Raw genomic sequence first — 57671 nt, 5'->3', positions numbered from 1 at the left:
ATATGTGAATGACTCTATTTCCACTTTGGTAGATGCCAGTGATAAGAATGGTATTCCCCATCCCAATATTATTACGGAAAGCGGACGTGCACTGACTGCCCATCATTCCGTACTTATTTTTGAAGTCTTGGAAACCACCACTTTGCCCGAATGGGACGATGATGAAGAAGTAACCGAGGAAGACCATGAATTGGTGCAGGAACTTTATGGCATTTGGGATACATTGAATCAAAATAAGATGCTGGAAGCCTGGCACGATGCACAGCAAATTCGTGAAGAAGCGCTCGACTTGTTCAGTCATGGAATTGTGGATTTGAAAACACGTGCACAGATTGAGCGTCTTTACTGGTCTGTTATGCGTGAGGTGAACCAGATTGCAGGCGGCTTGAAGCATGCTCCCGATGAACTTCGCGGATTGCCGAAACTGTTGGCGGATAAATATTTCTGTAACTTCTCGCTGTTCCAGTCCCTGCCGGATTCCTGGGCTATCGACCAGATATTCCCGATTATGCCCATTCAGCGCCTGGATGAACGTCCCGACCGTGCGGCAACCTTGCAGGACATCACTTGTGACTCGGATGGAAAGATAGCTAACTTTATCTCGACTAAGAATGTGGCACACTATCTGCCCACTCATTCTTTAAAGAGTAAGGAACCTTATTATATGGGTGTGTTCCTGGTAGGTGCTTATCAGGAGATTCTGGGTGATATGCATAATCTTTTCGGTGATACGAATGCTGTGCATGTATCTGTTAACGAGAAGGGATATACCATCGAACAGGTGATTGATGGTGAAACTGTAGCGGAAGTGCTTGACTATGTTCAATATAGCCCTAAGAAGCTGGTGCGTACACTGGAGACTTGGGTGACTCAATCAGTAAAAGAGGGACGTATTTCGTTGGAAGAAGGTAAAGAGTTCCTTTCCAATTATCGTTCCGGTCTGTACGGATATACCTATTTGGAATAAGAAAAGTTGACGAGTTGAGAAGGGAACAAGTTGACAAGGAGCTGCGCTTTATTGCTTTGTTCATTTTGTCTTCTCCCCTTGTCAACTTGTTAACTAAAAAACTTGTCAACTGAATTATGAGAGAAAAACTAACAGTAATAAAGGTGGGTGGCAAAATCGTGGAGGAAGAAGCTACCCTCCATAAGTTGTTGGATGACTTTGCAGCTATTGAGGGCTACAAAGTCTTGGTACACGGAGGTGGCCGTTCGGCCACAAAATTGGCTGCCCAACTGGGCATTGAAAGCCAGATGGTAAACGGGCGTCGTATCACGGATGCCGAAACGCTGAAAGTAGTGACGATGGTGTACGGCGGGCTGGTAAACAAGAATATTGTAGCCGGACTTCAGGCGCGTGGTGTCAATGCACTGGGATTGACTGGTGCGGATATGGATGTAATCCGTTCCGTGAAACGCCCGGTAAAAGACGTCGACTATGGCTTTGTGGGGGATGTAAAGCAAGTGAATGCAGAGTTTTTGGGTGATTTGATCCATAAAGGAATAGTTCCCGTAATGGCTCCGCTGACGCACGACGGTGCAGGCAATCTGCTGAATACAAATGCCGATACTATTGCAGGAGAGACTGCCAAAGCTCTTGCTGCTTTGTTCGATGTGACATTGGTATTCTGTTTTGAGAAGAAGGGTGTGCTTCGTGACGAGAACGATGACGATAGCGTGATACCTCAGATCACTCCTGTCGAATTCAAACAATATGTAGCGGACGGTGTTATTCAAGGAGGTATGATACCCAAGCTGGAGAATTCTTTTGAAGCTTTGAATGCGGGAGTAACTGAAGTGGTAATTACCTTAGCGTCAGCAATTAACGAGAATAGCGGAACCCGCATACAAAAAATAATTCAAAAAAAGTAGTGATCAACTGTAACTTTCCATATACTTAACCGTCATTATTAATAGAGATGCAAGAAATCAGTTTTCGGAATGACATTCTCCCTCTGAAAGACAAACTCTTTCGGTTGGCTCTCCGGATTACTTTCGACAGAGCAGAGGCAGAAGACGTTGTGCAGGAAACACTGATAAGAGTCTGGAACAAACGTGATGAGTGGACGAAATTCGGTTCTATCGAGGCTTATTGCCTGACAGTGGCAAAGAATCTGGCAATAGACCGTAGCGAAAGAAAAGACGCTCAGACCGTGGAACTGACACCTGAAATGGAACAGACTTCCGGAGCATCCAATCCTTACGATCACTTGGTGGATAAAGAGCAAATGACACTCATCCATCGTCTGGTCAATGAACTCCCCGATAAACAAAGGCTGATTATGCAGCTTCGGGATATAGAGGGTAAGAGTTATAAAGAAATTGCGGTCGTCCTGCATTTGACGGAGGAACAGGTAAAAGTGAACCTCTTCAGGGCGAGGCAAAAAGTAAAACAACGGTATTTAGATATAGATGGTTATGGACTGTAAATATATAGAACAACTTTTAGAACGCTACTGGCAGTGTGAGACTTCCCTTGAGGAAGAAGCACAGTTGCGTGCTTTCTTTAACGGAAGCGATGTTCCGGAGCATTTGCTTCGCTACAAAGATTTGTTCGTATATCAGCAACTGCAACAAGAAGTGGGGTTGGGAGCAGATTTCGACGCCCGTGTGCTTGCAGAAGTGGAGACTCCGGTGGTGAAGGCAAAACGCTTGACGCTTACCGCACGTTTCGTTCCGCTGTTCAAGGCCGCCGCAGTAGTGGCAGTGGTACTTTCATTAGGGAATGTGATGCAACATTCATTCTATAGTGATATAAAAGAAGTAGCCGCAGCCGATACGATAGGCAAACAAATTACCACACCTTCGGTAGCTCTCTCGGGAGACGTGACGATTACCCATGAACAACAGATTCTGGATAGTCTGCAACGGATAGACAAGAAGGTGGAACTGAAGAAGTAACGTTTTCATTTGCTTTTAAGAATAACATTTTCATTTGCTTTAAACATAAATATAGTTAGTGTGCTTTATTAAAACAACAAATTGAGGCTGTGAAGTTTCAATTCTCTCAAATTCTTATAAAAACTAACTAAGATAGATGGGACGCCGCGAGATGCAGCGTCCCTTTTATGTATATATGCTCTTCAAAGCTGAGACGATTTATTAAAAACGAACTGGTAAGATGGTTATTATAGTAGGATTTTATATCTTTGTCCTGTTCGTAAACGTTTGTAAGCATGAAAGACCGGTACCTGCTTTTTGTAATCTCTTTGCTGTTCTGTTGCCTTCTGCAAGCGCAGGAGAAAATAGATTCTTTACTGGTAGTTCTGGACAGGACAATTGAAAACACCGCTCAATATGAGCAGGCCAGACTGAAACGCATTGATCAGATTAAAGAATATTTCCGGACTTGTAAAAGTACTTCTCCATTTGATGAGTACCATATCAATCAACAACTTTTTGATGAATATGAAGCGTATATTTGCGATTCAGCAAGACATTATATCAATCGCAATATCGAGATTGCCCTTCAGCACAACAATCAAGAGTGGCTGAATGAGGCCAAACTGAAGAAGGCAAGTATCTTGGGAAAGACAGGTCTGTATGCAGAAGGCGTGGCCTTGTTGAAGTCTATAGATAGCAAGCAACTTTCCAGAGACCAACTCATTGAATATTACATCACTTTTGAAGATATTTATCTCTATCATGCAGAGTATGCGATGGATGACGAATATCAGATTGAATATCTGAATAACCTGTATATCTACCGCGACTCTGTATTGCAGATGGTAGAAGAGGGGTCTTATCAGTATGTCATAGCTTATACTCCCGAACTTCTGCAACAAGGAAGAGGAGAGGAAGCCATTGAAATGTTGGAAGTTTATCATCAAAAACTTTCACCGGATACACGGGATTATGCAGTGGTGACCTCTATTCTTGCCTTTATCTATCAGAGTACGGGACAGCGGGAAAAGCAAAAAGAATATTTGATAAAGAGTGCAATTGCCGATATTCGTGGTGTGGTGAAAGAGAATAATTCCTTGCGTGCATTGGCGGAACTGTTATATGAAGAGGGGCAGTTACAACGGGCGGATGTTTATATGAAGCGCAGCATGGAAGATGCCAATTTCTATAATGCCCGTCTCCGGAATGTGCAGGCTTCAAGGATGCTCCCGGTCATAGACCATGCCTATCAGGTGGAGAAACAGAAGCATCAGCAGGTGTTACAGATTTTCCTGGTTGTTACCAGTTTGCTGACGCTATTTCTGGCATGTGCGGTCTGGTATGTAATTCGTCAGGTGAAGAAGCTGGCCCGTGCGCGACAGGATTTGCTGGCAATGAATGAAGAGCTGAAACTTCTGAATGAAAGATTGATCGAAGTAAATCAGAGACAGCACGAAACGAATGATTCACTGACGGAGGCTAATCATATTAAGGAGGAGTATGTCGGCCGATTTATGGGATTGTGTTCCACATACATTGACAAGTTGGAGGGATACCGTCGGATGCTTAACAAACAGGCAGCTTCGGGGAAGGTGGAAGAACTCTATAAAACGTTGAAATCGTCCCGTTTCATCGATGAAGAACTGAAAGAATTCTATCAAAACTTCGATAATTCATTCCTTAGTATTTTCCCTGATTTTGTGAAACGCTTTAATGAGTTGTTGCCGGAAGAAGAAAGAATTATTCCTAAACAGGATGAACGGCTGACAACGGAACTTCGTATATTTGCCTTAATTCGTTTGGGAATTACGGACAGTGCCAAGATTGCAGGCTTCCTGCGTTATTCCATTACTACTATTTATACCTATCGTTCCAAATTGAAGAATCGTTCTCTTTGCCGTGATAATTTTGAGGAAGAGGTGATGAAGATTGGGTCTTTTGCTGGTTAGTGAGCTATATGGTATAGTAATGAATTTGCCCACCACAGATTAACACAGATTCTCACAGAGTTTAATCAATTAAAATCAGAGAAATAAAATTCTGTGGAAATCTGTGTTAATCTGTGGTGAATTAATTCATAACCCCTCCGAAATGAACCCAAAATCCCGTTTTTTCTATTCTGCTTTCTTTGTTTTCATTTAGTTTTTTAACGCCCTTTATTTGTTTTATCTCGCTGATATATAATATTTTGATCCTTTTGTTAATCTAGATTTTCTTTAGTCCTCTTTTCTTTCCCCCTTCTTTTTACAGACATTTGCACTGTCGCCTCAACCTGTGGAGGTGAACAGAATGATTGCTAATCTAAAAACTAATAGTATGAATGTAAAAAGAACAAAGTTATGTTTGTGCCGGTCTCTTCTTCTTATGGTCGGATTACTTTTTGCAGTGGCATCCTTTGCCCAGGATTTAACCGTGAAAGGAAAAGTAACGGATACCACGGGTGAAACTGTAATCGGTGCTAACGTAACCGTGAAAGGTACAACTAATGGTATCATTACCGATATTGACGGTAACTATACTTTGTCGGGCGTGAAGCCTTCTTCCGTCCTTGTTTTCTCCTTTATTGGCTACAAAACACAAGAGATCCCCTGTAGTGGACGTCAGGAAATCAATGTAGTGCTGTCAGAAGACGCTCAGGCACTGGATGAAGTCGTTGTGGTGGGCTACGGCTCATTGAGCAAGAAAGAGCTTTCCAGTTCCATTGTGCAGGTAGACAGATCGAAGTTCCTGCAAGGTTCTATGAACAATCCGATGGAGATGCTGACCGGTAAAGTTGCCGGTTTGACCGTAAACAATACGGCGGCAGCCAATCCGAATGCAAGTTCCTCTCTTCAGATTCGTGGTGCAACATCTATTTCGGCATCCAATGACCCGTTGGTGGTAATTGATGGTGTGGCAGGTGGCGATATCCGCAACCTGGCAGCACAGGACATTGAGTCTATGACCGTACTGAAAGATGCCGCTTCTGCTGCCATCTACGGAACACGCGGTGCCAATGGTGTGATCCTAATCACTACCCGTAAGGGAGCCGGAGAAGCCGGACGTGCCCAAGTGACTTACGACAGCTGGTTCGGTGTGAATCTGGCAAAGAGCGGTCCGGATATTTTGAGTGCAGACGAATTCCGTCGTTCCCGTCGTGCAACGGATTATGGGTATTCTACTGATTGGTATGACCTCTTGCTGCGTGATTTCTCTTATGATAACAACCAATATCTTTCTATCGACGGCAGTACCAAGAACGGATACTATGGCGCTTCTTTTAATTATAAGAAAGCAACCGGCCTCGATCTGAACAGCAGTCGTGAAGAATTCGGTGGACGCTTCGTCCTGAACCAGCGTATGATGGATGGAATCGTAGAACTGAACGGTTCACTCAACGCCCGTCGCGTGAATGAAGTATGGGGTAACGACGGTATGTTCGATACTGCCCTGAGCATGAACCCTACCATGCCTTTGTATAACGAGGACGGAACTTACTTCCAGCCTACTTCTCCTACCGGAGCACGCAACCCGGTGCAGGAACTGAAAGAAATCGACAATAACGGTCAGCGTGTTTACCTGCTGGGTACTGCTGAGGTAAAAGTCAACCTGATCCGTTCGGAAAAGCAAATGCTGAATACTTCATTGAGCTACTCTTTGCACTACAACGATCTGAAACAGCACTATTATACCCCTTCCACTGCCGGTGAATCTTACTGGAACGGTTATAACGGACGTGCAGAAGTGACTTACCAGAAGTGGTACACGTCCCGCCTGGAGTGGTTGGGTAACTACTCGTTGGATCTGGGTGATCACAACTTCAAGGCAATGGTCGGTTATAACTATGAGCAAACCACCTGGGAACGCCTGCAAGCCGGAAACAGTGATTTCAATTTCGATGATATTCTCTGGAATAACCTTGGAAGCGGTTCTTATCTTGCTAAAGGAAAAGCAAGCATGGGTACTGGTAAATCTCTTGCCAAACTGATCGGTGTCTTCGGACGTATCAACTATAATTGGAAGAATCTGTTGATTGCTTCCGCCTCCATCCGCTACGAAGGCTCTACGAAATTCGGTGCAGATCATAAATGGGGTGCTTTCCCATCTCTTTCTCTTGCCTGGGAAATGGCGAATATGGGTTTCCTGAAAGACCACCAAAACATCGTTCAGAGTTTGAAACCCCGTGTTTCCTATGGTGTAACAGGTCGTTCGGACTTCGATTGCTACCAGTCATTAGCCACTTACGGCTCTCATAAAAATGCCCAGTTGAATGTTACGGATACCTATCTGATGGACGGTGCCTGGGTAACAGGTTATGCTCCTTCAGTGAATGCCAATTCCAAACTGGGCTGGGAAAAGAGTGTCAGTATGAATATCGGTGTTGACTTTGCCTTGTGGAACAGATTGCGTGGTTCTGTTGAATGGTTCGACCGCCAGTCACGCGACTTGCTTTATAACTATACGGCTCCACAGCCTCCCTACATCTACTCTACAATTCTGGTAAACGTAGGAACCACTGTGAATCGTGGTATCGAAGTTTCTCTGGAAGGCGACGCTTTCAAAGGAACTCCCGTAGAATGGACAACGGGTATCAACTACTCTTACGGCACTACGAAACTGGATAAACTCTCCAACAGCCTGTACAAAGCTTCTTATGTGGAACTGTATCAGAAGCCGGGTGTAGGTACCAGTGAATACTTCTTCCGCGTGGAAGAAGGCAGCAAGATCGGCCAGTTCTATGGCTACGAGTATGCCGGTGTAGAGAATGGGGATATGATGATTTATACCGATGAAGGCGAAAAAGTTCCTGTATCCAAGGCAGATGTGAAGTACAAACGCCATATCGGTAATGGTACGCCGACCTCTTATCTTTCCTGGAGTAATACGCTCCGTTATAAGAACTTCGACCTGAGCCTGATGTTCAACGGTGCTTTCGGTTTTGAAATCTTCAATATGCGTCGTTACGGAATGGGTCTGAAAGGTTGCGGTACGGACAATGTGCTGCGCGATGCTTATGGAAAAGATGCGGATATTACAACCGGTGGCGGTGTAATCTCTTCTTTCTTCCTTGAAAAGGGTGATTACTTTAAGCTGGATAACCTGACTCTAGGATATACCATTACCCCGAAAGAAAACAAGTTCATCAAAGGTATGAGAGTTTATCTGACAGCTAAGAATCTGTTTACGCTGACCGGTTATTCCGGTAACGATCCCTCAGCCGTTGCCATCAACGGACTGACTCCGGGTGTAGATACGAACAGTGCCTATCCTTCGGCTACTCAGTTGAGCGTAGGCTTGAATATCCGTTTCAAATAGATATAGTTAACAAGGTTGCAGTTAACAAGGGAACGAGGATAATAGTTTCGTTTAGTAAGAGAGTCATTTCCCCTTGTCAACTTGTCGCCTGAAGCCTTGTCAACTCCTTTAATAACTAAATACAGAAAAGAATTATGAAATATCTGAAATATAAATGTCTGTTGGCAATCATTCTGGGTTGTTCATTGAGCGGTTGCTTCGACCTTACGGAAGAAGTGTTCGACCGTGTAGACTCCGGCGTCTATTATCAGGACGAGAATAGTGTGAAGAGTGCGGTAGCTACTATTTATTCCACAGGTGCTACCAGTTATGCCGAATACTTCTGGTACATGCAGGAATTTCCTGCCGATCAAGTGACCTGGCGTGTATGGAATGGCGGTCAGTGGGGATATGATGAAGGTGAAAAGTTTATCTTCTCCATTCAGAACTGGACTCCCGATGCCAAGATTATCCGTAGTGCCTGGGAGAATGCATGGACCACTATCGGACTGTGTAACACCTTATTGGCTGATATGGGAAAGCTAACTTCTGCTGACCTGAAGATGACTGATGAGAAACTGAAAGCTTATGAAGGCGAAGTACGTACACTCCGTGCTTGGGCTTATTATAATATCTTTGAAATCTGGGGTGGTGCATTGCCGCTGAATATTGAACCGGCCACCGTAGACGGTGAATTGCCACCCACTGCCGACCCGGACTTCGATACAAGTTGCAAGAAGATTTATAACTTCATTGCTACCGAGCTGGATGATTGCTACGAAGGAATGGTCGAAAATCAGGTGAACCGCATGAACAAGGCTGTGAACCGTATGATCAAGGCCCGTCTGTTGCTGAATGCCGAAGTGTTCATCAAAGAAAGCCACTATACCGAATGTGCCGAACTGTGCCGTGAAATAATCAGCGGTAAATATGGAAAATATGAATTGGCAAAGGATTACCGCGATATTTACTCTATCAATAATACGGAATGTCCCGAAGTCATCATGGCTTTTGCCTGCGAAGACGGTAAACTGAATATGGGATGGATGCGCATGACTTTCTATCCTTATAATATCTGGGATTATTTCGGAGGTACTTACAGTCAGAGTGGTTGGAACTGTACTTGTCTGGTTCCTTCGTATGACAATGCGGGAACGGTGAATGAATTGGGAGGTACACAGGGAGCTACCTGCTTCCTCGATGCGGCTTACGGTGATAAACTGGGTGCAGTCTACGAACGCTTCGACGACCGTGACATCCGTAAAAAGAACTATAATTATGATAAGAAGAACGGCTACAGCGGTATCTTCCTGAAAGGTACCATAAAAGCTAACTATGGTAAGGGTGAGGCCTTGAAAGCCGATGCCGACCGTGACGGACAAGACTTGGCGTATGTAGACCAGGTAGGTACGTTTATGAACCTCGGACGCAACTTGGAAACCGTCATGTCACCGCGTTGGGGTGAGACGAACTCCGGCCTCCGTCTGGTGAAGTATCCGGTATATCCTACTTCCGCAGCCATCGACTTTCAGAACATCGATGAAGTGGAATTCCGCCTGAGCGAAGTGTACTATATGCTGGCAGAGTGTGAAATGCGTGCCGGACAAGCCGACAAGGCCAAAGAACTGGTGAACGAAGTACGTAAACGTTACTTCAGTGCCGGCGACTGGGCAGACGTGAAAGACAAACCGGGCCGTGGCTTCACTGCTTTCGATATGGACTGGATGTTGAGTCAGTGGGGTGTTGAATTCCTGAATGAAGGTCGCCGCCGCCGTACAGACCTGCGTCGTTTCGACAAATTCACGCAAGGCCAGTGGTGGTTCTTCGGACGTGCCACGGACAATGGTCAACTTTATCCCGCCAAGCGTGATCGTAAATATGAGTGGTATCCGTTGCCTGCTTCTGCATTGCTTGTCAATCAAGGACTGATACAGAACCCGAATTATAAATAACTCAAAAACAGAAAATCCATGAAAAAGATAATTTATTGGCTGTTTATGTTGCCGTTGTTTGCTCTGCTCAACGGGTGCGACGATACAGATACGATTATATTCGATGATGAACTGCCTCAGTTCGAAATCAAGGCGAACGCTATATTGCTGGAAGTCATCATGCCGAAAGGCAGTGCTGCCGATGACGAATACTACATTGTGGGCGACTTCAACGGAGGAGCCGAAGCTGCTGTAGGTAATCTGGAATGGCAGTTGGAGAAAGCTACCGGTAGTGCATCCAAGTGGGGAATCTATCTGCTACCTTCTACTTTCAAAGATGGAAAGACACTGGCAGACGGTTTTTACTTCGTATCGGCCTCGAAAGGTGAAGAACGTTCGGTGAAGAATGAAGCTGTGGTGCATCAGTTGGATGTAAAGGTGGGAACCCGTACCAATGTATGGGTAGACCGCTGGGAGGCTTACTTTAATACGGAAGAAGAAGGACATGATGGCTTTGTGGTTTATGTGGCTGATAAGTCCGGTTGGGATAATCTTTACTTGTACGGTTGGGCCGGTGCCGGTGATGTAACACCAGCTTGGCCGGGTATTGCGGTGAAAAGTACGGAAGTGATCAATGGGGTTACTTATAAATACTTCGATATGGGGAAAGCTCTGGATGGTTATGAAGGTGTGAATCTAATTTTCAATAATAATGATGGAAAGCAGTTTGACGGTCCGGTGGTGACACTCAACAGAAACTTCTACTTCCGCATTACCGATAAAGGCTTTGAAGAGATAGACCCGGAAGCAAGTCATTGCATCTATGTGGATGACCAGTCCGGTTGGGAAGATCTGGCACTTTACATCTCCGGGGCAGGTGATAACAATGAAGACTGGCCGGGACTCGAACCTGCCGGAACGAAGGAAATCAACGGAGTAGTTTATAAATACTTTGAAACCGATGTGGAATTGATGAATCAGAGTCTGAAGCTGACATTTAATAATAACAAAAAGGAAGACGATCCGGGACTCGTGCTGTCTTTCGTAAAGAACATCACTTTCAGCCGCGATTTCTATTTCAGCATAACTCCTGAGAAGTGTGAGGAGATAGATCCTGCAACACACGGTACAAGCTATTCCCTTTATGTGGAGGATAATACTGGTTGGAATGCGTTGGCGCTGTATGGCTATGGAGAAGCGGCTATTGGTAGTAGCTGGCCCGGCATACAGGTTTCAGAAACGAAGGAAATCAACGGTACAACGTATAAGTGTTTCCATTTGACACCGGCTTGCACAAATAAGAATATCAACCTGATATTCAATGATAACGGCGTTGGAAATCAGTTGAAAGACTATAATCTGACGATAGATCGCGATTACTATCTCCGCATCTCGGAAGCGGGTTGTAGTGAAATAAAAGATTGCACCGTGTATGTACAGGATAATTCCGGTTGGGAAGCTTTGACTCTCTATGGCTGGGGCGACGCTGCAATTGGCGACAGTTGGCCGGGCATACAAGTAACCGGAACGAGGGAGATCAATGGTGTTACTTATAAGTACTTTGATTTATCGGAGCACGTGGGTAAGTATTCGAATCTGATTTTCAATAACAATGGAGGCGGACAGCAAATAGAAGATGGCGGGCTGTATACAGCATTGATAGGAGATATCTACTTCTCTATCACAGCTACTTCTTATGAAAAACTGCCCAAGCCCTAAGATGCTTTGAGTTTCAAGATGGGAAACCGTTTGTTTCATGCCTTGAAACAAGTAGTTTCATTACTTGAAACTCTCTGTTTCACACCGAGAAACTCTTAGTTTCATTGCTTGAAACAGATTATTTGAAATTATAACTTATACTATCTCAATTAATTAAATAGATATGAGAATAAAGGATATCCTTAAGATTTTGTGCTCCAGCCTTTTGCTGTTGAGCTTTACCGGATGCAGTTCGGATGATGATCCTGACATGCCGCCTCCCGCAGATGACATTACTACAGACGGAATGGTGATTTATGAAGCCAATCCGGCACTCTTCGGTGAAACGCAAGCACTGAATGGACTGACTGCCCAACTGCCGCGTATCAAAAAGCTGGAAGCCAATGTTCTTTGGCTCATGCCCATTTTCCAGCAAGGTGAAAAGAATGCTGTCGGTTCTCCGTATTGTGTGAAAGACTATCGGGCTATTAATCCTGCCTATGGAACACTGTCCGATTTGAAAGCATTAGTCACGAAGGCCCATGCCGAAGGTATGTTGGTAATCCTGGACTGGGTAGCTAACCATACCGCCTGGGATCATGCCTGGACCACGGAACATAAGGACTGGTATACGCAGGACGCCAACGGCAATATTGTTTCTCCCCCCGGAATGGGTTGGGACGATGTGGCTGATTTGAATTATGACAACACTGCCATGCGTGCCGCCATGCAGGAGGCTATGCTTTACTGGCTGACCGAAGCTGACATAGACGGATTCCGTTGCGACCATGCCGAAGGTGTGCCCAATGACTTTTGGAAGGAAACTATCACGAAGCTTCGTGCCGCCAAAAGTACCTTGCTGATGCTGGCCGAAGGTTCACAAACCGCACTCTACGATGCAGGCTTTGATATGCTGTATGCCTGGAACTTCGCTTATAAACTACAGGATGTATATGCAGGAAGCGCTTCTGTGGCTAATTTGTATGATACACATCGTAGTGAGCTTGCTTCGGTAACAGATAAACGGTTACTTATGCGTTATTCCACCAACCATGATATGGCTTCCGAGAAATCGCCCGTGCAGGCTTATCAAACCAAGGAAGGTGCTTTCTCAGCCTTTGTGGCCTCTATTTCTATGGGTGGCTGCCCAATGATTTATAGTTCGCAGGAACTGGCTTATGACAAGGCCCTCTCTTTCTTTGGCTATCAGGCGATGGACTGGAACTCTAATGCCGATTATCAGGCGGATTATACCAAACTGATGCAGTTGTATCGCAATTCTCCTGCTTTACAGAATGGAGAGATCAAACTTTATCAGACGAGTAAAGCGATATGCTCTTATCGTATCTCCAGTACGGAAAAGATACTGGTACTGATAAATACCAGTGGCAATCAGGAAAGATTGAATCTGCCTATGGAGCGGGTAGGGGATAGCGCAAAGAATCTCTGGACCGGAGAAAGCACCGTGTTGCCAAGAACGATTACGTTGGAGCCCTATCAATATTACATCTGGAAAATAGAAGGATAATATGAAGAAATATATATTTATTGTAAGTCTGCTGTGTCTGCTTGCTGCCTGTACAGGTAAGCGGCAGGGCGAAGCGGCGGTGGAAGTTGCGGCATTGCCTGCTGTGGAAGATGTGGTGATGTATCAGGTCAATCCGCGAGTGTTTGCTCCTGAGAAGTCATTCAAGGCGGTGGAACGTCGCTTAGATTCCATTCAGGCATTGGGAATCAACGTGGTGTGGTTTATGCCGATCAATGAAGTGGGGCAGGAGAAATCAGTGAATTCCCCCTATTGTGTGAAGGACTACAAAGGAGTGAATCCGGAGTTCGGTACACTGGATGAGTTTAAGGCCTTGGTTGCCACTTGCCATCAGAAGGGGATGAATGTGATTATCGACTGGGTAGCCAATCATACTTCCTGGGACAATGCTTGGATTGCCAACAAAGAATGGTATACGCAGGATGAGGCCGGAAACATAATCTTTCCTGCCGGAACCGGTTGGAAGGATGTGGCTGACTTAAACTTTGATAATCAGGAGATGCGCCTGGCAATGATTGAAGCCATGAAGTTTTGGGTTACTGAAATAGGTATCGATGGTTTCCGTTGCGATGCGGCGGACTTTGTTCCCTTCGACTTCTGGAAACAGGCGCTCGACTCTTTGCGTGCCATCCCCGACCGTTCGTTGCTGATGCTGGCTGAAGGGAAAAGACGCGACCACTTTGATGCAGGTTTCGATATGAATTATTCCTGGGACTTTCTGGAGTCACTTCGCGATGTATTCGTAAAAGATGCTCCGGCACAGGAACTGTTTGCTACGGATAAAGCGGAGTATGACACTATCCCCGTAGGAAAAGTGAAACTGCGTTTTACCACCAATCATGATGAGTCGGCAAAGATGTCGCCTATTAAAGAATTCGGAGATATGCGCGGCTCTATGGCAGCTTTCGTGCTGACTACTTATCTGCATGGAGGAGCGTTGATTTATGGTTCACAAGAGGCGGGTTATCCCGAAGCTATCAACTTCTTTACGTATGTTCCGGTGGATTGGACGGGGAACAGTGAACTGTATCAGGAATACTGCCGTCTGATGGCTCTTTACAACGAGTATCCGGCTATCCGTAAAGGGGGATTGACAACATTCCCGCAACCCGATGTGCTACTATTTGAGAAACAGGATGGTAAAGATCGTGTGTTGGTTGCTGTAAATGTACGTAATCGTGAAGTAAATGTGACGCTTCCGCAAGAGTGGAACGGACATCCAAGTAAAGATATGTATAGCGGAACAGAAGAGAAGCTGGAAGCAGAACTGAGCCTGTGCCCTTATCAGTATCGAATCTTTAAGTATTGATGAGATGATATTAGTGTTTAAAAGTATCATACTAAAACCATAATAGAATATGAAACATTCTCTTTTTATTGCCTTTTTCCTTTGCCTCGGTTCGTTCGCCTCGGCCCAGCAACTCACTTCTCCTGACGGTAACCTGTCATTGGAGTTTATGGAGCAGGCAGACGGCGTTCCGGCATACCGGCTGGACTATAAAGGCAAACCCGTTTTAACTTCCGGTCGTTTAGGTCTCCTGACGGAAGAAGCCGACCTGACCCGAGGATTCAAACAAACAAACCTTGAACGTGCTTCTGTTGATAACTACTGGAATCCCGTTTGGGGTGAGTACAACCGGGTACGGAACCATTATAATGAAATGACCGTCACTTTAGAACAACCGGAAACGGGACGTATCCTAAATATCCGTTTCCGTCTGTTCAATGATGGTCTGGGCTTTCGCTACGAACTGCCTTTGCAACGCAAGATGAACTACCTCACCGTAAAAGATGAAGTAACCGAATTCAATCTCACGGGAAATCATAAAGCCTTTTGCATCCCCGGTGACTATGATACCAACGAGTTTGCCTATACCACCGCCCCTCTATCGGACATCGCAGTGGATATGGAGAAAAGAATTGCCAAGAAATCTTATGAATCTAAAGCCGAAGGCGGCCTGACAGTGCAAACCCCGTTAATGATGAAAAGCGAAGATGGCATCTACCTGAATATCCATGAAGCCGCTTTAGTGGATTATGCCGGTATGTTGCTAAATGTAGATGATAAGCAGTTTAAACTGAGTGCCCACCTGACTCCCGATAAATTAGGTAAGAAAGGTTACTTGCAACTGCCCGTGCTGTCTCCCTGGCGTACCGTTATTGTTAGCGATGATGCTCGTGACATTCTTGCTTCTCAATTGATTTATAATCTGAACGAACCTTGCCAATATGAAGATACCTCCTGGATTCGTCCGATGAAATTCGTCGGCGTGTGGTGGGAAATGTTCACAGGCGAAGGAAAGACCTGGGCATATAGTGATTTCTACCAGGCCAAGCCCGGCATTACGGATTATGCCAAACTGAAACCCAATGGTCATCACCCCGCCAATACCGCCCATGTGAAGGAATATATCGATTTCGCCTCCGCCCATGGCATCGACGGAATACTGGTAGAAGGCTGGAACGAAGGTTGGGAAGACTGGGCTTCTTACCGGAAAGATCGTCAGTTCCTCTTCAACAAAGCCTATCCCGACTTCGACGTTAAAGAGCTGCAACGTTACGCCAAAGAAAAAGGCGTGCAAATGGTGATGCATCACGAAACAGCCGCCAATGCTGCCGACTACGAACGCCAATTGGATGAGGCCTTCCAGTTCATGGTAGACAATGGTTATCATGCTGTGAAAACCGGTTACGTAGGTTATATCATCCCCCGTAATGAATACCACTCTTCCCAATGGATGAACAACCATTACATCCATGTAGCCCGTCGCGCTGCTGATTATAAAGTAATGGTTAATAGCCACGAGGCAGTACGCCCCACAGGTTTGTGCCGTACCTATCCCAACTGGCTGGCTCAGGAATCGGCCCGTGGCGGAGAGTTCGAAACAATGGGTGGCAATGATCCCGATCATACCTGTATTCTGCCTTTTACCCGCCTGAAAGGTGGTCCGATGGACTATACCCCGGGTATTTTCGAGACAAGACTGTCTTATTACAACGGTGAGAAACCCAACGAACGTGTGCATACCACTTTGGTGAAGCAAATGGCACTCTACATGACCATGCCTTCTCCTATCCAGATGGTAGCCGACCTGCCTTCCAATTACGCCCGTTTCCCGGATGCCTTCCGATTCATTGAAGACGTTGCGGTAGATTGGGACAATAGCTGGTACCTGGAAGCTGAACCGGGAGATTATATCACCGTAGCCCGCAAGGCAAAAGGTAAAAACGAATGGTTTGTTGGCGGCATTACCGATGAGAATAGTCGTACGGCGACGATTCCTTTCTCCTGGCTTCCGGAAGGAAAACAATATATCGCTACCATTTACGAAGATGGCAAGGATGCAGATTGGGACACCAATCCCCAAAGCTATCGTATACGTAAGGTAGTAGTGACACCTAAGAGTGTATTGAAACAGAAATTAGCCGCCAGCGGTGGCGTTGCCATCAGCATCAAAGAGGCTGATAAAGCGGAGATGAAAGGTTTGAAAACCATCCGCTAAGGCATAAAGGCATTAAATGGAGATATACTCTGCATTTAATATTAAAGTTAACAATACGAATAGGGAGGCCGGGAGGTTTCCCTATTTTTTTGTGCTTTAGGGGAGCCTTTTGAGAAATTAATTCATATTGGTACAGTAATGAATAAAATGCTGAATAATACTATCTCAATTCCCCTCCTCCGACGGAGGAGGGGAATTGAGATACATTTACTTAATATTGGAATTATCATTTAACTCATATCCCGAAAAAAACGAATCGTCTTCGTTTGAAATAACATCATTGTATAAAAACAACGAAGGGCTTCCTCCCGGAACCCCTTTCGCTTGATGTTTGTTAAACTATCCTTTTTATAATAATCGTAAGAGAGAATCTTAAAGTTTGTACAAGCTCTTCTTCGGGTAATCCAGTTCCGGATTTCCTTTGTAGCCTATCTTTCCGCTGCCGCTGGTGCGTGCTTTCAGGAACTCGGTTGCAAAACATTTGATGCTGCCCGAGCCTGCTACACTGGCGGTAACGCGTTGAGCCTCGTAACCTTCTGTAAGCAAATCGCCTGATCCGGCTACGCTGTAAGTAGCTGTTTGGGTTGTACCGGTAATAGTTGCCGAGCCTGATCCGGCCACACTTGCTTCCGTGCCCGTAGCTGTTACATTTCTCAATACCATGTCACCCGATCCTGCAACGGATACTTTCAGGTTATTACAAGTAATATTATCAGCATTGATATCGCCCGATCCGGCTACAGATACTTTCATATCATTGCATTTGATGCCACTGCCTTTGATATCTCCTGAACCGGCAACATTAATTGATAAATTGTCATTAGTCTGGAGACCGTTTTTCAGGAAGACATCCCCTGAACCGGCAACAGAAATTCCATTCAGAGTTTCGGCAGATACACGTACTTCCAGTTTCTTGTAAGACACATTGACATCCTTCTTGAAACCTATATATAAGGTGTTGTCCTTTACTTTAATATCCAGCAAATCAACAATATTGTCCGAGGTGTAGACTTCTACTTCGGGGCGTCCCGACTTTTGAGTAAACGTAACATCGGGGCTACCGGCTACACTGATTTTCTTGAAGTTATCTACCTTGATGTCCTTTGTTACGTATTTGTTGCTGGCTATCACTTTTTTACTACCCCAGTTACCTGAACTGTAGTTCTTGCTTTGTGAGCACGCTGTTGTACTAAGGATTAAACAGATGCATGTAAGGAGGCTTGCTAACTTTTTCATAACTTTTTTAGTTTTATAATTATTCATTTATATTATTCCTGTTTATCTATTAGACGTAAGTTGCTTAAAAAAGGTTGCATACTTTTTTCTCTTTTTTCAGAAACTTTTTTGGCAACGTCCGGTTGCATCTTATAACTCAATATTCATGCCAATTTAATAAAGTGCTGATAATTAGTGTGCATTCTTTTAGGACAGGTGTTCATTTTCGGACACTTGTCCGTTTTTGGGTATCTAGTCATTTGTATATTCGAACGATATTTCGTTTATTTGTCTGTTTATTCATTGGGAGGTTTTGTCGTTTTGGAAAATGTATTGGAAGATAATGAACTTGGACGCTTTCTTATTAAAGTGAATACCCGTGCGCGGCGTTTGACTTTTCGTACGCGGGAAGACGCTATCTATGTAACCATTCCGCCGGGAACTACACTTAAAGAGATAAAGAATGCGATAGAAGAACTGCGTCCCCGTTTGCGGGTGGCCCGGAAAAAACATACTCATCCTATGATAGACTTAAATTTTCGGATTGATACGGAGTTCTTCAAATTAAGTCTTGTAAGCGGACAGCGCGAACGTTTCCTTTCACGCTCCGAGTTGGGAGAGATGCAGATTATCTGTCCGCCGGGAGCTGATTTTACTGATGCGGAATTACAAGCATGGTTACGTAAAGTTATCGAGGAGGCTCTGCGTCGTAATGCAAAGATCATTCTTCCACCCCGTCTGTATATGCTTTCACAGAAACACAATCTGCCTTACCAAAGTGTAAAAATCAATTCCAGCAGTGGACGCTGGGGGAGTTGTTCGGCACGGCGCACAATCAACCTGTCTTACTATCTAGTTTTGTTGCCGAAACATCTGATAGACTATGTACTTCTGCACGAATTGTCTCATACTCGTGAGATGAATCACGGAGAGCGTTTCTGGGCACTTCTCGATGAATTGACGGAAGGAAAAGCCCAAGCTTTGCGGAAAGAATTGAGGCAATATCGCACGGAGTTTTAACCACTTGAAGTCGTGCCACATATTGCTACTGTACACTTACCACGACTTACCAACTCACTTACCGCGACTTACCAGCTCACTTACCACGGCTTACCGACTCACTTACCAACTCACTTATCACGACTTGGATTACCCTTAAACTGTATCTGAACCGTACTTGCTCCGTACCAACTCCGTAGTTCCTTCGGTCAGAGGTACCTCTGAGTGGAGAATGTACGGAGCAAGTACGGTGCAGATACGGTTCGGGTACGATGCGGACATGATTCTGATACAATCGGTACACGGTATAGGGGTTGTCACTGTTTTCCGTGATTGTATTTCTTTTTTGAGTTAATAAACGTAAACGCTCTTGCGGTTTGATAACAAATGTTTATTTTTGAAAAATTAAAGTAAGATGCAAGTTCAGAAGTTTAAATTATATAATTCAAGAAGTTTATGAGAAAGATTGTACTCTTAGTGTTTTGTGTGGTATATTCACTTGCCGGTTATTGCCAGAACTTTGATGAGCCGAAGGGAAAACCTACGGTATTCATTGACTATTTCAAACGATCCAGCGATGCACCGTTCTCGTGGGTAGAGGGCTTGCGTAATACGGTGATTGAGGGTATACAGAAGATGGAACGTGTGATTCTGATTGATGTGGATGCACAGGATGCCTTGCGTATTGAATCGCAACGTCGCTCATCTGCTAATATCTCTTCGGGTGACGATAATGAAATGGACCGCCTCTCAGTGATGGAAGAATTGGGGGCACAGTTCATCATTACAGGTCAGGTATCTTCTATGACTGCTGCTTATAAGACAAGAGATGGAAAAGGATATTATGATGGCTCGGTATCTTATACACTGAAAGTTATCAATCCGAAGAACGGTACATTGATCGGTACAAAGACGTTCCAGCACAGCGGACTGACCGGAGGAACCGGTGGCAATAAGGAAGAAGCCATTGCCAACACTATCAAAAGTGCGGTATACAGCATGCGCGACTTTGTGGATGAATACTTCAAAATGGAAGGAACTATCCTTGAAGTAAATAGCGAGAAGAAGGGCAAGGCAGAGGAAGTGTACATTAACCTCGGCTCCATGAATGGTGTGAAAGAAGCCCAGAAATTTACTGTTTATGCCATACGTGAAGTTGCCGGACGCGAAGCCAAGAAGGAAATCGGCCGTTTGACCGTGAAGGCGGTTGAAGGAGATGATATCTCTTTGTGTAAGGTGCAGAAGGGTGGTGAAGAAATCATGAAAGCCATCCGTGATGAGCAACCGATAAAGATCGTTTCCCGCGAACAGACATTGATGGGCGGGATTTTCAACTAATAAAACCATACAGTTATTATGAAGCATTGTTTTATGTTTCTTTTGGGAATATTTCTGTCCGCCACTCTTTGCGGACAGAATTATTCCAGTGAAGTGGTCTTTCTGCAACAGCAGGGAAACATATTGACTGTCCGTGCCCTGGGTATCAGTGAGAAGAAAAAAGAGGCGGCAAATATGGCATTGAAGTCTGCCTTCTATACCTTATTCTATACGGGGGTGGATGGAGTCAATAAGGGAAATCCGATGGTTTCTACTGCAAAACCTGACTATGACCGCCGCTTTTTCGATGAAAACCGTTATTCCGTGTTTGTTAAGGACTATACAGTTACGGAGGGACCGGAAAAACAAGGTAAGCAATACCGCTGCACGGTGGAAATGACTATTCTGTTCGATGCTTTGCAGAAAGATCTGAACCGGAATAAGGTGCAGACTAATCTTGGTATGGCAGTGGGCACTCCCAACAGCCAGGTAAGTTTGCCTACGGTGACGGTGGTTCCTTATACCAGGGAAGATGAAGATATACGTGCTATCCTGGATCACAATCAGATGTTGAGTTATGCCGTAAGCAAAATGACCAGTGAGTTCAGTTCACGCGGATATAAGACGAAAGATTTCCTTGCCCAACTGAAACGGGCGAAACGGAATGACGTGCTGACAGCCGGTACTCAGTCTGATGCCGTAACTAAGATGATTCAGAATATGGGTGCGGATATCATTGTGACTGCCAAAGTGATGACAACCACTGATACTAGACGTCAAAGCGAAGTGTCGCTGGAGCTGACGGCAACTGAATTTCAGACGGCAGGCAATCTGGCAAGCGCCACTTTCCAAAGTGGTAAGTACGTCACTACAGATACCATTAAGCTGACGGACTATGCTCTCAAAAAGGTAAAAGATGAGTTCTTTACCAAGTTGCAGGCTTCTTTCAATGACATTGTGAAGAATGGTCGTGAGATGGCTATCCAAATGGTACTGGCGAAATCTATCACCGACTGGGATTTTGACCAGCCGTTGCCCGATGGAAGCGCAAGTTTCAAGACCGTATTGGAAGACTGGTTGCAGGTTCACGCCTTGAATGGTGTTTACGATATGAGCCGCAGCAACGACAAGGTGATCGATATGTCCGTACAAGTGCCAATTTGGGATGAAGCGCAGGGACGCGCTTATACCATTTCCCGCTTCAGTACCGAACTGAAGAACTTCCTCGATGAGAAATTAGGGGGAGAATATGTTGCCTCTGTAGTTACAATGGGGCAAGGGTTGACTGTAACCATTAAATAAATCTGCATTTTATGAAGAAGAATAGATTTCTATGGGCTTTACTGCTGCTCGTTTCGCTGGGTGCGGCGGCGCAGGATAACATTCATTTTGTGGCGGGTACGCCCACGCAGAAGGGATTAAGCCAGAAGAACATGGATGCACTGAAACTGAAAGTGGAGCAAATTATTGCCCGCAATAATGCCGGAACTGCTTCACTTTACAATGCGTTCGTCATTCAGCCTGAACTTGTTCTCGGAGAGACGAAGAAGACGGAAGGATTACTGCGGGACGTGACGCTGGTTACAGGTGAATTTTCATTGACTGCCCGCAATAAGTATGACGACAGTGTATATGGAACGGCCGTTATCGAGGTACAGGGAGATGCTACTGGGAGTAAGGACGATGCGATTGCTTCGCTTATCTCCGGCATCAAGGTTACCGATCCGGCTTTTGTACGTTTCATCCGCACTACACGTAAGCGTATTGCTGATTTCTACCAGCAGAATTGTCCTGTCATCATTAAAAAAGCGGAGGTGCTGATAGATGCCGGGCTCTTGAATGAAGCTGCGGATTATTTGTCTATAGTTCCCGAAACGGTACCTTGCTACGATGAAGTGTTGGGTATATTGCAAAAGATAGGGAAGCGGGAGCCGCAAGAATCACCTGTTACTCCTGAACCGGCTCCCGAAGAACCGGCTTCCCCGGAACCTGCTCCGGAAGTGCAACCTACTCCTGTCGCAGAACCTGTGACGTCTCCTGAACCGGTTGTCGTGCAGCCTGAGAAGTCTCCTTTGCCCGAATGTAAGATTTCGGTTTCCTGCAATGACCTTTCTTTCGAACTGGTGTCTTGTGAAGGCAATGAAACGGCTGAAAGTATTCGTGTCTATGCCCGCTTCACCAATACAGGTGTGACGAATAACAGTGCGACTATTCGTATGACTTCGGCGATTGATCCGGATGGTGCGACCTTTACTAATTTCTCTCAGATAGAGACGAATGGCTGTACTTCCTGGACTTATGGAAACAAGATGCCGAAAGGTGTCAGAATAGGTAAGGTGTTCGAAATCAAAGGTGTCAGTACTCCTTGTGCTACACTTTCGTATGTAGAAATGACGGTGGATAACTGTAAAGTGATTATCCATAATCTGCCCGTTGATTGGAAATAAAGAAAGGAAAACCGCTTATGAAGATGAAAAGAATAGGAATTACGGTTGCCTTGCTTTTCTGCATGGGAACAGTTTCATTGTTTGCCCAGGCATATAAAGTCGTTGAGAAGAGTGATAAGAAAGCTCCCGTCTGGTATGAGTCTGCGGAGTCCGGCTATATCGTGGCTTCTGCTGAGACTGGTTCGATGGAAGAGGCGCGTCAGCAATGCCTGGAAAGTGTGAAGCGCCAGATTATTCAGGCTGTGGCACAGAATGTCGAGTTCTCGGATTCGCATACAGTGAAACAGACTTCCGGTAACGGTGACCGTATCACGGAGTTCGTCGATCAGTATATGGCCGAAGGTTCTACCCGTGCAGCTTCTTTGCCTTTTATCAAGGGAATCTCACTTTCTAAAGTTGATGGTTCGTACTGGGAGAAACGCCGTGATAAGAAGTCCGGTAAGATAACGTACGCTTATGCGATACGCTACCCCTTCCCTGAAAGCGAACATAAAGCGTTGGTCCGTCAGTTTGAAGAGCAGGACCGTGCGATGGAGGACTTGATAAAGAAGATGGAAGAGCATATTTCTGATATCTCTTCTGTGGAAGAAATAGACCAGTGCATCACAAAAATGCGTCCCGCCGTAGAATACTTCTTCGATAAGACACGCCGCGAATGGGCGGAAGGTGTCGTTCAGAACTATCGGAAGTTGCCAACCTTTATCACTGCCGAAGGAAAGTCGGACGGCAAGGATGCTTATATAGTCTCCTTATTTATAAAAGGAAAGAAGATAACTACGGCTGCTATGCCGAAACTTACTTCTAACTGCGCTTCCCAACTGAAAGCTGTGCCATGTGGCGAAGACATTCTGATAACTTATAATAGCGAAGACTGTCTGGAAGATGAAGAGAACTTTGTGGAACTGACATTTAAGATGCCGGGAAAATCACTGAAGCATAAGTTCTATTTTCAGGTGAAGTAAGTTCTCACCACAGAGTAGCACAGAGTCTCACAGAGTTTTATTTCAATAGATTAAACTCTGTGAGACTCTGTGCTACTCTGTGGTGAATTATTTTTGCGCCAACTGTTTTACTTCCCCATTCTCTTTTTCAAACCGGTAGTTACCACCTTTCTCACTCAGTTCAAACAGGGATAGCTGATCCGTTGCTTTATCCACAATCAACAATGCGCTCTGTTCGGCAAAACGTTTCACATCCATACTGAATGGTTCTTCGGTTATTTTCTTATTCACCAGCACGCTGTCATTAATCATTAGTGACAGGGAATCTCCTATAAATCCTTTTTCCAGGGTGATGGTGTACGTTTCGATAAAGTTCCGGTCTTCATCTTTCTGCTTCTGCAGGCGCAGGCTCATGTAAATGAAGATGACGACAACGAAAATAACTGCAAAAGCCAAGATGCCGTTGCCTACCATAAACTGTTTGTTGGTATTCAAGTGGTGTGCCATAAGGATAAAGTTTTAAGAATGGTACAAATGTAATGAATAAATGCCATACTGGGTAATATTTCTTGTTTTCTGTTCATTGTTTATCTTATATATTCATATCTTTGGGAGTGATTCATAGAAGAATTTTAATTGAGATATTATGAATGTACTGGCGTTGAATTATTCATATATGAAGATAATCCTATTCTTGTTTCTTCTAATAACTTGTTCCCAACTGGTGAAATCTCAATCACAGGGGCATGTCATAGACGGAAAAGACAATAGTCCATTATCCGGAGTAAATATATATCTGCAAAAAGATTCTGTAGGAATAGGTGTGACTGATGAAAACGGACATTTCAATATTGCAGATATAGAGAATATAGCAGGAAATGATACGATTATTTTCTCGTATGTGGGGTATCTTTCTCTTAAACTAACCCTTAAGGATTTGAGATATTCGAGCTATCGCGTAATAATGTTTACTTATTCTCAGCAATTGCCGGAAGTGAGTGTGAAGGGAGAACGAGGACGTATCTTCCTTAGTTATGAACCTTTGAAAGATTTGCCTGTAGCTGTTGTTTCTTCCGGCTCCTTCTTTCAAAATGGCAAGATATATATCATATCAGGAGATGAAAAGACTTTGGCAACCGGTGGTACTCTTTCTGATAAAATGTATGTTTATGACATTGCTACAGATATTTGGACAGAAAGTCTGCAAAAGTTTGCCCGACGTAATGGGCATAGAGCGCATTATTATAAAGGAAGGGTATTCATTGTGGGAGGAAAGTATTTATCCACTAATCGTAGATTGGAATATACGGCACCTCAGATTGAAATTTATGATTTGGATAGAGATACCCTGTATGTAGATTGGACGAATCCTCATCAGACGGTAGATCCGGCTACATTCATTTATGATAATTGTCTGTATATGATGGGTGGCACTATAAAAAAGAACGTGTACTCTGATAAAGTGCATATGCTCGATCTTCAAACCGGCGTTTGGTATGATGCCGGAATCGCTATTCCAAAAGAAAGAAGGGATTTTATGAAATGCGTTTTGGTGGGACATGTTGCTTATTTTTTTGGTGGTCAATACACGGCTTCAATGTGGAAGGTCAGAAGTTATGATTTGGAGACAGGTGGCTGGAATGACTTATGTAATTTGAAGGAAGGAGTCTGTTGTCCGGGAATTGCAGCCAACGGAAATCTGATTTATATATATGAAAACACAACCTTGCAGATTTATAATATCAGAAAGAATACTGTGAATGCTTATTATTTTACGGACGGTTCGGAGAGTTCTGGGTTATTCTATGCTGATGGAAAGCTTTATGTCGTAGGAGGGCGTCAACAGCTTTCATTTTCTAACTTCCTAGAACATAGAGTTGAACCTGAAAATGTCTTTTCAATTGATGTAAGTCGTATAAGTTCAGAATGAACTGTATGAGTACTCATTCAGACTCTTTGTAGATGGTCGGATATGAAGAATGAGAAAAATGATTGATTTTGAACGTACAGACAATCTTTTCAACAATTAAGAAGCCGCTCTTTAAAATTATTTGCCTAATATTGCAGCTACAAACCTTTAAACAAATATGCCATGAAAAGGAAAGTGACACTTCTGTTGCTATTATTCTGTATGTTAACCCTGCATGCGCAGGAAGTATATAAAACCGTAAAAGACCTGCCGTATATTGCCAAGCCCGAGACTGACGCTTACCGGAAGGAACGTTGCAAACTGGATGTCTACTATCCGGTGGACAAAAAAGATTTTCCCACTATCGTATGGTTTCATGGCGGTGGTCTGGAAGGCGGTGGAAAACACATCCCCCAGGAACTGATGAACAGAGGCTTTGCAGTGGTGGCGGTGAACTACCGTCTAAGTCCCAAGGCCAAGAATCCCGCTTATATTGAAGATGCTGCGGCTGCCGTGGCATGGACATTCAACCATATAGAGGAATATGGCGGCAGTAAAGACAAGATATTTGTTTCCGGACATTCCGCAGGCGGCTACCTTGCACTGATATTGGCTATGGATAAGAAGTACATGGAAGCTTATGGTGCGGATGCCGATAAAGTGGCGGCTTATCTTCCCGTCAGCGGACAGACGGTGACCCATTTCACGATTCGTAAAGAACGCGGGTTACCGAACGGTATTCCTATTATAGATGAATATGCCCCGGTGAACCGTGTGCGTAAAGATACCCCTCCTGTCATACTGATTACCGGAGACCGCAATCTGGAAATGGCGGATCGATGGGAAGAGAACGCTTTATTCGCTTCCGTAGCGAAGAATATCGGCAATAAGAAGGTGACTCTGCATGAGTTGCAAGGCTTCAATCATGGCACAGTACTCGAACCTGCCTGTTTCCTGATTATAAACTATATTCGTGAACATTGATATATACATACTTATGAAAAGATTAACAGCTTTAACTGTCGCCTTGCTGATTGGTGTGACGATGTTTGCACAACAAGCCCTTTGGGGGGCTGCTCCCGTGGTATCTCCTGAGATTCATGACAACAATACCGTAACCTTCCGCTTCAAAGCACCAAAAGCGGTGAGAGTACAGCTTACAGGAGATTTCCTGCCTGTACAGAAGAATGCTAAGTTCGAGGCTCCCGGAATTGTGGATCTGAAGGAAGGGCAGGAGGGTGTATGGGAATATACTACTCCCGAACCTCTGAAACCGGAGCTTTACAGCTACTCTTTCATAGTAGATGGCTTGCGGATGAACGATCCCGCCAATGTCTACCTGATCCGTGATGTGTCCACCTTAACCAACGTATTTATCATAGGCGGTGATCGTGCCATTTTTATAAAGTCAATCCGGTGCCTCACGGAACCGTCTCCCGGATATGGTATGATAGTCCGGCGCTTGGTCTGGAACGTCGTATGACGGTCTATACCCCTGCCGGTTATGAAACCAGCGGCAAGCGCTATCCCGTGCTTTACCTCCTTCATGGAATGGGGGGTGATGAAGAGGCATGGATTTCCCTGGGCCGTACTGCACAGATACTGGACAACCTGATTGCACAAGGGAAAGCAAAGCCTATGATTGTAGTAATGCCGAACGGCAATGCTTCACAGGAGGCTGCTCCTGGAGAGTCATCCCGTGGAATGGTTCCCCCGACAATGCAGTTGCCCAAGACAATGGAGGGATCTTATGAACAGGCGTTTCCCGAGATCGTGAAGTTCATCGATAAAAACTACCGTACGATAAAGAGTAAATCCGGTCGTGCCATTGCCGGTTTGTCTATGGGTGGTTTCCATTCTTTGCATATTTCCAAGCAATATCCTGATATGTTTAATTATATCGGACTGTTTTCTGCTGCCATTATGCCTAATAAAGAGGTGTCTTCACCGATATACGAGAATATGGAAGGAAAACTGAAAGTGCAGTTTGACAAGAATCCCGCCCTTTACTGGATTGCCATCGGTAAGACGGATTTCCTCTACAAAGCCAATGAGGAATACCGTAAACTGCTGGATGAAAAGGGATATAAATATACCTATTACGAATCGGACGAAGGACATATCTGGAAGAACTGGCGTATTTATCTGACGGAGTTCGTTCCGATGTTGTTCAGGTAAGAAACTTATCACCACAGATTACGCAGATTGACACGGATTGAATACAATATATATAAATAATCTGTGTGAATCTGTGTGGTCTGTGGTAACTTTTGACATATCTTTGCCTCCGAAAACCCAAAAACAATACCATGAATAGAAAATTAATCTTATCCGCAGCCCTCTCCGGGCTGATGTTGACCGCTACGGCGCAAACTACAGTGGCTCCTGCCATCCCAAGAGACGGGAAAATAGAAAAGAAGGTAGAAGCCTTGCTCAAGAAGATGACCCTTGAAGAGAAGATTGGGCAGATGACCGAGCTTACCATTGACGTCATTACCAAACGTGATAATTCGACCCAAGAATTTCAGATAGACGATGCTTTGCTGGATACCGTTATCGGCAAATACAAAGTCGGCTCTATCCTGAATGTACCCCAGGGTGTTGCCCAATCCAAAGAGAAGTGGGAAGAAATCATCCGGAAGATACAGGACAAATCGATGAAAGTCATGGGTATTCCTTGTATTTATGGTGTAGACCAGATACACGGAACAACTTATACATTGGGCGGAACTTTCTTCCCTCAGGGCATCAATATGGCAGCTACCTTCAACCGCGAACTGGTGCGTGAAGGTGCCCGTATCTCCGCTTATGAAACCAAGGCCGGAAGTATCCCCTGGACCTATGCTCCGGTGCTCGACCTGGCACGTGACGCCCGCTGGCCCCGTCATTGGGAGAACTACGGCGAAGATTGCTACGTGAATGCCGAAATGGGGCGCGAAGCCGTATTCGGTTTCCAGGGCAGTGATCCTAATCATATAGGAAAGCAACAAGTGGCCGCCTGCATCAAGCATTATATGGGTTACGGTGTGCCTGTTTCCGGTAAAGACCGTACCCCTTCGTCCATCACCGTGCAGGATATGCGCGAGAAACATTTCGCTCCGTTCCTCGAAGGTATCAAGGCAGGTGCTTTGTCTGTTATGGTGAACTCCGCTATGAACAACGGGCTTCCTTTCCATGCCAACTACGAACTGCTGACCGAGTGGCTGAAAGAGGACTTGAACTGGGACGGCATGATTGTGACCGACTGGGCGGATATCAATAACCTCTACACCCGCGATAAGATTGCAGGCAGCAAGAAAGAGGCTATCAAGATAGCTATCAATGCCGGTATCGATATGTCGATGGTGCCTTATGAATGGAGTTTCTGTACATACCTGAAAGAATTGGTGGAAGAAGGCGAAGTGCCGATGAGCCGCATTGACGATGCTGTACGCCGCGTGCTGCGCATGAAGTATCGCTTGGGCTTGTTCGAAACACCTGCTTATAATCACAAGGATTTCCCCCTGTTCGGAGGTAAAGAGCATGCCGCGGCTGCTTTGCAGGCTGCCGAAGAGTCTCTGGTCTTATTGAAGAATACCGATCACATCTTGCCGTTGCCCAAAGATAAAAAACTGCTGATTACAGGTCCTAATGCCAACTCCATGCGTACGCTCAACGGTGGCTGGTCTTACACTTGGCAAGGACACAGGGCGGATGAATTAGCGGCGGATTATAACACCATTCTTGAATCGTTCACTCAGAAGTTCGGTGCTTCCAATATCATCTATGAGCCGGGTGTCACTTATAAGGAAGGTGGCGCATGGTGGGAAGAAAATGCTCCGGAAATAGATAAAGCCGTAGCTGCTGCCGCCAATGCGGATTATATCATCGCTTGTGTGGGTGAGAACTCCTATTGCGAAACTCCGGGTAACCTGAACAACCTCTTCCTTTCCGAAAGCCAACTCAATCTGGTGAAAGCATTGGTTGCCACCGGAAAGCCGGTTGTTTTGGTTCTGAACGAAGGCCGTCCGCGCATCGTCAACGAAATAGAACCGTTGGCAAAGGCTGTTGTCAACACCATGCTTCCGGGTAACTATGGAGGTGATGCTTTGGCAAACCTCGTGGCAGGAGACGCCAACTTCAGCGGTAAGATGCCTTACACTTATCCGAAGGAAATCAATTCATTGTTCACTTACGACTACAAGCCGTGCGAAGACCTTGAAAAGATGTCGGGTGCTTATGATTACGATGCCGTGATGTCCGTGCAATGGGCATTTGGTTACGGATTGAGCTATACTACCTATGCTTACAGCAACCTCAAAGCGGATAAAACCAACTTTACGGCTGACGATGTACTTACTTTCACCGTTGATGTGAAGAATACCGGTAACCGTATCGGCAAGGAAAGCGTTCTGCTGTTCAGTAGCGATCTGATCGCTTCCCTGACTCCTGATATCCGCCGCCTGCGTGCTTTCGAGAAAGTAGAACTGCAACCGGGAGAAACGAAAACCGTTACGCTGAAAGTGAAAGGCTCCGACCTTGCTTTCGTGGGTTATGATGGCAAATGGATTCTGGAAAAAGGCGACTTCCGCATACAGACGGGTAATCAAACTTTGAATATTACTTGTACGGATACCAGGAAATGGAATACGCCGAATAAATAAAAATATATAAAAGTTCAGGTACATTTTACCTCCTATGGATAGAGCCAATAGTTCCCTTATTTCGAACTATTGGCTTTCTTGTATGCAGAAAGATAGTAAAAAGCCTGTATTACTTACGCTCCGTTTTTATAAAAGAGTGGAAATAGCATCTTGTTCTGTCTCCCAAAGGAATATAAATACGGAATATTGAATAATATACAGTCGTTATACAGACTTTATGCAAGATAACTATGCATCTTACGCCTCAAAACTATATATCTAATGTCTGCTATCTATATATCTAACGCTTACGATCTATATATCTAATACTTGCCATCTATATATGGAACGCCTACGATCCATATATCCAATGCAAACCAACAGTTTATGGTTGCCAAACCGCGTCTGTTTTATTTTTCAGCATTGTCCGTATTTATGTATCCCTCTGTCAGTCTGCCAGATACACTTTTTTACTTGCGTATTTCCATTCAGACCGGCGGAAGGACGGATATACGGCATTCTCCTTATGCATAAAATACAAAATGTCAGAATCGACCTTGCCATATCGAAGCGGTTTTACAGAAGTCATTTGCATTACTTTCTTCTTTCAGGAGCGTTAAATCATTCTTTTTTTCTCTAATATTTTGTAGTCGAATAGATTATTTATATCTTTGCAACCGCAATGGATGAAAGGTGGAGGGGCAATTAAGCTCCTTTTTTTGTTCTTATATAGTTAATCAATGGTAGAAAAGAAAACTGTTTGTCAGATTGTTGACGAGTGGCTGGACGGAAAAGAGTACTTTCTGGTGGAAGTAGCTATCAGCCCGGACGACAAGATTGTGGTGGAAATTGACCACAAAGAAGGGGTTTGGATTGAAGATTGTGTGGAGTTGAGCCGATACATCGAATCCAAGTTGAACCGTGAGGATGAGGATTATGAGTTGGAGGTAGGTTCTGCCGGTATCGGACAGCCATTTAAAGTGTTGCAACAGTACACCAACCACATCGGAAAAGAAGTGGAAGTGCTGAGAAAAGATGGACGCAAGTTGTGCGGCGTGCTGAAGGCAGCCGATGAACAGCATTTCACTGTAACTGTAGAGAAGAAAGTGAAACCCGAAGGAGCCAAGCGTCCCCAGCTGGTGCAGGAAGACGAAATGCTTGCGTATGATGAAATAAAATATACTAAATACTTAATCAGTTTTAAATAAGACTATGGCCAAGAAAGTAGAAACTATCAGCCTGATAGATACATTTTCGGAATTTAAGGAACTGAAAAATATCGATAGAACCACCATGGTGAGCGTGCTCGAAGAGTCGTTCCGTAGTGTGATCGCGAAGATGTTCGGCACCGATGAGAATTACGACGTAATTGTGAACCCGGACAAGGGCGACTTCGAAATATGGCGCAACCGTGAAGTAGTGGCGGATGAAGACCTGGAAAATCCGAACTTGCAGATTGCATTATCGGAAGCACAGAAAATAGATGCTTCTTATGAAGTGGGCGAGGAAGTGACGGATGAAGTAATCTTCGCGAACTTCGGACGACGTGCCATCCTGAACCTGCGTCAGACGTTGGCCTCTAAAATTTTGGAACTGGAAAAAGACAGTATCTATAATAAATATATTGATAAGGTGGGCAATATCATCAATGCGGAAGTATACCAGATATGGAAGAAGGAAATGCTGCTGCTCGATGATGAAGGAAACGAATTGCTGCTGCCCAAGACGGAACAGATTCCGAGCGATTTCTATCGCAAGGGAGAAACGGCGCGTGCCGTGGTGGCCCGTGTGGACAACAAGAATAACAATCCGAAGATTATCCTTTCCCGTACATCGCCTGTATTCCTGCAGCGTCTGTTCGAGATGGAAGTGCCCGAAATCAATGACGGACTGATTACCATTAAGAAGATTGCCCGTATCCCCGGTGAGCGTGCCAAGATTGCCGTTGAGTCGTACGACGACCGTATCGACCCGGTAGGTGCCTGCGTAGGTGTAAAGGGTAGCCGTATTCATGGCATTGTTCGTGAGTTGCGCAACGAGAATATTGACGTAATCAACTATACGTCCAATATCCAGTTGTTTATTCAGCGTGCCCTCAGCCCCGCGAAGATATCTTCTATTCGTCTGAATGAAGAAGAACGTAAGGCAGAAGTATTTCTGAGGCCTGAAGAGGTTTCGCTGGCTATTGGTAAAGGCGGTTTGAATATCAAGCTTGCCAGTATGTTGACCGAGTACACCATTGACGTATTCCGTGAGTTGGATCAGGCTGTTGAGGATGAAGATATCTATCTGGATGAGTTCAGAGACGAAATCGACGGTTGGGTGATTGATGCCATCAAGTCGATTGGTATCGATACAGCGAAGGCCGTGCTGAACGCTCCGCGCGAGTTGTTGATTGAAAAGACCGACTTGGAAGAAGAAACGGTGGACGAGGTATTACGCATTTTAAGTTTGGAGTTTGAAGAAGGCGAACCTGAATTGGAACCGGCACCTGAGGTTGTGCCTGAGACAGAGCCCGAGGTTGCCCCTGAGGCAGAGCCCGAGGCAGAATAAAGTGTCTGTCGACATCTGTTTCTGTTTGCACTAACTTCTTTCTCCACATTATTCATTAATTTTTTAGTATGACGATAAGGTTAAATAAAGTAACAAGAGATTTGAATGTAGGAATTTCAACGGTCGTTGAGTTCTTGCAGAAAAAAGGATTTGCCGTTGAGGCAAACCCCAACACAAAAATTAACGAGGAGCAATATGCCTTGCTCGTGAAAGAGTTCAGTACAGATAAGAATCTTAGACTTGAATCGGAACGTTTCATTCAGGAACGGCAGAATAAAGACCGTAACAAAGCATCGGTATCTATCGATGGTTACGAAGCTGAGACTACGGAGAAACCGAAAGTTGAAGAAATAAAGACTGTTGTACCCGAAGATGCACGTCCGAAGTTTAAACCTGTCGGAAAAATAGACTTGGATAAACTGAACCGGAAACCGGTAGTAGAAAAAGTGGAAGAAAAGAAAGTGGAAACATCTGCGCCTGTGGTAAAGGAAGAACCTAAACCGCAGCCCAAACCGGAACCGAAGCCTGAGTTCAGACCGGAACCGAAGCCGGAACCCAGACCGGAATTAAAGCCCGAACCGAAACCGGAACCGAAGCCGACTCCGGCTCCCGAACCGGCTCCTGTGGTGAAAGAAGAACCGAAGCCAGCAGTCGTTGCAGAAAAAACTGCATCCAACCCCGCTCCGGTAGTAGCGAAAGAAGTAGTGAAAAAAGAAACACCTGCTCCCGCGGCACCTGTCCGGGAAGAGGCGAAACCTGCCGTGGCAGAAGAAGCGCCTGCAAAGAGTGGTGAAGCGGAAATCTTCACAATTCACAAGCCGGAGTTTGTTTCTAAGATCAATATCATCGGTCAGATTGATTTGGCGACATTGAACCAGTCTACGCGCCCTAAGAAGAAATCCAAAGAGGAGAAACGTAAGGAGCGCGAAGAGAAGGAGAAAATTCGTCAGGATCAGAAGAAGCTGATGAAAGAGGCGATCATCAAAGAAATCCGCCGCGAAGACACCAAAGCGAAGGATGGCAAGGAGAAAGATGCCGATGCCAATGCCAACAAGAAGAAACGTCTCCGCATTAATAATAATAAGGAGAAGGTGGATATCAACAATGCATCCAACTTCCAGCGTGGAGGCGACAACCGTGGTGGTGGAGGTAAAGGACCTCATGCCAGCGGCGGTCAGCAAGGTGCCGGTGGTGGTAATAATCACCAAGGTGGCAACAAGAACAACCGTAACAACAATAACAGGGATCGTTTCAAGAAACCGGTCATCAAGCAGGAGGTTAGCGAGGAAGACGTAGCTAAGCAGGTAAAAGAAACCTTGGCACGCCTCACTTCCAAAGGTAAGAGCAAGACTTCCAAATACCGTAAGGACAAGCGCGATATAGCGAACAGCCGTATGCAGGAGCAGGAAGACCGCGAAATGGCGGACAGCAGAGTGCTGAAGATAACGGAATTCGTGACTGCCAACGAGTTGGCAAGCATGATGGATGTTTCCGTGACGCAGGTCATCGCTACTTGCATGAGTATCGGTATCATGGTGTCTATCAACCAGCGTCTGGATGCTGAAACCATCAATCTGGTGGCGGAAGAGTTCGGATACAAGACTGAATATGTCAGTGCCGAAGTGGCACAGGCCATTGTAGAGGAGGAGGATTCTGAAGAGGATCTGGAACCGCGCGCACCGATTGTTACCGTCATGGGTCACGTAGACCACGGTAAGACATCATTGCTCGACTATATCCGTAAGGCGAACGTTATTGCCGGTGAAGCCGGTGGTATCACGCAGCACATCGGTGCTTACAACGTGAAACTGGAAGACGGACGTGAGATTACGTTCCTCGATACTCCGGGTCATGAGGCGTTTACCGCTATGCGTGCCCGTGGTGCAAAGGTGACGGACGTGGTTATCATTATTGTCGCTGCCGATGATAACGTGATGCCGCAAACGAAGGAAGCTATCAACCATGCTATGGCTGCCGGTGTACCTATCGTATTCGCAATTAACAAGATTGATAAACCGACTGCCAATGCTGACAAGATTAAGGAAGAGCTGGCAAGTATGAACTATCTCGTTGAAGAATGGGGTGGCAAATATCAATCGCAAGATATCTCGGCCAAGAAAGGCTTGGGTGTGAAAGAACTGTTGGAGAAAGTATTGCTGGAAGCAGAAATGCTTGATCTGAAAGCAAACCCGAACCGTAAGGCAACAGGTTCCATCATCGAATCTTCGTTGGACAAAGGACGTGGTTACGTAGCTACCATGCTGGTATCAAACGGTACACTTCAGGTGGGAGACATCGTACTGGCAGGTACAGCGTATGGTAAGGTGAAAGCTATGTTCAATGAACGTAACCAGCGCCTGAAAGAGGCCGGACCGTCTGAGCCGGTATTGATTCTGGGATTGAACGGTGCACCTGCTGCCGGTGATACGTTCCACGTAATCGATACAGAACAGGAAGCACGTGAAATCGCTAACAAGCGTGAACAGTTGCAACGTGAACAAGGTCTGCGTACTCAGAAGATGCTTACTTTGGATGAGGTTGGCCGTCGTCTGGCACTGGGTGACTTCCATGAACTGAATGTTATCGTTAAGGGTGACGTGGACGGTTCTGTTGAGGCGTTAAGCGATTCACTGATCAAACTGTCTACAGAGCAGGTACAGGTAAATGTAATCCACAAAGGCGTTGGAGCAATCTCCGAATCCGATGTTTCATTGGCTGCCGCTTCGGATGCTATCATCATCGGCTTCCAGGTACGTCCGTCGAATGCCGCTGCAAAGATGGCAGAGAATGAAGGTGTGGATATCCGCAAGTACTCAGTGATTTACGATGCTATCGAAGAGGTGAAGGCCGCTATGGAAGGTATGTTGGCACCGCAGGTGAAGGAGCAGGTAACTGCAACCATCGAGGTACGCGAGGTGTTCAATATCACCAAGGTAGGTCTCGTAGCCGGTGCGGTAGTGAAGACCGGAAAGGTGAAACGCAGCGACAAGGCCCGTTTGATCCGCGACGGTATCGTAATCTTTACCGGTTCTATCAATGCTTTGAAACGTTTCAAAGACGACGTGAAGGAAGTAGGTACCAACTTTGAGTGCGGTATCAGCCTGACGAACTGCAACGATATCAAGGTAGGCGATATGATCGAATCTTACGAAGAAATAGAAGTAAAACAGACTCTGTAAGCGAAATAATCTTTTAGACACGGATTACACGGATTTCACGGATTGGTTTAAAAGAAAAACCGTGCTTATCCGTGTAATCCGTGTCTTTTTTAGATATAGTTATGACAATAATAGATATCATCTTATTAGTGGTGATTGGTGCGGGAGCAGTCATCGGTTTTATAAAAGGCTTCATCAAGCAACTGGCATCCATCCTCGGATTGATTGTCGGATTGCTGGCTGCAAAAGCACTGTATGTGTCGGTAGCGGAGAGAGTCTTTTCTAAGATAACGGACTCCATGACGTTTGCCCAGATATTGGCGTTTGTTGTTATTTGGATAGTGGTTCCGTTGTTGTTCCTGCTGGTAGCGGCTTTGCTGACGAAGGCGATGGAAGCAGTCTCGCTCGGTTGGCTGAACCGCTGGCTGGGTGCCGGACTGGGCGCGTTGAAGTTTCTGCTGCTGGTGAGTCTGCTTATCTGTGTTGTCGAGTTTATCGACTCGGATAATACGATGATTGATAGAACAATGAAGGAGGAATCCGTGTTATATTATCCTATAGAGTCGTTCGCGGGAATGTTTTTCCCGGCTGCAAAAGAAGTTACAGAACAATATATACTTAATACATAATGCAACCCGAAGAACCCAATAAATATGTAAAGGAACTAACGCAGGAGAAGTACAAGTACGGCTTCACCACCGATGTACATACGGAAGTCATTGAGCGTGGGCTGAATGAAGATGTTGTACGGCTGATCTCTGCGAAGAAGAACGAGCCGGAATGGCTGTTGGAGTTCCGTCTGAAAGCATATCGTCACTGGTTGACGATGGAGATGCCTACATGGGCACATCTCCGTATTCCTGAGATAGATTATCAGGCTATTTCCTACTATGCTGATCCGTTGGCGAAGAAGAAAGACGCGCCTAAGAGCATGGATGAAGTAGACCCAGAGTTGATAAAAACCTTCAATAAGCTGGGCATCCCCTTGGAAGAACAGATGGCGTTGAGTGGCATGGCAGTGGATGCCGTGATGGACTCCGTATCTGTGAAAACTACGTTTAAGGAAACGTTGATGGAGAAAGGAATTATTTTCTGTTCCATCAGTGAAGCCGTACGTGAGCATCCGGATTTGGTGCAGAAGTATCTTGGTTCCGTAGTGGGATACCGTGATAACTTCTTTGCCGCACTGAACTCGGCGGTATTCTCCGACGGTTCGTTTGTATATATCCCGAAAGGAGTACGCTGCCCGATGGAGTTGTCCACGTATTTCCGTATCAATGCGCGTAATACAGGTCAGTTTGAGCGGACACTGATTGTGGCGGATGATGATTCGTATGTTTCCTATCTGGAAGGTTGTACGGCTCCGATGCGCGATGAGAACCAGTTGCATGCCGCTATTGTGGAGATTGTGGTGCACGAGCGTGCGGAGGTGAAGTACAGTACCGTACAGAACTGGTATCCGGGTGATGCCGAAGGTAAAGGTGGTGTTTATAACTTTGTTACGAAACGTGGTAACTGCAAAGGTGCGAACAGTAAACTTTCCTGGACACAAGTGGAGACGGGATCAGCTATTACGTGGAAATACCCTTCCTGCATTCTGACTGGAGATAATTCCTCGGCTGAATTCTACAGTGTGGCGGTGACGAATAATTACCAACAGGCGGATACGGGTACGAAGATGATTCATCTGGGTAAGAATACCAGTAGTACCATTGTCAGCAAAGGTATCTCTGCCGGACATAGTGAGAACTCTTACCGTGGTCTGGTGCGTGTAGCTCAAAAGGCGGACAATGCGCGTAACTATAGTCAGTGCGATTCTCTGTTGCTGGGTGATAAATGTGGTGCGCATACCTTCCCGTATATGGATATCCATAATGAGACGGCGGTTGTGGAGCATGAGGCGACTACCAGCAAGATCAATGAAGACCAGATCTTCTATTGCAACCAGCGTGGAATTTCTACGGAGGATGCAGTAGGGCTGATTGTGAACGGTTATGCTAAGGAAGTGCTTAATAAATTGCCTATGGAGTTTGCGGTAGAGGCTCAGAAGTTGTTGGCTATTTCGCTGGAAGGCAGCGTAGGGTGATTTACTATTAGACGATTTACTATTTACTATTTTGCTGCACAATCGGCAGATGAATGGTAGATAAGTAAAAGGTCGGTAGTAATAGTGAATAGTGGAGAAGTGACATTAAATAGTAAATTGTAAATAGTCTAATAGTAAATATAAAGATGTTAGAGATAAAAGACCTGCATGCCAGTGTAAATGGCAAAGAGATATTGAAAGGCATCAACCTGTCGGTAAAAGCAGGTGAGGTGCATGCTATTATGGGACCGAACGGTTCCGGAAAGAGTACTCTTTCGGCTGTATTGGTAGGTAATCCTGCCTTTGAGGTGACGAAGGGAAGCGTGACTTTCTGCGGTAAGAACCTGTTGGACTTTTCACCGGAAGACCGTAGTCACGAGGGTATTTTCCTTAGCTTCCAGTATCCGGTAGAAATTCCGGGTGTGAGTATGGTTAACTTTATGCGTGCAGCGGTGAATGAGCAACGTAAATACAATCATCTGCCCGCTCTCAGTGCAAGCGAGTTCCTGAAATTGATGCGTGAAAAGCGTGCCATTGTGGAACTGGACAATAAACTGGCTAACCGTTCGGTGAATGAAGGTTTCTCCGGTGGAGAGAAGAAGCGGAATGAAATCTTCCAGATGGCGATGCTGGAACCGAAATTAAGTATTCTGGATGAAACGGATTCCGGGCTGGATATCGATGCTTTGCGTATCGTAGCCGAAGGTGTGAACAAGTTGAAAACACCGGAGAACAGTACCATTGTCATCACCCACTACCAACGCTTACTGGATTATATCAAACCTGACGTTGTACATGTGCTTTACAAAGGTCGTATCGTGAAGACTGCGGGACCGGAATTGGCTCTGGAACTGGAAGAGAAGGGGTATGACTGGATTAAGAAGGAACTAGGAGAGTAATTAATTAGGCGCGGATTACGCGGATTACACGGATTATGTTGCATGAGGAACTAACACATGAGATTATAAAGGCCTTTTATGAAGTACATAAAATATTAGGCTTTGGCTTTTTGGAACAGGTTTATCAAAATGCTCTTTATAAAGAATTGTGTTATAGGGGCATGAAGGTAGAGTGTCAAAAAGAAATTTTAGTTCACTATAAAGGTGAAACTGTTGGTAGATATATTGCTGATATGTTAGTTGAAAACAGAGTTATTCTTGAATTAAAAGCTGTACAGGCATTGAGAGTAGAACATGAATGGCAATTGATTAACTATTTAAAAGCAACTGGACTGGAAGTTGGATTATTATTGAACTTTGGTCATAGTGCAGAGTTTAAACGTAAAGTCTTTACTAAATGAATCCGTGTAATCCGCGTAATCCGCGCCTAAAAATATATATAAGATGAATGCAGAACAACAATACATAGATCTTTTCTCCCAGACGGAAGCGATGATATGCCAGCACAGCACCGAGGTGATGAATATCCCTCGTGCGACTGCGTTTGCCGACTTTGAGCGGCTTGGCTTTCCTACCCGCAAACAGGAGAAATATAAATATACCGATGTCAGCAAGTTCTTTGAACCGGACTATGGGTTGAACCTGAACCGCCTGGATATTCCGGTAAATCCCTATGAGGTATTCAAATGTGACGTACCCAATATGAGTACCTCTCTGTATTTTGTAGTGAACGATGCTTTTTACAATAAAGCGCTACCTGCTTCACATCTGCCCGAAGGAGTTATCTTCGGTAGTTTGAAGGAGATGGCGGCGAAGCATCCGGAATTGGTAAAGAAGTACTATGGCAAGCTGGCAGATACTTCAAAAGACGGAGTGACAGCATTCAATACCGCTTTTGCACAAGACGGTGTGCTGTTGTATATACCTAAGAACGTCGCTTTGGAACGTCCCATTCAGTTGGTAAACATCCTGCGTGGTGACGTGAACTTCCTGGTGAACCGCCGGGTATTGATTGTATTGGAAGATGGCGCACAGGCGCGTATGCTGGTGTGTGATCATGCCATGGATGCCGTGAATTTCCTGGCAACCCAGGTGATAGAAGTATTCGTCGGTGAGAATGCTGTCTTTGACCTTTACGAACTGGAAGAAACGCATACAAGTACCGTACGTATCAGCAATATGTATGTGAAGCAGGAAGCCAACAGCAATGTATTGCTGAATGGCATGACCTTGCATAACGGCACTTCCCGCAACACCACTGAAGTATTGCTGGCAGGTGAAGGTGCCGAAGTCAATCTTTGCGGTATGGCCATTGCAGATAAGAATCAGCATGTAGACAATAATACAAGTATCGATCATGCCGTACCTAACTGCACGAGCAATGAACTTTTCAAGTATGTGCTTGATGACCAGTCAGTCGGTGCATTTGCCGGTTTGGTATTAGTGCGCCCGGATGCGCAACATACCAATTCGCAACAAACGAATCGGAACCTTTGCGCTACCCGTGAGGCACGTATGTATACGCAACCGCAACTGGAAATTTATGCCGATGATGTAAAGTGTAGTCATGGCGCTACCGTTGGTCAGTTGGACGAAAATGCACTTTTCTATATGCGCCAGCGCGGTATTCCGGCACGTGAAGCCCGCTTATTGCTGATGTTTGCCTTCGTGAACGAAGTAATCGATACCATCCGTCTGGGCGCATTGAAAGATCGCTTACATCTCTTGGTTGAGAAACGTTTCCGTGGTGAACTGAATAAATGCCAGGGCTGTGCGATATGCAAGTGAGAATATATTAATACCTAAACAACATGTATGATATTCAACAGATAAGAGCCGATTTTCCGATACTATCCCGTGAAGTGTACGGCAAACCATTGGTCTATTTGGATAATGGGGCGACGACACAGAAGCCACGTTGTGTGGTGGATGCCATAACGGATGAATATTATTCTGTCAATGCCAATGTGCATCGTGGCGTACACTTTCTGTCGCAACAGGCAACGGAACTGCACGAGGCAAGTCGAGAGACAGTGCGAAAGTTCATCAATGCCGGTTCTATAAATGAAATCGTATTTACAAGGGGAACTACGGAAAGCATTAATCTGTTAGCCTCCAGCTTTGGCGAAGCATTCCTGCATCCGGGTGATGAAGTGATTGTTTCCGTAATGGAACATCATAGTAACATTGTCCCCTGGCAACTGCTGGCTGAACGGAAATGCATCAATCTGAAAGTTATTCCGATGAACGATCGCGGTGAACTTCTGATGGATGAATACGAGAAGCTTTTCACTGACCGAACGAAGATTGTGAGCGTGGTACATGTGTCCAATGTTTTGGGTACGGTCAATCCTATCAAGGAAATGATTAAGATTGCCCATAATCATAATGTACCTTTCCTGGTAGATGCGGCGCAATCCATTCCTCACATGGCAGTGGACGTGAAAGATCTGGACGCTGATTTCCTTGTATTCTCCGGTCATAAAGTGTATGGGCCTACCGGTGTGGGCGTGCTTTATGGTAAGGAAGAATGGCTGGATAAGTTACCTCCTTATCAAGGTGGCGGTGAGATGATAAAGCATGTATCTTTTGAACGTACTACCTTCAATGAATTGCCGTTTAAGTTCGAAGCCGGTACTCCTGACTATATCGGTACTACGGGACTGGCGAAAGCTCTCGATTATGTTTCTGCCATTGGCATGGATAAGATTGCCGCTTATGAGCATGAATTGACTGAATATGCCACACAGCGACTGAAAACAATCCCTGGTATGCGCATCTTTGGTGAAGCTGCTGAGAAAGGGAGTGTCATCTCTTTCCTTGTAGGTGATATTCATCACTTCGATATGGGCACATTGCTCGATCGTCTCGGCATTGCCGTACGTACAGGACACCATTGCGCCCAACCGCTGATGCAACGCCTCGGCATAGAAGGAACAGTGCGTGCTTCCTTTGGAATCTATAATACGAAAGAAGAAATCGATGTTTTGGTGGCAGGTATCGAACGTGTCAGCAAGATGTTCTAGTTAGTGATTAGGGGTTATCACTAGCCCCTAATCACTAATCTTCGTTTCCGCCAGTTTCTTCTGCCACTTATCCCGTGCCAGCTTCTGCATATCCGTTACGGAGTCTTTTTCATCTACAATCTCAAAACCTAAGGCTGTTTCGATAATATCCTCCATTGTGACAATTCCCCAGAAGCAGCCATATTCATCAATCAAGATTGAAATATGCTCTTTTTTTTCAAGCATCTGTTCCCAGACTGTGGAAACAGAACTATTTTCCGGGAAGGAAAGGATAGGGCGGGCCACATCCTTCAGACACATATCGAATCTGTCTTCTGCTAACTTTTCGAGTACAGTCTGCCGCAACACATATCCTGTGATATAATCTTCACTATCATTATAGATTGGGATACGAGAGTAAAACTTATACTTTCCATCCTGATAGAACTCTTTCAGAGACATACTTTCGGGAGCTGTTGCTACTACAGTACGAGGAGTCATAATGGATTGTGATTTTACTTTATCCAGTTTAATGAGGTTTTGTATCATCTTGTTTTCTTTCATCTGGAAAACACCTTCTTCTACCCCGATGGAAATCATAGCCGAAACCTCTTCGCGGCTTACGGATAATTCTTGTTTGCCGGAAGAAAACAGACGGGTAATCAGCTCGGACAACCACACCAGGGGATAACAGATGATAATAAGGAAATTAATGATACGGGCTGATGGAAGTGCCAGTGTGCGCCAGTAGCAGGCGCCTATCGTTTTAGGAATGATCTCTGAGAGAACGAGGATTAAAATAGTCAGTATGGCGGAGATTACACCGAAGTAAGCTTCTCCGAATATCTTTACTGCTTCGGCACCTACACCGGCAGCACCCACGGTGTGGGCAATGGTGTTCAAGGATAATATGGCAGCAATAGGCCGGTCGATGTCTTGTTTGAACTTCTTTAATAAGATAGCGCTTTTCCCGTGTGTTTTCTCTTTGGTGGAGATGTACGACATTGGGGTAGATAACAAAACTGCTTCAAGAATGGAGCATAAAAATGATAAAGCTAATGCGAGGGTTAAGTATAATAAAACAAGTCCCATATATAAGTTTATTAATTAGACATAGCGGAACGAATGTATGATTCGTTCCGGATAGAATATAAAATACGGTAATAGAAGGACTTGTGCTAAAGCCGATATATACAAAGTAGAGAGCGTTCGGGTGAATATACGCTCCTGAGGTTGTACGGTTGGCTGCCGTCACTATATTGATATAAATTAGTGTTCTCAGTAGAGAAAGTATAAGTAGTCGTAGTCTCTGCACAGAGCTTACGCGCACGGTTTAAAGAAAGTGTACGTGAGATAACAGCTTCATCGTTAAACTCTTCAGGCGAATGATGCTCATTTTGTTCGATGCAAAGAAAGGGAGGTTCGTTTTCGGAAAAGGAATTATAATCTTCTGGTTGCAGAGCAAAAAGCACTACGACCAGATACATCATTATTTTAAATATAAAATGCTTTGTTTCCATTTCTTCGGCACAAAGATAGATAAATGCTGACTTTGCTCATATATAGGTGCTCTCTTTTTTGTTTTTTTATTATAATGAAGAGGTATAAAAGTTCTCGCCACTGCAACTTTTCGCCCTATTCATGCGTCTAATAGGGTGCAAATAACTTAAATAAATAGAGAAAGATTATGTTAGTAACAACAACACCAACTATCGAGGGTGGACGTATCACCCGCTATTACGGTATCGTTTCAGGCGAGACGATTATCGGTGCCAATGTATTCCGTGACTTTTTTGCCAGTATCCGCGATGTAGTGGGCGGACGTAGCGGCTCTTATGAAGAAGTGCTGCGCGAAGCGAAAGATATCGCCCTGCGTGAAATGCAGGAACACGCCAGAGCTCTCGGAGCCAATGCTGTGATTGGCGTGGATTTGGACTATGAAACTGTAGGTGGAAGCGGTAGTATGCTGATGGTAACCGCTTGCGGTACGGCTGTGACAGTAGAATAATAAATACAGGGGGAAGAGCCGAAAAGCTCTTCCTCTGCGTATCAATGCTTGGGAGAATAATCGCTGATGATTACTTTTCCCTTTTTTTGTTCCAGTTTGGCTATTCCCAGATCATTGAGCGCTTGCACTACTTCTTCCAAAGAAGTTGTTCGCGGGAAGCGGAAATGAATGCGTTGTTTCAGCAAGTCGGGCGAATGAAAGATGATACTGGTGTTATACCATGTGCCTACAGACTTCATAATCTCCGCCAGTTCGGCATCATCGAAGCTGAACTCTCCTTTGGTCCATCCTTCCGTTGCGGTGAGTTGTGCTTCGGATATGGTGAAACCATTATCTTCAGACAATATAGCTTGCTGTCCGGGCAATATGTCTTTCTGCTGTGTTTGTTTCTCGTCGCTGACGCGGACGCGCCCCTGAAATAAAGTAACTGCCGCTACTTTTCCCGGATAGGCATTTACATCGAATACCGTGCCCAATACCTGTGTCTGCATCTTACCGGAAGAAACAATGAAAGGGCGTGCACTATCTTTTGCCACTTCGAAACGTGCTTCTCCTGTCAGATGGACTTCACGGGTCCCCTCTGCCGGGAATTGTTTAGGATATTCCAGGCGGGAATTGGCGTTGAGCGTAACCTGTGTACCATCGTCCAGGATGATTTGCGTGGTAGTGGCAGGGGGAGTCGAAAGAGTAATTCTACCATTGTTCTCTGAGGTGATGATTGCTTCGGGGACATCCAGGGCCGCAAAGATTTCAATATCTTGAATCGTGTCTTCGTTGGTAATACGGGGCACGATAAGCACTACCAGCACTACGATGGCAGCTGCAATGCCGGAAGTCCACACCTGTATGATGCGTCTGCGTTTTTGAGCGTCTTGCCGGGAGGTAAAAGCATTCCATGCCGCGCGGGTTTCTTCTTCCGAAGGTAAGTCTCCGAGCGCTTCTCCGAAGGCATTCAGTAATCTGAGGTCTTCAGTATCCATCTTGAAATCATTTTCTTTTCTCTCTTCCATCATCGGTTTCCTCCTTTCAGGGTCATAGCTTCGCGCAAGGTACGCAAAGCTTTGGATATATGTTTCTTTACGGTGTCGGGACTGATGCCAAGCTGTTCGGCTACTTCCCGATAGGTTTTATGTTCATAATAGCAGAGCCGCAATACCGTGCAGGTTGGTTCCGGTAGGTTGCGGGCAATGCTTTCCGCTTGTTGCAGTAGTCGTTCATGTTCCCGGTAGTCGGTCGCTACATCCATACGAGTGGCTTCGCGTAACGCTTCCAGGTTGGTGGCTTCTACTTGCAGATGTTTCAGACGGTTAAGGCAGGCGTTACGTGCGGCAGTATAAAGCCAAGCTCCCCGGTTTTCCGGTTCCAGCTTTTCGAATTGTTTCCACGCCTGCTCCATCACACTACCCACAATATCACGGGCTTCTTCTCCGTCGCCCAATAGTTGGGTGGCGTAACGCACCAGACGGGGATATAGCTCCGTGAACATCTGTCCGAAAACTTCTCTTTTTGTGTCTTTTTTATGAAACAAGGACATTCTCCGATTCTTTTTTTAGTCCGCAAAGGTAAGGATTATCCTTTATCCCTCGTTTACTGCAATGCTTAAAGACGTCCTTTTTCACTTTCTCCGGCACCTTTACCTTTATATTTATTCTTAGTGGCATTGAACTGATAGTTGAGGCGTATGCCGAAACGTTGTTTGTCGGCATAATTTTCAAACTCGTTGTAGGTACGGTCGCCATATACACGAAAGTGATAGGTACCTGTACGAAATATATCATTCGCTACCAGCGAGACGCGCAATGCACGGTCTTTCAGGAAAGATTTGGTAAGTTGCGCATCTACAGTCCCTTCTGTTTTTTTGATGGCATAGCTTTGCTTTGCACCAAATGCGAGTCTTCCTTTTATATTGAGAAACCAGCCACGAGGCAATGTAAAGCTGTTATTCAAAATGAAATCCGGTTGCACTTCATTCCAAAGAGGCTGAATATTCAGTGAACGGGCGTTGGACTGGAACCAGAACAGGCTGGCCGTAAATTGCGGTTGCCACCAGCCGAACTTTGGGGAGAGTACCAAGGCGCCTCCGTATGCATAGGAGTTGGGGATGCTTGCCATTGTCCACAATACTACGCCGGGGTGCTTTGCATCATCATAGGGTTTGGCATAAGTGGTGTACATGTTTCGTGCATGATCGAAGTATAAACTGGCATTGATCCATTTCCAGCCCCCTTCCAATGAGAAGGCATTATGCTTTTGCGGTTCCAGTTCAGGATTTCCGTTGTGGTATTGGTACTTGCTTTGGTAACTGATGGTACTGGACAGCATGCTGTAACTGGGATTAAGCTTCATCATACGATAGGACAGACCGATATTCCAGTCTTCCTTTTTATAGAAAATACTGACTATGGGGATTAAGTCATGATAAGAAGGACTTTTCTCTTCTTTATAGATATCTGATTCGTAATAATCCGTTTTTTGATATTCATAGCGCAATCCTGCCGTCAGGTTGAACTGCCCGAGTTCTATGGAATAATCGGCAAAGGCAGAGGCGATGGACTGTTTGATGCGGTTATCGGCATCATTGGAGAAACCGCTTTGTTTGAAGATGTCGTGGCGCTCGGTGAAAGTTTCTTCAGTACCGAAAGAGAGTTTGCCTTGACCAAGCGGTGCCGTAATCACCAATTTAGCGGCATACAGGCGGTTTTTTACTTCACTGTCGGATGAGGCATCTGTTTCACCATTATTGTCTACCTTCTGCCCACCTCCGGAGCGACCGTAGAGGTAGTCGGCATTGAAGTCGATGTTCCATTTTCCGAAAGTACCGTTATAATAGCCATTCACGGTATGATTCCAGTTGGTATGCTTGCGACCGTGTGAGTCGGATGTAAGACGATCTACCTCTTCTCCGTCCCGCAGCATCACGGTTTCACCTTGCGAATAAAGCTCCTGATCGCCCAGTCCGGTTTTGGGTACATAGCGTATACCGAAAGACTGATGGTCATCCGGTTCGTAGTTGAAACCTACTTCGCCATTGAAGTTTGCATCATGTGCACGATTGACGTTGTCAGATATGCTTTTCCATTCGGAGGAAGTGTTCAGTTGCAGTTGGGTATGACTGGTGGAGTATGTGTCCGACTCATTGAAGTGCCCTTTGACAAAGATGTCCAGTCCGCCGGTACGATAATTTAGGGAGGCGCCTTGTTTGCCTTTTGCCGAGTGTCCCTGTGTATAGTCTGCGTAGGCATTGGCACTTAAACCTTGCCCGCGCTTGCGGATGGTACGTAGCCGGATAACGGATGACACGTTGGAGGAATAACGTGCTCCGGGCGTGGTTACAATTTCAGCGGAGAGTATTTCGTTAGCCTGAAGTTGGTTTAGTTCGGAGGTGTCGCGTACTTTTCGGCCATTGATGTAGATCTCCGGTTTACCTCGTCCGATAACGGTATAGTTACCGTCCGAGCCGGTGACAAAAGGGAGGTGACCGATCATATCGCTTGCAGAGCCCAGCATAGAAAGCGGTGTCCCTGCTACGTTGGCAACGAAAGCGCCATTCTTGCGTTCCATCAGCGGACGAGAGGCAGTAACGGTCACTTCTTTCAGCATTTGTGCGTCTGGTTGCAGGTGAATGTCATTTTCCGGCTGGCAAGGAAGCGTCAAGGGTTGATAGCCTATGTAGGTTACTTTCAGCAAATGTTTTTTTTCATTGTTGCCGGGTAGGATAAAGCTACCGTCTTCCGCTGTGACGCATCCTGTAATAAAGGCGGAATCAGCTGCTGCCAGCAGGATGACGTTGGCATACGCTAACGGTTCATTTCGGTCTCCGTATATGGTTCCGCGCACTTGGGTAGTCTTGCCATCTTTTCCCTTCCGCTGAATCACGAAGTAATCAGTACGTTCGATACAGTTGAAAGGTTTTCCTTTCAGTACTGTGCGGATGGCCTCGTCTTGCGTCTGTTTACGGATACTTGCTGTTACGTGATAATTCTCCGTCTCTTCATAGGCAAAAAGGATATTCTTGCCGCCCATCTTTTCTATCTGTTTCAGTGCGGCAGATAGCTTTTCGTTTTTTAGTTCCAGGCTGACCAGTCTGGATGTTTGCTGTGCATTTGCGGTTGGGGTAAAGAGTAGAAGAAAATATACTGTGTATATCATCCATACCTTTCTAAAAGTAAAATCTGTGCGTTTCATTATTCCTTTGTTTTTATTGATTTTACTTATACTACAACATGGGTGCTCAATCGGGTACGGTTTTCGCCTGCAAATTTAATAGAATGAGTTGATTTTTCTTTTATTCCTTTGCTTATTTCGTTTCAAATCAATACTTTTAGACTTTCAATCAACCTTTTAATACGATTAACACCATGGACAGTTTGCTTTTCTGGCTGATTCCGGCCGCTTCCGTTTTAGCTCTCTGCTTTGCTTATTATTTCCATAAGCAAATGATGAAAGAGAGTGAGGGTACTCCGCAAATGATAAAGATTGCCGCCGCTGTGCGTAAAGGCGCGATGTCTTATCTGAAACAACAGTATAAGATAGTTGGCTGGGTATTTCTGGGACTTGTGATCCTTTTCGCTATTATGGCTTATGGTTTCGATGTACAGAATCGTTGGGTACCGATTGCTTTCCTGACGGGCGGTTTCTTCTCCGGCCTCTCCGGATTCCTCGGTATGAAGACGGCAACGTATGCTTCGGCACGCACAGCAAATGCTGCCCGTAGCTCACTGAATGCGGGATTGCGTGTTGCTTTCCGTAGCGGTGCGGTAATGGGACTGGTCGTAGTGGGTTTGGGCTTGCTCGATATTTCTTTCTGGTATCTGTTATTGAATGCGGTTATACCGGAAGATGTTTTGACTCCGACTCATAAACTCTGCATTATCACTACCACCATGCTTACTTTCGGAATGGGTGCTTCCACACAAGCGCTCTTTGCCCGTGTAGGTGGAGGTATTTATACGAAAGCTGCCGATGTAGGCGCTGACCTGGTAGGTAAGGTTGAGGCCGGTATTCCCGAAGATGACCCGCGTAATCCTGCAACGATTGCCGATAATGTAGGTGACAACGTAGGCGATGTAGCCGGTATGGGTGCAGACCTCTATGAAAGTTATTGTGGCTCTATCCTGGCAACTGCCGCTCTGGGTGCTGCTGCCTTTATTCATACGGGAGATACGGCCATGCAGTTCAAAGCTGTTATAGCTCCGATGCTGATTGCGGCCGTAGGTATTCTTCTTTCTATTATCGGTATATTCGCAGTACGTACCAAGGAGAATGCGAAGATGAAAGACCTGCTCGCTTCGTTGGCTTTCGGTACGAACCTGAGTTCAGTGCTGATTGTTGTGGCTACTTTCTTTATTCTTTGGTTATTGAAACTTGATAACTGGATGTGGATATCTTGTGCCGTTATAGTCGGTCTGGTAGTCGGCATCATCATCGGACGTTCTACGGAATATTATACCTCACAATCCTATCGTCCTACTCAGAAGTTGAGCGAAAGCGGAAAGACTGGCCCGGCAACGGTGATTATCTCCGGTATCGGTTTGGGTATGCTGTCTACTGCGATTCCTGTGATTGCTGTGGTAGTCGGTATTATTGCTTCCTACCTGTTTGCATCAGGGTTCGATTTCAATAATGTAGGTATGGGACTTTACGGTATCGGTATTGCTGCCGTAGGTATGCTTTCCACCCTGGGCATTACGCTTGCTACGGATGCTTATGGTCCTATTGCTGATAATGCGGGCGGAAACGCTGAAATGTCCGGTCTGGGTGCGGAAGTTCGTAAACGTACGGATGCTCTCGACTCTTTGGGAAATACTACTGCTGCTACCGGAAAGGGTTTTGCCATTGGTTCGGCTGCACTTACGGGACTTGCCCTGCTTGCTTCTTATATTGAAGAAATCCGTATCGGACTGACTCGTTTGGGAACTACTGATTTAACGCTTCCTCATGGTAACTCCGTGGCCCTTCAGGATGCCACTTTCTTCGATTTTATGCATCATTATGATGTGACATTGATGAATCCGAAGGTTCTTTCGGGTATGTTCCTGGGCAGTATGATGGCATTCCTTTTCTGCGGATTGACAATGAATGCTGTTGGCCGTGCTGCTGCTCACATGGTGGATGAAGTACGCCGCCAGTTCCGTGAAATCAAAGGTATACTTACCGGTGAGACAGAACCGGATTACGAGCGTTGTGTAGAGATTTCTACAAAAGGGGCACAGCGTGAAATGGTAGTTCCTTCGCTGATAGCCATTATTGCTCCGATTGCAACGGGACTTATCTTTGGCGTTCCCGGTGTGTTGGGGCTGCTGATCGGTGGATTGAGCAGCGGCTTCGTTCTTGCCATCTTTATGGCGAATGCCGGCGGTGCATGGGATAATGCAAAGAAATATGTGGAAGAAGGTAACTTTGGTGGTAAGGGTAGCGAAGTACATAAAGCTACTGTGGTAGGCGATACGGTAGGTGACCCGTTCAAAGATACTTCCGGTCCGAGTTTGAATATACTTATCAAGCTGATGAGTATGGTAGCTATCGTGATGGCGGGGCTGACGGTTGCGTGGAGCCTCTTCTAAGAAGCCTGTTTGTTATTCCCTCTAATAGAAACGCCCGTTTCCTTAATGAGAACGGGCGTTTCTATTAGAGGGAATGGGAATTACTTCCCGTAATCATCGTACATCATCAATAGATGGGATGAACTCCAGCTAAAGTGTGGCGCTTTCAATCGCTCTCCGGTGTGAGTGCCGTAGTTCTCGTGGATGGGCGCTCCTTCTTTCAGTCCGTTAAGGCGGTCGAATACCTGCAAGGTGTATTCATCAGCGAGCTTATGATAACCGTAGTTGCGGAGCCCGCGGATGGCAAAGTAAGTTTGATCTAGCCAGATAGGACCACGCCAGTAGCCGCGCGGGTTATACTTGGGATTATCTGCGGCAATGGTGGGGAAAGGAATATACGTTGAGAACTTTGCTGTATCCTGAAGCATGGGCAACATCTTGTCTACTTGTTCTTGCGTGGCAATCTGAGTCCACAACGGAGTATAGGCTTCGCATCCCGGTTCTTCAATAAATGAGCCGTCTTTCAGGCGGCGGTCAAAGAAGAAGTTGAGTTTGGGATCAAAGAAATAATCGGCTACTTTATTACTATAGTCGGGAGCATCGAATGGGACATTCAGTAATCCGGCAAACTTCTTTAGTAACTTACATTCCAGTGCCAGGTAGGCGTTCAGGTCTACACTTTCCTGGTCCATACTCCAGGCATCCTCGCCTCCGTCGTTTTTCAGCATCATGGCGTCGTCAAAACGAATGGCATTGTCCATTCCGCTTTCCCAGGCGGCTGCTTCCAGAGTACCGTCAGTGGCACCGTATTCGCACATACCATTATGATTATGGTCGCGTTTCTGATACCACCACTTATAATAAGAAAGCAGTTGCGGATACATCTCGGAAACGAAAGCCGTGTCGCCTGTATGCGTGAAAATCTCGTCTACAGCCCAACATACCAGAGGCGGTTTGCTGTCACGGGCATTGTTTTCGGATGGATCAGTGTAGATACAGTCGATTACCATGCCGTCCGGTTGCTGATAATCGAACATGGCGCGGATGTTATTCTTTGCCAGTTCAGGATCGAACTTAGCAGTCCCCGCACTGAAACGCCAGGTATCCCATGCCCAGAAACCTACAAAGTAGCCAACTGCATGGCTTGGGACAATACCCTCGTGCAACAGGCCACCGCGGTGGGTGCGCCAGTTGGAGATAAGAGTGGTTACGGCTTTCACGGCGATGCGGTCGTATTCGGGTTTCATGTCGGTACGCAGTATCTTCGTCAGGTATCCTTCCCAACGTTCGGCATTGGCTTGCAATGCTTTCTCGGGATTATTGAGCAGGTTGGGGAGGTTCTGTAATCCGACTGTCATTTCCTTTTCGGAGGTGAAGAAGGAAATGGCTACATTTACGGGATACTTAGAGGTGTGGATAAGGGCGGTGTAATTGTTATCCGTTCCGGTAAGTTTCACATCGGGAGGGAACGTTACAGTTACGCTTTCTCCACTGGGATGGCGGGCTATTACAGAGTTCTGCTCTACGCTTACGGTTATATTCTTTCCCCATTGGCTGCCGGTCAGCATCAGTTCTTCCGCTTTGTCGGCTTCTATACGGAGCAATGCGGTGGAGGCACTTACGAAGTTAAGCCGCTGGGTGATAGTTCCGTTGCCGGAATGGGCGGACATATACAGTTCTCCGGGATAGTAACAGGTGGAGTCAGGCACAAAGGTATCCGAGACTTTCTGACTAAAACCTACTGTAACAGCGGATTGAGCCATCCACTGGCGGCGGAACATATCCAGACTGAATGGGCCGCAGAAACCGTTTACCCAATTCTCTTTCTCGGGAAGAGTGAAACCCATCCACGAGCCGGCATCTGTGAACCAGCCGTAGCAGCGGTGCAAGGTATCGGGAGTGTAGGCGATATCCAGTATATTATTGAATGTATACCGCTTTTCCGCAGTGTTTTTGTTGCCGGGAGTGCAGGCGGTGATGCCTGTAACCAGCAGAGTAATACAAATAATGTGTATAAACTTATGTCGCATGATCTAATTTATAATTAATGATTTCTTTTTAGATGATAAATTATCATTTATCTCTCAGAACCAACATTTATGAGCCTGTTCCGCTGCATCATCCTTTGCTCCGAGCGGTTGCAGTGTGAAACTGTATTTCCACTCGTGTGGCGTGATAGTGTATTCGGGATGTACCTGTGCTCCCCAGGTATTGTCACCACCCACACCCATCTGCTGATGATCGATGTTTAGCCAAATTATATCCTTTTTCAGGATACTTCCTCCATGACGGCGTTCTACCTGCGAGGGACGATATTCAATGTCCTCCATCGGGAAGTTCCAGGCACTTACGCTCAGAGGATCTTCTCCCGTAACCAGTAAACCTTCTCCGGCAACATTGCGCAGGGCAACCCAACGCACATCACAGTGATTGGCCGTTTCCTGAGCACGTACATACGGATGAAATTGTTCCCAAACCGTAGCATTATACAGGCCTATCAATGCTCCTGTCTTCCGGTCTGCATAGTTTTCTTGCGGACCGCGTCCCAGCCAGGACATCATTTCATATTCTGCCGGAAGTATCATGCGCATACCCAGACGAGGCATTTCATTCAGCGCCTGTTTGCCCGGGGTGAAGTGCATGCTCACCCGGACGGCACCGTCAGGATGAATATCATAGATTGTTTGCAATGTAGAGCCTTGTGCCTCCATCTTATAAGTAGCCGTTACAATGACAATCTGCTGTTTCTCCGTAACTTCCAGATTCTCTAGTTTGGCATCCTTTCCGGCAGTCTTCCAGGTGGCGCAGCGATTGAGATGTCCATTAGGAATATCGTTGTCCGTCAACGGACGCCAGAAGTTGGGTTGTAATCCCTCTTTAATCAGATTCTTTCCATGGTAGATCAGTTCTGTCATCTCACCGTTTTGGGTAGAGAAGGTTATCTGGAAGTTATTTCCTTTCAGTGTGATCGCTTCATTATTCCGGTCTGTTGCCAACGTACTGTTGGCGGGCTGAACCTTTCCGGTGATTTGAGTCGTGGGGAGTATCCATTGCTCGATGGCCACTTCATGTCCTTTCGGTATCAGCGGAGCTTCATGCTTGGTGAATGCGCGCAGAGTCAGGAAATATTCCTTACCGTCGGCAGGCAATGCTTTCAAGGGTAATTCTATATTGGCAGAACTTCCCGGAGTGATTACGGGGAAGTCCATTTCACCTCCTTGTACCGCTTTTCCGTCGCACTCTACTGCCCAACGCAGGGTATATCCTTCCAAACCGATGAAATCATGCCGATTGCTGACTTTTATCTTGTTCGGAGTAAAAGCTACCGGTTCGAAGTGAATGTATTGCAATACTTTCTTCACCTCATAGATGTGCGGATGGAGAGAACGGTCGGCAGCTACCAGTCCGTTGGCACAGAAGTTAGAGTCGTTGACGATGCCTACAAAGCCCATGTCGCCTCCGAATGCCCAGATATCACGGTTGTTTTTATCTTTGATGGCGAATGTCTGGTCTACCCAGTCCCAGATAAATCCGCCTTGTAGCTGGTCATATTTATAAATCAAATCCCAGTAATCCTGGAAGTTTCCTACGCTGTTACCCATTGCATGGGCGTACTCACACATAATCAAGGGGCGTTTGTCACGCTGATTGATGTGGCGGCGCAGTGACCAGATACGTGCATACATCGGACAGTAAATGTCGCTTTTTGCATCGTAGCCGCCTCCTTCGTATTGTACCGGACGGGTAGGATCTATTTTCTTAGTATAATCGTACAGCGTTTCAAAATGTTTGCCATACCCGGATTCATTACCCATGGACCAGGTGACGATGGCTGAGTAGTTACGGTCGCGTGCTATCATGCGGCTCATGCGCTCCATGAAGTGGAGTTCCCAGTCCGGATAATTAGCCAGCGTGCCATCCTTGTGATCCATCATGCCATGACTTTCGATATTGGCTTCATCCACCATGTACAGACCGAATTCGGTGCAAAGCTCGTACCAGGCAGAGTAGTTCGGATAGTGACAGTTGCGTACACCGTTCAGATTAAACTGTTTCATCAACTGAATATCATGTATCATGGAAGCGACACTGATAGTGCGCCCTTTGTGTGGATCGTGCTCGTGACGGTTTACTCCTTTAAACAGTACTGCTTTCCCGTTGATCATCTGCATTCCGTTGCGCATCTCTACCGTGCGGAAACCAAAAAGGTGAGTGAAAGATTCCAGCGGTTTTCCCTGGGCGTCGAAGGTGCTGACTACTAATGTGTAAGTATTTGGCGTTTCAGCATTCCATACACGTATATTCGGGAAAATCTCCTGTTGGCTGAACAGAGTATCAGTGATGGAAGTGATGGACTTCTTCCGGTTGTAAATTTCCTTGCCTTTATCCAATACCTTGACTTCAACGGTTTCTCCGACTTTCGGTTGGTGAAGTAATACATCGAGGTTTAGTTCCCCATCTTTGTAATCATTGACTAACTCGGCAGTCATCCGGAAGTCACGGACACGGCTTTGCGGACGGGCATAGAGATATACATCCCGCTCAATGCCACTGTATTTCCAGTAGTCTTGCCCTTCAAGATAGGAGCCGTCGCTGTAACGGAATACTTTCACGGCAAGTTTATTACTGCCTTTTTTCAACAGCTTCGTAACGTTGAAGTGAGACGGTAGACGGCTGTCTTCGGCATATCCGGCAAGCTCACCGTTCACCCATACATAATAAGCGGATTCCACTCCTTCGAAGTCAAGGAAGATATCCATACCTTCCCAACCATTCGGGACGGTAAACTCACGGATGTAAGCTCCTACCGGATTGTAATCGGTGGGCACATACGGAGGATTGGCGGGAAATGGATAGCGGGTATCCGTATAGATAGGAGCATCGAATCCTTGTAGTTCCCAACTTCCGGGAACTTGTATTTTGCTCCACTTCCGGGTATTGTATCCGGGTTTATGGAAATCCTTTGGACAAAGATCGTTATTCTTTGAAAACAGGAATTCCCAGGTTCCATCCAGAGAAACTCGTCTTTCTGTCGCAGGATTCACATCGAAACGCACATCGGCGGGGAGAGAGCGTTGTTTCAAAGCGTTGGCTTCATTCGTAAATGGGATGAAGTGCGCATACATCGGCTCTCTGTTTATCTCGTTGATTTGTGGGTTCTGCCAAGGTTCGTTATCAGCCAGGGCAGAAACACAAAGCAATGAGGAAAAGAGTAAAGTATAAATTTTGGCTTTCATGATAATTTGCTTTAAGTTCTGAAATGAAAATTAAAATCCGCATTTGTCCGCTTCGTCTGTGTCGTCCGCGTACCAATTCGCTTCTAAGCTGTCATTTCAAAACAGTATTAAATAGAACAAAACAGTGTCACAAGGAACGGAACGCTGAAATCCACTACAAATCCGTGGAAGATGGAGACAACTACAAATTGTTGTCCGGCCGTTCGTGTAATGATGGGCAGTGTGGTGTCCATCGTAGTTGCCCCTCCGGCAGAGATAGGGGCGAGGTTGCCGAACCAACGCACCAGTAATGGTGCAGCCAGCAGGGTCAGAATCTCACGGCTGATGTTGGCGAGCAGGGCAATTGTTCCTAATTCAGCTCCTTTATATTCGGTAATGAAGATACTGGAGAGTGAATAGTAACCGAAGCCCGAACCTACAGCCAGGCAATCTGTCAGGGAACGGTGTGTCAGTATCAGGCTGACTGCGGCAGAACCTGCCAACGTGCCCAGAATGGTCATGATAGGCAGGAATATCAACCGTGGATTGAGTGAACGAAAATTTTTCAACGTTTGCGGGTCATTGCCTACACTTAGCCCTACACTGAACATCAGTGCGCAAAGTGCATAAAAGCTGACTTTACTATCTACTACGATGTCGATAGGTATCAGGTGAAAGACTCCGCAAAGTGTCCCCAGCACAAAAAAGCCGACTATGATAAGACTTCCTTTCATGCTTGTCCTCCTTTCCGTTTGTATAAGGCCCTCCACAGTGCCCAAGCGGCAATCACACTTCCCAGAGTTCCACCTATGGTGAGTATGATGGCTTCAAGGCCAATGGTGTGCAGTCCTTTGATAATTTGCTCGTTTCCTCCCACTTCAATGCCGAGAATGAAGAGCAGCACCCAGATCAGCACTGTGATCACCTTATGTATTTTACTTAAATTCCGTTTCCGTAAGAGGTAGCCCAGCAGCATTCCTGTGAGCATCAGTCCGATAATTGTAAACATATCTATGTCGTTTTTGAGGGCAAAGATAATTCATTTGAATATAACGAGGCGGTATCACTGTAGGTAAATACCGTCTCGTTAGGATGTCATATTGAGTGAAGAGAGAATTTATTTGTTAATTTGGTCGTTCGAATTGATTTCAGTCAACGGAATAGGGTAGAACGAATTCTTCTCTACATTAAAGCCGGCGCGTCCTGCATCTGCCAAGGCTGACGCTAATTTGCCCCAACGGCGTAAATCATACCAGCGCCAGTTTTCCAGCGGGAATTCAATCATACGTTCATGTTCTATTTGCTCACGTACCTCTTGTTGTGAAGTCCCTTTCATGGCAGGCATGTCTCCATGTACATTTCTGATTTCATTAATCAGCGGAATGGCTTGCTCGGGATGGCCTTGCTCGTTCAATACTTCCGCCTTCATTAACAATACATTGGCATAACGCATCAAAGGAATGTTGATGGCACAATAATTATTGTATAAGCCATCATAGTCGGTGGGCATAAACTTGCGGAAGGAAGGCCGATTGTAACTTGTACCGGGAATAGGGTTATTCTTATCATCGAAACTACAGAACCAGTTGTCATAATCGCCCCCGTAAACACGCCCGCTTCCATCATTGAAATAATCACATTGGAAGAATACACTCTCATACAAGCGTGAGTCATAGCGTCCGGTTGTGGCAATCTCACCTTCTTTCATGTACGCTTCCATCAATACATTACTCGGAAGAATCTCATCCCATCCCCAAAGTTCGGATGTACCTATCCAACGGTGGAGTTGAGTGCGATAATTAGCACCATTGGCACTACTCATGGAAGTCTGCAACTCAAAGATAGATTCTTTGCTGTTTTTGTTGCTGGCGTCAAACATACTTGAAAACTTCTTTACCAGTTCGTAGCCTTTGACATTG

Annotated in this window: 42 protein-coding genes and 1 pseudogene (2 of these 43 cut by a window edge); 31 read left to right on the top strand and 12 right to left on the bottom strand. The window is 45.6% G+C overall.

The window, feature by feature from the left end:
- From speA to BACCELL_RS06900, 11 genes are all read left to right on the top strand, one after another.
- A protein-coding gene (gene speA / locus BACCELL_RS06950; RefSeq protein WP_007210943.1) for a biosynthetic arginine decarboxylase crosses the window boundary here: on the top strand, positions 1-967 show its 3' portion. It extends 926 nt beyond the left edge of the window; only the last 967 of its 1893 coding nucleotides appear in the window; the start codon falls outside the window, past its left edge; it ends in the stop codon at positions 965-967.
- Positions 968-1083: 116 nt separating this feature from the next.
- On the top strand, positions 1084-1872 hold the full coding sequence (gene argB / locus BACCELL_RS06945; RefSeq protein ID WP_007210942.1) for an acetylglutamate kinase: 789 nt from the start codon (positions 1084-1086) through the stop codon (positions 1870-1872).
- A 47-nt stretch (positions 1873-1919) separates the two neighbouring features.
- A complete protein-coding gene (locus BACCELL_RS06940) occupies positions 1920-2429 on the top strand; it encodes an RNA polymerase sigma factor (RefSeq protein WP_007210941.1) in 510 nt (169 codons plus the stop codon).
- Positions 2419-2901 (top strand): hypothetical protein, encoded by a 483-nt coding sequence (locus BACCELL_RS06935; protein ID WP_029426119.1) that lies wholly within the window; start codon positions 2419-2421, stop codon positions 2899-2901. The genes BACCELL_RS06940 and BACCELL_RS06935 overlap by 11 nt, the downstream gene beginning before the upstream one ends.
- Positions 2902-3176: 275 nt before the next feature.
- Entirely contained in the window at positions 3177-4832 is a 1656-nt protein-coding gene (locus BACCELL_RS06930; RefSeq protein WP_007210939.1) for a DUF6377 domain-containing protein, read from the top strand.
- A gap of 367 nt (positions 4833-5199) precedes the next feature.
- The gene (locus BACCELL_RS06925; RefSeq protein WP_044153456.1) at positions 5200-8178 is read left to right on the top strand and encodes a SusC/RagA family TonB-linked outer membrane protein; all 2979 of its coding nucleotides are present in this window, start codon (positions 5200-5202) and stop codon (positions 8176-8178) included.
- A 134-nt stretch (positions 8179-8312) separates the two neighbouring features.
- Positions 8313-10109 carry a RagB/SusD family nutrient uptake outer membrane protein gene (locus tag BACCELL_RS06920; RefSeq protein ID WP_007210937.1) on the top strand — a complete coding sequence of 599 codons (1797 nt, stop codon included), beginning with the start codon at positions 8313-8315 and terminating at the stop codon, positions 10107-10109.
- Positions 10110-10127: 18 nt separating this feature from the next.
- The gene (locus BACCELL_RS06915) at positions 10128-11807 is read left to right on the top strand and encodes a starch-binding protein (protein ID WP_007210936.1); all 1680 of its coding nucleotides are present in this window, start codon (positions 10128-10130) and stop codon (positions 11805-11807) included.
- A 163-nt stretch (positions 11808-11970) separates the two neighbouring features.
- Positions 11971-13314: an alpha-amylase family glycosyl hydrolase gene (locus tag BACCELL_RS06910; protein WP_007210935.1), complete on the top strand. Its 1344-nt coding sequence runs from the start codon at positions 11971-11973 to the stop codon at positions 13312-13314.
- 1 nt (position 13315) lies between these two features.
- On the top strand, positions 13316-14641 hold the full coding sequence (locus tag BACCELL_RS06905) for an alpha-amylase family glycosyl hydrolase (RefSeq protein WP_007210934.1): 1326 nt from the start codon (positions 13316-13318) through the stop codon (positions 14639-14641).
- A gap of 49 nt (positions 14642-14690) precedes the next feature.
- Positions 14691-16835 (top strand): glycoside hydrolase family 97 protein, encoded by a 2145-nt coding sequence (locus tag BACCELL_RS06900; RefSeq protein WP_007210933.1) that lies wholly within the window; start codon positions 14691-14693, stop codon positions 16833-16835.
- A gap of 372 nt (positions 16836-17207) precedes the next feature.
- On the opposite strand, the gene BACCELL_RS06895 is transcribed toward BACCELL_RS06900, so the two are convergent.
- Entirely contained in the window at positions 17208-18071 is an 864-nt protein-coding gene (locus BACCELL_RS06895; protein ID WP_026366641.1) for a head GIN domain-containing protein, read from the bottom strand.
- Between the two features lie 282 nt (positions 18072-18353).
- Here BACCELL_RS06895 and BACCELL_RS06890 point away from each other — a divergent pair, with 282 nt between their 5' ends.
- The 5 genes from BACCELL_RS06890 to BACCELL_RS06870 all read left to right on the top strand — a co-directional run bounded on the left by BACCELL_RS06890 (position 18354) and on the right by BACCELL_RS06870 (position 23775).
- Complete coding sequence (locus BACCELL_RS06890) at positions 18354-19070, top strand: YgjP family zinc-dependent metalloprotease (RefSeq protein WP_007210931.1); 717 nt, start codon at positions 18354-18356, stop codon at positions 19068-19070.
- A 435-nt stretch (positions 19071-19505) separates the two neighbouring features.
- The gene (locus BACCELL_RS06885; protein ID WP_007210930.1) at positions 19506-20387 is read left to right on the top strand and encodes a hypothetical protein; all 882 of its coding nucleotides are present in this window, start codon (positions 19506-19508) and stop codon (positions 20385-20387) included.
- An 18-nt stretch (positions 20388-20405) separates the two neighbouring features.
- Positions 20406-21668, top strand: coding sequence for a DUF6175 family protein (locus BACCELL_RS06880; protein ID WP_044153455.1), 1263 nt, complete (start codon positions 20406-20408; stop codon positions 21666-21668).
- A gap of 11 nt (positions 21669-21679) precedes the next feature.
- A complete protein-coding gene (locus tag BACCELL_RS06875) occupies positions 21680-22813 on the top strand; it encodes a hypothetical protein (protein ID WP_007210928.1) in 1134 nt (377 codons plus the stop codon).
- Between the two features lie 23 nt (positions 22814-22836).
- Complete coding sequence (locus BACCELL_RS06870; RefSeq protein ID WP_022208417.1) at positions 22837-23775, top strand: hypothetical protein; 939 nt, start codon at positions 22837-22839, stop codon at positions 23773-23775.
- An 87-nt stretch (positions 23776-23862) separates the two neighbouring features.
- On the opposite strand, the gene BACCELL_RS06865 is transcribed toward BACCELL_RS06870, so the two are convergent.
- Positions 23863-24261: a hypothetical protein gene (locus BACCELL_RS06865; RefSeq protein ID WP_007210926.1), complete on the bottom strand. Its 399-nt coding sequence runs from the start codon at positions 24259-24261 to the stop codon at positions 23863-23865.
- A gap of 169 nt (positions 24262-24430) precedes the next feature.
- Between BACCELL_RS06865 and BACCELL_RS06860 the strand changes: the two genes are divergently transcribed.
- The 13 genes and pseudogenes from BACCELL_RS06860 to BACCELL_RS06800 all read left to right on the top strand — a co-directional run bounded on the left by BACCELL_RS06860 (position 24431) and on the right by BACCELL_RS06800 (position 42007).
- Positions 24431-25684: a Kelch repeat-containing protein gene (locus BACCELL_RS06860; RefSeq protein WP_044153669.1), complete on the top strand. Its 1254-nt coding sequence runs from the start codon at positions 24431-24433 to the stop codon at positions 25682-25684.
- 162 nt (positions 25685-25846) lie between these two features.
- The gene (locus tag BACCELL_RS06855) at positions 25847-26647 is read left to right on the top strand and encodes an alpha/beta hydrolase (RefSeq protein WP_007210924.1); all 801 of its coding nucleotides are present in this window, start codon (positions 25847-25849) and stop codon (positions 26645-26647) included.
- A 13-nt stretch (positions 26648-26660) separates the two neighbouring features.
- Positions 26661-27841, top strand: a pseudogene (locus BACCELL_RS06850) (esterase).
- Between the two features lie 131 nt (positions 27842-27972).
- The gene (locus tag BACCELL_RS06845) at positions 27973-30306 is read left to right on the top strand and encodes a glycoside hydrolase family 3 N-terminal domain-containing protein (RefSeq protein WP_007210920.1); all 2334 of its coding nucleotides are present in this window, start codon (positions 27973-27975) and stop codon (positions 30304-30306) included.
- A gap of 719 nt (positions 30307-31025) precedes the next feature.
- Positions 31026-31493, top strand: coding sequence for a ribosome assembly cofactor RimP (gene rimP / locus BACCELL_RS06840; protein WP_007210917.1), 468 nt, complete (start codon positions 31026-31028; stop codon positions 31491-31493).
- Between the two features lie 4 nt (positions 31494-31497).
- A complete protein-coding gene (nusA, locus tag BACCELL_RS06835) occupies positions 31498-32838 on the top strand; it encodes a transcription termination factor NusA (RefSeq protein WP_007210916.1) in 1341 nt (446 codons plus the stop codon).
- 68 nt (positions 32839-32906) lie between these two features.
- Positions 32907-36017 carry a translation initiation factor IF-2 gene (infB, locus tag BACCELL_RS06830; RefSeq protein WP_007210915.1) on the top strand — a complete coding sequence of 1037 codons (3111 nt, stop codon included), beginning with the start codon at positions 32907-32909 and terminating at the stop codon, positions 36015-36017.
- Positions 36018-36118: 101 nt separating this feature from the next.
- The gene (locus BACCELL_RS06825; protein ID WP_007210914.1) at positions 36119-36625 is read left to right on the top strand and encodes a CvpA family protein; all 507 of its coding nucleotides are present in this window, start codon (positions 36119-36121) and stop codon (positions 36623-36625) included.
- On the top strand, positions 36625-38082 hold the full coding sequence (gene sufB / locus BACCELL_RS06820) for a Fe-S cluster assembly protein SufB (protein WP_007210913.1): 1458 nt from the start codon (positions 36625-36627) through the stop codon (positions 38080-38082). Before BACCELL_RS06825 ends, sufB begins: the two co-directional genes overlap by 1 nt.
- Before the next feature lie 146 nt (positions 38083-38228).
- The gene (gene sufC / locus BACCELL_RS06815; protein ID WP_007210912.1) at positions 38229-38981 is read left to right on the top strand and encodes a Fe-S cluster assembly ATPase SufC; all 753 of its coding nucleotides are present in this window, start codon (positions 38229-38231) and stop codon (positions 38979-38981) included.
- A 35-nt stretch (positions 38982-39016) separates the two neighbouring features.
- Entirely contained in the window at positions 39017-39382 is a 366-nt protein-coding gene (locus tag BACCELL_RS06810; RefSeq protein ID WP_007210911.1) for a GxxExxY protein, read from the top strand.
- Between the two features lie 43 nt (positions 39383-39425).
- A complete protein-coding gene (sufD, locus tag BACCELL_RS06805; RefSeq protein WP_007210910.1) occupies positions 39426-40769 on the top strand; it encodes a Fe-S cluster assembly protein SufD in 1344 nt (447 codons plus the stop codon).
- 23 nt (positions 40770-40792) lie between these two features.
- Positions 40793-42007, top strand: coding sequence for an aminotransferase class V-fold PLP-dependent enzyme (locus BACCELL_RS06800; RefSeq protein ID WP_007210909.1), 1215 nt, complete (start codon positions 40793-40795; stop codon positions 42005-42007).
- Between the two features lie 27 nt (positions 42008-42034).
- Here BACCELL_RS06800 and BACCELL_RS06795 read toward each other — a convergent pair whose 3' ends face one another.
- Positions 42035-43078: a CNNM domain-containing protein gene (locus tag BACCELL_RS06795; RefSeq protein WP_007216873.1), complete on the bottom strand. Its 1044-nt coding sequence runs from the start codon at positions 43076-43078 to the stop codon at positions 42035-42037.
- 86 nt (positions 43079-43164) lie between these two features.
- Positions 43165-43506 (bottom strand): hypothetical protein, encoded by a 342-nt coding sequence (locus tag BACCELL_RS06790; protein ID WP_229098628.1) that lies wholly within the window; start codon positions 43504-43506, stop codon positions 43165-43167.
- A 167-nt stretch (positions 43507-43673) separates the two neighbouring features.
- On the opposite strand from BACCELL_RS06790, the gene BACCELL_RS06785 reads away from it, so the two are divergent.
- Positions 43674-43994, top strand: a complete 321-nt coding sequence (locus tag BACCELL_RS06785; RefSeq protein WP_007210905.1) for a heavy metal-binding domain-containing protein — start codon at positions 43674-43676, stop codon at positions 43992-43994.
- Positions 43995-44035: 41 nt separating this feature from the next.
- Here BACCELL_RS06785 and BACCELL_RS06780 read toward each other — a convergent pair whose 3' ends face one another.
- The 3 genes from BACCELL_RS06780 to BACCELL_RS06770 form a co-directional block, all read right to left on the bottom strand.
- On the bottom strand, positions 44036-45007 hold the full coding sequence (locus BACCELL_RS06780; protein WP_007210904.1) for a FecR family protein: 972 nt from the start codon (positions 45005-45007) through the stop codon (positions 44036-44038).
- The gene (locus BACCELL_RS06775) at positions 45004-45528 is read right to left on the bottom strand and encodes an RNA polymerase sigma-70 factor (RefSeq protein ID WP_007210903.1); all 525 of its coding nucleotides are present in this window, start codon (positions 45526-45528) and stop codon (positions 45004-45006) included. Before BACCELL_RS06775 ends, BACCELL_RS06780 begins: the two co-directional genes overlap by 4 nt.
- 65 nt (positions 45529-45593) lie before the next feature.
- A complete protein-coding gene (locus tag BACCELL_RS06770; protein WP_007210902.1) occupies positions 45594-48179 on the bottom strand; it encodes an outer membrane beta-barrel family protein in 2586 nt (861 codons plus the stop codon).
- Between the two features lie 173 nt (positions 48180-48352).
- On the opposite strand from BACCELL_RS06770, the gene BACCELL_RS06765 reads away from it, so the two are divergent.
- Positions 48353-50557 carry a sodium-translocating pyrophosphatase gene (locus BACCELL_RS06765; RefSeq protein ID WP_007210900.1) on the top strand — a complete coding sequence of 735 codons (2205 nt, stop codon included), beginning with the start codon at positions 48353-48355 and terminating at the stop codon, positions 50555-50557.
- 80 nt (positions 50558-50637) lie between these two features.
- Here the strand turns inward: BACCELL_RS06765 and BACCELL_RS06760 are convergent, their stop codons facing one another.
- From BACCELL_RS06760 to BACCELL_RS06740, 5 genes are all read right to left on the bottom strand, one after another.
- A complete protein-coding gene (locus BACCELL_RS06760; RefSeq protein WP_044153452.1) occupies positions 50638-52566 on the bottom strand; it encodes an MGH1-like glycoside hydrolase domain-containing protein in 1929 nt (642 codons plus the stop codon).
- A 54-nt stretch (positions 52567-52620) separates the two neighbouring features.
- Positions 52621-55773, bottom strand: a complete 3153-nt coding sequence (lacZ, locus tag BACCELL_RS06755; protein WP_007210897.1) for a beta-galactosidase, LacZ type — start codon at positions 55771-55773, stop codon at positions 52621-52623.
- Between the two features lie 107 nt (positions 55774-55880).
- Entirely contained in the window at positions 55881-56486 is a 606-nt protein-coding gene (locus BACCELL_RS06750; protein WP_007210896.1) for a LysO family transporter, read from the bottom strand.
- Positions 56483-56761, bottom strand: a complete 279-nt coding sequence (locus BACCELL_RS06745; protein ID WP_007210895.1) for a LysO family transporter — start codon at positions 56759-56761, stop codon at positions 56483-56485. The genes BACCELL_RS06750 and BACCELL_RS06745 overlap by 4 nt, the downstream gene beginning before the upstream one ends.
- A gap of 108 nt (positions 56762-56869) precedes the next feature.
- A protein-coding gene (locus BACCELL_RS06740; protein WP_007210894.1) for a RagB/SusD family nutrient uptake outer membrane protein crosses the window boundary here: on the bottom strand, positions 56870-57671 show its 3' portion. The gene runs 749 nt beyond the window's last position; the window shows 802 of its 1551 coding nt (coding positions 750-1551); its start codon lies off the right edge, out of view — the gene reads right to left on this strand; the stop codon is at positions 56870-56872.

Origin of the sequence: Bacteroides cellulosilyticus DSM 14838 (assembly GCF_000158035.1) — a bacterium.
Classification (GTDB): Bacteria; Bacteroidota; Bacteroidia; order Bacteroidales; family Bacteroidaceae; genus Bacteroides; species Bacteroides cellulosilyticus.
This window is presented reverse-complemented; position numbering and strand designations above follow the sequence as displayed.

Coding starts and splice junctions, on each gene's coding strand:
- argB (WP_007210942.1), top strand. CDS start 1,084: ATGAGAGAAAAACTAACAGTAATAAAGGTGGGTGGCAAAATCGTGGAG.
- BACCELL_RS06940 (WP_007210941.1), top strand. CDS start 1,920: ATGCAAGAAATCAGTTTTCGGAATGACATTCTCCCTCTGAAAGACAAA.
- BACCELL_RS06935 (WP_029426119.1), top strand. CDS start 2,419: ATGGACTGTAAATATATAGAACAACTTTTAGAACGCTACTGGCAGTGT.
- BACCELL_RS06930 (WP_007210939.1), top strand. CDS start 3,177: ATGAAAGACCGGTACCTGCTTTTTGTAATCTCTTTGCTGTTCTGTTGC.
- BACCELL_RS06925 (WP_044153456.1), top strand. CDS start 5,200: ATGAATGTAAAAAGAACAAAGTTATGTTTGTGCCGGTCTCTTCTTCTT.
- BACCELL_RS06920 (WP_007210937.1), top strand. CDS start 8,313: ATGAAATATCTGAAATATAAATGTCTGTTGGCAATCATTCTGGGTTGT.
- BACCELL_RS06915 (WP_007210936.1), top strand. CDS start 10,128: ATGAAAAAGATAATTTATTGGCTGTTTATGTTGCCGTTGTTTGCTCTG.
- BACCELL_RS06910 (WP_007210935.1), top strand. CDS start 11,971: ATGAGAATAAAGGATATCCTTAAGATTTTGTGCTCCAGCCTTTTGCTG.
- BACCELL_RS06905 (WP_007210934.1), top strand. CDS start 13,316: ATGAAGAAATATATATTTATTGTAAGTCTGCTGTGTCTGCTTGCTGCC.
- BACCELL_RS06900 (WP_007210933.1), top strand. CDS start 14,691: ATGAAACATTCTCTTTTTATTGCCTTTTTCCTTTGCCTCGGTTCGTTC.
- BACCELL_RS06895 (WP_026366641.1), bottom strand. CDS start 18,071: ATGAAAAAGTTAGCAAGCCTCCTTACATGCATCTGTTTAATCCTTAGT.
- BACCELL_RS06885 (WP_007210930.1), top strand. CDS start 19,506: ATGAGAAAGATTGTACTCTTAGTGTTTTGTGTGGTATATTCACTTGCC.
- BACCELL_RS06880 (WP_044153455.1), top strand. CDS start 20,406: ATGAAGCATTGTTTTATGTTTCTTTTGGGAATATTTCTGTCCGCCACT.
- BACCELL_RS06875 (WP_007210928.1), top strand. CDS start 21,680: ATGAAGAAGAATAGATTTCTATGGGCTTTACTGCTGCTCGTTTCGCTG.
- BACCELL_RS06870 (WP_022208417.1), top strand. CDS start 22,837: ATGAAAAGAATAGGAATTACGGTTGCCTTGCTTTTCTGCATGGGAACA.
- BACCELL_RS06865 (WP_007210926.1), bottom strand. CDS start 24,261: ATGGCACACCACTTGAATACCAACAAACAGTTTATGGTAGGCAACGGC.
- BACCELL_RS06860 (WP_044153669.1), top strand. CDS start 24,431: ATGAAGATAATCCTATTCTTGTTTCTTCTAATAACTTGTTCCCAACTG.
- BACCELL_RS06855 (WP_007210924.1), top strand. CDS start 25,847: ATGAAAAGGAAAGTGACACTTCTGTTGCTATTATTCTGTATGTTAACC.
- BACCELL_RS06845 (WP_007210920.1), top strand. CDS start 27,973: ATGAATAGAAAATTAATCTTATCCGCAGCCCTCTCCGGGCTGATGTTG.
- rimP (WP_007210917.1), top strand. CDS start 31,026: ATGGTAGAAAAGAAAACTGTTTGTCAGATTGTTGACGAGTGGCTGGAC.
- nusA (WP_007210916.1), top strand. CDS start 31,498: ATGGCCAAGAAAGTAGAAACTATCAGCCTGATAGATACATTTTCGGAA.
- infB (WP_007210915.1), top strand. CDS start 32,907: ATGACGATAAGGTTAAATAAAGTAACAAGAGATTTGAATGTAGGAATT.
- BACCELL_RS06825 (WP_007210914.1), top strand. CDS start 36,119: ATGACAATAATAGATATCATCTTATTAGTGGTGATTGGTGCGGGAGCA.
- sufB (WP_007210913.1), top strand. CDS start 36,625: ATGCAACCCGAAGAACCCAATAAATATGTAAAGGAACTAACGCAGGAG.
- sufC (WP_007210912.1), top strand. CDS start 38,229: ATGTTAGAGATAAAAGACCTGCATGCCAGTGTAAATGGCAAAGAGATA.
- BACCELL_RS06810 (WP_007210911.1), top strand. CDS start 39,017: ATGTTGCATGAGGAACTAACACATGAGATTATAAAGGCCTTTTATGAA.
- sufD (WP_007210910.1), top strand. CDS start 39,426: ATGAATGCAGAACAACAATACATAGATCTTTTCTCCCAGACGGAAGCG.
- BACCELL_RS06800 (WP_007210909.1), top strand. CDS start 40,793: ATGTATGATATTCAACAGATAAGAGCCGATTTTCCGATACTATCCCGT.
- BACCELL_RS06795 (WP_007216873.1), bottom strand. CDS start 43,078: ATGGGACTTGTTTTATTATACTTAACCCTCGCATTAGCTTTATCATTT.
- BACCELL_RS06790 (WP_229098628.1), bottom strand. CDS start 43,506: ATGGAAACAAAGCATTTTATATTTAAAATAATGATGTATCTGGTCGTA.
- BACCELL_RS06785 (WP_007210905.1), top strand. CDS start 43,674: ATGTTAGTAACAACAACACCAACTATCGAGGGTGGACGTATCACCCGC.
- BACCELL_RS06780 (WP_007210904.1), bottom strand. CDS start 45,007: ATGATGGAAGAGAGAAAAGAAAATGATTTCAAGATGGATACTGAAGAC.
- BACCELL_RS06775 (WP_007210903.1), bottom strand. CDS start 45,528: ATGTCCTTGTTTCATAAAAAAGACACAAAAAGAGAAGTTTTCGGACAG.
- BACCELL_RS06770 (WP_007210902.1), bottom strand. CDS start 48,179: ATGAAACGCACAGATTTTACTTTTAGAAAGGTATGGATGATATACACA.
- BACCELL_RS06765 (WP_007210900.1), top strand. CDS start 48,353: ATGGACAGTTTGCTTTTCTGGCTGATTCCGGCCGCTTCCGTTTTAGCT.
- BACCELL_RS06760 (WP_044153452.1), bottom strand. CDS start 52,566: ATGCGACATAAGTTTATACACATTATTTGTATTACTCTGCTGGTTACA.
- lacZ (WP_007210897.1), bottom strand. CDS start 55,773: ATGAAAGCCAAAATTTATACTTTACTCTTTTCCTCATTGCTTTGTGTT.
- BACCELL_RS06750 (WP_007210896.1), bottom strand. CDS start 56,486: ATGAAAGGAAGTCTTATCATAGTCGGCTTTTTTGTGCTGGGGACACTT.
- BACCELL_RS06745 (WP_007210895.1), bottom strand. CDS start 56,761: ATGTTTACAATTATCGGACTGATGCTCACAGGAATGCTGCTGGGCTAC.